Below are 57,671 nucleotides of genomic sequence, written 5' to 3'. Positions count from 1 at the left end.
TACTTTGAAGCAGAAGGAGAAGCTGCATTCTACGGTCCTAAACTAGACGTCCAAGTAAAAACAGCACTAGGTATGGAAGAAACACTATCTACTATCCAATTAGACTTCTTATTACCTGAACGTTTTGATTTAACATATGTGGGTGAAGATGGCGAAAATACCCACCGCCCAGTCGTTATCCACCGTGGAATCGTCTCAACTATGGAACGTTTTGTCGCTTACTTAACAGAAGTGTATAAAGGGGCTTTTCCAACATGGTTAGCACCAATTCAAGCAACCATTATTCCTGTGTCTGTGGATGCGCATAGTGATTACGCTTATGAAATCAAACGTCGTCTACAAGAAAAAGGATTACGTGTCGAAGTGGATGATCGTAACGAAAAAATGGGTTACAAGATCCGTGCTTCTCAAACGCAAAAAATTCCTTACCAAATCGTTGTTGGGGATAAAGAAGTGGAAGAAGGCACCGTCAATATCCGCCGCTACGGTAGCAAAGAAACACATGTAGAATTACTAGACATGTTTATCGATGCGATAGTTGCGGACGTGAAGAACTACAGCCGTAAATAGTGAAACAAAATGATAAAGATGCCAAACGTATTGATATCGGTTTGGCATCTTTTCTTTGTATTTCAAAAATTAAATTTTTGACATCTTTTTAATTTTGTTTGAATACTTTTAAGCTAGCTTAAAATTTATTGATAGGTGATATTATGAAATCGTTGTTAGAATTAGAAGAGTTACCGTATGAAGAACCAACTAGATCAATTTTTGAGCAATTCATTTTTACGTGCACATATACAAGTAGCTAATTTTAGCGTTTTATTAGAAAAACAAATGATGTAGTGCCGTATATTTCTTTGTTTTTTTCTAATTTTAATTTCATTTAGCAATATGGGTCTAATCTATTTAGACCTTTATTTATTTTTGAGGGGGAGTATGATGGATGTCTTAGAAAAGGAATTAACAAAAGGTTCTGTATCGTATAAAGAAAATGAAACTTGGAGATATTATTTTTTTGATAATAACATACCGACTCAAGGTTGGAAAATACATATTAGTTCACAAATGAAAGATTGTATCGAAATATTTAAGATAATTTCGACAGTGATGAAAGATGAAAAATGTACATACCGGTGCAGCTTACGTGATTGCAAGGCGTGGTCAAGGTTTTAAAGAAACGAAAATTAATTAAAATATTACATATAAAAAATTCTTCCATGGCAAATAGATAACAACCTAAGAGAGTTGTGTTTATCCCTGTATGGTCGTAATTTTAGAAGTTTAAGCAAATAAAGATTGTATGGCTAAGCTTTTGTTTAAAAATAAAATAAAAGATGTTGAAATAGTTATTTGTTTAAATGGAATAGGTTAACCGTATGACCTTGATTTGAAAAAATTTTAAAATAAACTCTAGGTTTCAAATGTTTTAATTTAGAGTTACGGTATTAATCATGGACGATTGGACATTGTTTAAAAATAGTATACAAAATATTTCTAAAGATGAAATTAAACTAATTGATACATTAAGTTATTTGCAAGCCGAAAGAATTCGCCGCGGTATTTCTCAAACTGAGCTTGCCGAAAAAATAGGAATGAAACAATCTCAATTGGCTAAAATTGAACAATTGGATTCTACCCCGACATTAGCAACCTTAAATCGTTATGCAAAAGGTTTAGGTTTAGCCATACAAATCAAAGTTGTAGCATACGCCGAAGCATAAATAGCACATTTTAAGAACGATGGTTGGAAAGGTGAAGATGCTGTTAGGGATACAAATTATTAATGCCGCACAGTATTCCAAGTTCATACACTATCAAACGGACTTTTCATGGATTAATTTTGCAATCTATTTGATTTTATGAAAAAAGTATGCTATATTTTCATTAGTAATGATACTTGAAGGTGAGTGAGCGATATTTAATTGCTCACTCTTTTTAATGAAAAAATGCCTTGAAGTTCACTAAAGGAGGTCTGAAGAATTTGAGTAGCGTTGTCCAAACAGTTACCGATTTAGTTACACCAATTGTTGATGAACATGGATTTGAATTAGTAGAAGTAGAATTTGTCAAAGAAGGAAAAAGCTGGTATCTTCGTGTCTTTATCGATAAAGAAGGCGGAATTGATATTGAAGAATGTGCGCTTGTCAGTGAACAATTAAGCGAAAAATTAGATAATGTTGATCCTGATCCAATCCCACAAGCTTACTTTTTAGAGGTTTCTTCACCAGGAGCAGAACGCCCATTGAAGAAAGAAAAAGATTATGAAAAAGCATTAGGAGGATACATTCATATTTCTTTATATCAAGCGGTTCAAGATGAAAAAGTTTATGAAGGATTTTTGGAAAGCTTCGATGAAAATCAATTAACATTAAAAGTCCGCATCAAAACACGTGAAAAACAAATCACTTTTGATCGAAACAATATTGCCAAAGCACGTTTAGCAATTCAGTTTTAATTATGGAGGGAAAATAGTCAAATGAGTAAAGAAATGTTAACGGCCTTAGAAACTTTAGAAGCGGAAAAAGGTATTGCCAAAGAAATCGTGATTGAAGCCTTGGAAGCCGCTTTAATCTCTGCCTATAAACGCCACTATGGACAAGCCCAAAATGTGGAAGTTGAATTTGATCAAAAGAAAGGGGACATCCATGTTTATGCGGTGAAAGAAGTCACTGAAGAAGTCATGGATAGTCAATTAGAAGTTTCAATTAAAGATGCGACTGCGATTAATCCGCATTATGAAATTGGAGATAAGATTCGTTTTGAAGTGACACCAAAAGATTTCGGTCGGATTGCTGCTCAAACTGCTAAACAAGTCATCTTACAACGTGTTCGTGAAGCAGAACGTAGCATTATTTATGAAGAATTCTCACAATATGAAAAAGAAATTCTTCAAGGAATCGTTGAACGTCAAGATAATCGTTATATCTACGTGAATTTAGGGAAGATTGAAGCCGTCTTATCAAAACAAGACCAAATGTTAAATGAATTCTACCAACCACATGACCGCATTAAAGTCTTTGTATCCAAGGTAGAAAATACTTCAAAAGGCCCTCAAGTTTTTGTCAGCCGTAGTCATCCGGATTTACTACGCCGTTTATTTGAACAAGAAGTCCCAGAAGTGTATGATGGTACTGTTGAAATCATGAGTATTGCCCGTGAAGCTGGGGACCGTTCTAAAATTGCGGTTCGTTCATTTGATGCAGATATTGATCCAGTGGGTACTTGTGTCGGTCCAAAAGGTCAACGTGTTCAAAATGTAGTCAATGAATTAAAAGGCGAAAACATGGATATCGTCGAATGGGATGAAGATCCAGCTGTTTACATTGCCAATGCGTTGAATCCAGCAGAAGTCAGCGATGTAATCTTTGACTTAGAAAATCCAAAATCATGTACGGTTGTTGTGCCAGACAATCAATTATCCTTAGCGATTGGTAAACGTGGTCAAAATGCTCGTCTAGCTGCTAAATTAACCAACCATAAAATCGACATCAAGCCTGAATCTCAAATGCAAGAATTCTATGCTCAACTTGAAGCGCAAGAAGCACAAGAAGATTACGAGGAAGAATTAGTAGAAGAAGCGTTCGATGAAGTAGCTCAAGAAGTAAATGATGATGTCGTAGCTGATGAAGTTACACAAGAAGATGTAGAAGAAGTTTTAGAAAGTGAAGATGAAACTTTAACTGAAGAATAGGAGGTACCTATGAAGCAAAGAAAAATTCCTTTAAGAACCTCTGTTGTAACCGGTGAAGTGATTCCCAAAAAACAATTATTAAGAATTACGCGCTCAAAAGAAGGTGTCGTTTCCATCGATCCAACGGGTAAAATGCCTGGTCGCGGTGCCTATATCGCGATGGAGCCAGAAGAAGCTGAACTTGCTTGGAAAAAACGCATCTTTGATAAAAAATTTGGTGTGACGTTAAGTGACGAATTTTATCAAGAATTACTAGATTATGTCAAACATCAAAAAGCACGTCGAGAGTTATTTGGAAATGAATAAACAAAAAGTATTAAATCTCTTAGGTCTAGCCCAACGAGCAGGAAAATTAGTAACAGGTGAAGAACTTGTTACCAAAGAAATCCAAGCACAGAAAGCAAAATATGTTTTTGTAGCAAGCGATGCGGGTAAGAATACCTTAAAGAAATTGCAAGATAAATCAAGATATTATGAAATCCCTCTAAGTGAAGCTTTTACTAGTCTTGAATTGACCCAAGCTTTAGGAAAACCAAGAAAAGCAATTGCGGTGATGGATCACGGCTTTGCTAAGAAAATGGGGGAATTATTGAACGAATAGGAAGGTGATTGAATGAGTAAAGTCAGAATTTATGAATTGGCGAAAGATTTAAATATCTCCAGTAAAGAATTAGTCGAGAAAGCCAAAACAATTGGAATGGAAGTTGAAAATCATCGCAGTGCCATCACGAAAGAAGAAGCGCAACAATTAAAAGCTGAGTTTCAAAATCGTGAAGTGATACAAACGGATGGTCATAAGAAATTCCAAACCCAAAGAAACAATCCAAACTTTCTAAACCGTCATAAACAACAAAGAAATGCGAATTCAAATAATCGAAATCGCAAAAATACAAAAAATGGCGCAAATCAAAAGCCAGCCGATGCTTCGAAAAATGAATCAGCAAGCAAAAATAAAGTAGTGAAACCAGTTACTCAAGCCAAAGCGACTCCTAAAAAAGCTGAACAAGAGAAGCAACCTAAAGCGACTGAAGTGAAAAAAGCAGCAGTCACGAAGCAAGAAGTGAAGCAAGAAGTTGTTTCACAAGAGAAGCAAACTACTGAAGTTAAAGTTGCTAAAGAAAAACCAGCTGAAAAAGTACTTCCAGTTCAGCCTGAGAAAAAGGAAACACCTAAACCAAAAGTAGCTACAGTAGTTGAGAAGAAAGCAGAGGAAAAGGTGGTTGCTAAAGTTAGTGAAAAAGAAGTAAACATTGAGCAACCTCAATTGGATCCTAAAAATGAAAAACCAGAAATGAAAGTTGTTGATAATGTGTCAAATGATAAAAAGGAAAAGAAATCTCAAGTGAGTCAACCTGAAAAGCAAGGGAAATCAATGAAACAAGAAAATCAATCAAAATCAGAAAAAGCGAAAAAAGTTGCCCCAGTTGCCACTGAACAAGAGAATCGTAAACAAGAGCGACCAAAAAACAAAGCGAAAAAACAACATAACAATAATCGCTATGAAGACGCTAATTTTGGTAGAGGACGAAATGCTAAAACGAATAATAAGAAAGATTTCGACAAACCAAATAATAAATTCAAGGGCAAAAAAGGCAAAAATAATAAGCAACAAGAAAAGAAACCAGCTGTGCCACCACGCAAGTTCCGTGAATTACCAGAAGTATTGGAATATACAGATGGTATGAATGTCGCTGAAATTGCGAAAAAAATTCACCGTGAACCAGCTGAAATTATCAAGAAATTATTTATGATGGGCGTAATGGTGAATCAAAACCAACCATTAGATACGGATACCATTGAATTATTAGCAGCAGACTATGGAATCGATGCGCAAGAAAAAGTCCAAGTCGATATTGCAGATATTGATAAATTCTTTGAACCTGAAGAAATCAATGAAGAGAATTTAGTGGCACGTCCACCAGTTGTGACAATCATGGGACACGTTGACCATGGTAAAACGACTTTACTAGATACTTTACGTAATTCACGGGTAACAAGTGGAGAGGCTGGCGGAATTACCCAACATATTGGGGCGTACCAAATTGATATCGATGGTAAACCAATTACCTTCTTGGATACACCTGGACACGCAGCCTTCACAAGTATGCGTGCTCGTGGTGCAAGTATCACGGATATCACTATTTTAGTCGTAGCGGCTGATGATGGAGTTATGCCACAAACTGTTGAAGCGATTAACCACGCCAAAGCTGCCAATGTACCAATTATTGTAGCAGTAAATAAAATTGATAAACCAGCGGCTAATCCACAACACGTGATGCAAGAATTAACCGAATATGAATTAATTCCAGAAAGCTGGGGAGGCGATACCATCTTTGTAGAAATCTCAGCGAAATTCGGTCAAAATATTGATGAATTATTAGAAATGATTCTATTAGTTGCTGAGGTGGAAGACTTAAAAGCTGATCCAACGCAACGTGCAATTGGTACGGTTATTGAAGCTCGTCTAGATAAAGGTAAAGGACCAGTTGCTACATTATTAGTACAACAAGGAACGATGCATGTTGGTGATCCAATTGTTGTCGGTAATACATTTGGTCGTGTCCGCGTGATGACAAATGACTTAGGACGTCGTGAAAAAGCTGCTGGCCCTGCAACTCCAGTGGAAATTACTGGTTTGAATGATGTACCACAAGCCGGTGATCGTTTCGTTGTCTTTGAAGATGAAAAGACGGCGCGTGCTGCTGGTGAAGAACGTGCGAAACGTGCTTTAGTCCAACAACGTGCAGTTACACATCGCGTTACTTTAGATAACTTATTCGATAGCCTAAAAGAGGGTGAATTGAAGGAAGTTAATGTGATTATTAAAGCGGACGTACAAGGATCTGCGGAAGCTCTAGCCGCCTCTTTACAAAAAATTGATGTAGAGGGTGTTCGTGTTAATATCGTTCACTCAGCGGTTGGAGCGGTAAATGAAAGTGACGTCACACTAGCAGCAGCATCTAATGCGATTATCATTGGTTTCAATGTTCGCCCTACACCACAAGCGAAACAACAAGCCGAACTTGAAAGTGTGCAAATTCGTTTACATCGTATTATCTATAAAGCGATTGAAGAAATTGAAACTGCGATGAAAGGGATGCTTGATCCAGAATACGAAGAAAAAATTACAGGTCAAATGGTGGTCCGTGAAACCTATAAAGTATCTAAAGTCGGTACAATTGCTGGATGTTATGTATTAGAAGGTTCAATTAAACGTGATAGCGGCGTACGTGTCATTCGTGATGGTATCGTTATTTACGAAGGACAACTTGCTAGTTTGAAACGCTTCAAAGATGATGTCAAAGAAGTCAAAATGGGATTTGAATGTGGTGCGATGATTGAGAAATTCAACGATATCAAAGTAGACGACATTATTGAAGCCTTCATCATGGAAGAAGTCAAAGTAGACTAATAGACTGCTGCTAAGGAGGAAATTATGGCAAACTATCGTGATAGACGCTTAGCACAAGAAATCCAAAAAGAAGTCAATCAAATCTTGCGTAAAAAAGTTCGTGACCCACGCGTACAAGAAGTAACAATTACTGAAGTTCGTGTGACTGGAGATTTACAACAAGCAACGATTTACTATACCATTTTATCTAATCTTGCTTCAGATCGTACAAAAGCACAACAAGGGTTAGAAAAAGCAACTGGACTAATCAGACGAGAATTGGGTCATGTGTTAACCTTATATAAAACACCTGAACTATTCTTTAGCTATGATGAATCTATTGACTATGGAAATAAAATTGATGAAATGCTAAGAAATTTAAATAAAGAATATTAATTTTTTGCTGAGTCAGAAAGTATCATCTGGCTCAGTTTTTTTATTACAATTTTTGATTTGTGTCTTTACTATTTGTCCAACAAAGAGTAAACTTCGCCTATTATTAAAAAATTCTATAACAATAATTACTCTATCTGTTTGCGTTTTCACGTACAAAGGTGTACAATACGGGGAGGATATAAGGAGAGAAAAATTTATGAAAAGAGTAACTTATACGAAAGAAATGATTGTCGACGCTGGATTAAATGTTATCTTTGAACAAGACTTTAAACATTTGACCGCTCGTGCTATTGCTAATGAATTAGGCTGTTCCCCACAACCCATTTATTTGCAATTTGAAAATATGGACGATTTGAAAGATGCGATTGTCGCGAAGTTATGGCAACGATGTCATAATTATATGGAGCTCAAGCATAAAAAAGATAGCCGTAAAATGATAAATTACCCCTTATCTTTTATCCGCTATGCATTAAAGAAATCAAATTGGTATCAGAGCTGTTTTCAAGATATAAGTGGTAATCCAAAAGGGGTAAATGAAAAGTTAAAAACCTATTTTATGACGGAGATTTTTGAATTTGAACGTAACTTAACAGATAAAGAACAAAAATTCTTCTTTATTGAGGCCTTTGCATATATTCATGGGCTAATTGGTGCGGTAAATAGTGGTCGTATTCGTAAAGATGAGTCACAAATAGCACATAGATGGGAAAACTACTTACAGGATTTAGCACAAAGATATCCATTAAGTTTTGAGGCACAATAGCAATATGTAAACTTTCTTTTTAACATATTAGAAAAGGGCTATTGCAAGATTTTGCTAAGCGCATTAAAATATGGGTGAATAAAGGAAAAGTTCTGTATAGGAGAAGTAATCTAAATGATTGGAAAAAGGATAGCAGTAAATTAAATGGTGCTTTTGTCTGAAAAAAAACAAGAGTGCCATTTAATTTTTTTATGCACACTTTGATTCGCTCAAGGTGATTTTTTGTGCCTGATTTGTTAACTTGTTTTTATTTCATATGTAGGATAAAATGGAGAAGTGTGATTTTATAGAAAAGGAAGGAAATCATGGAAGGCATTTTACCTTTATGGAAAGAACGTGGCTTAACGAGTCATGACTGTGTATTTAAGTTACGCAAAATTTTACATATGAAAAAGATTGGTCATAGCGGGACTTTGGATCCTGATGTTGATGGCATTTTACCAATCTGTATCGGACGAGCGACTAAGGTTGTTGAATTTTTGACGGATTCTGGAAAAGTATATGAAGGCGAAATTACTCTAGGCTATTCGACGACGACAGAGGATGCGAGTGGGGAGATTGTTGATTTAACACCCGTTGAAAAAGTTCTGTCAAATGATTTGATTGATAGCACAATGCAGACTTTTATTGGTGAGATTACGCAAATTCCACCCATGTATTCAGCAGTTAGAGTGAATGGTAAGCGATTATATGAATATGCACGTAATGGTGAAACTGTTGAAAGACCTGTCAGAAAAGCTCAAATTTATCGCTTTCAAAGAATCACGGAACCGGTCTTTGATGCGCAAAAACACACGCTATCTTGGCGCTTTCAGGTAGCTTGTGGCAAAGGTACTTATGTTCGTACGCTAGCTGTTGATTTAGGGAAAAAATTAGGCTTTGCTGCTCATATGTCCGATTTAACACGGATAAAAAGTGGTGGTTTTACCAAAGAGCAAGCCGTAACTTTAGACCAAGTAGCTCAAGCGATGGCAAACAATGAGGTAGAAAAGCTGCTTTTACCCATTGAGTATGGGGTTCGTGATTTTCCACGCATTGATATTTCTGAAGAGTTGACTAAAAAAGTGATGAATGGGATGCGGATTCCGTATTGGCAATTTGGTTTTAATACTTGTCCAGATCGTCCAATCGCTTTATATTACAAAGAGTGCGTATTAAGTATCTATGAAGTCAGTCCAAGTGATAATAATATGCTTAAACCAAAAAAAATGTTAAGAAGGCAATTAGAAATGAAGGAATAATAGTTATGAATATCATTGAATTAAGACATCCATATCACCAAGAACGAGTCATCAAGGAAGAAGTTGTTTTGGTGCTAGGCTTTTTCGACGGAGTACATCGCGGACATCAAGCAGTGATTGAACAGGGGAAAAAACTAGCAAAAGAAAAGAATCTGAAACTAGCACTGATGACTTTTAACCAACACCCATCCATTGTTTTTCAAAAAATGTCTAAAGAAACGATGACCTATTTAACGAGCATGCATCAAAAAGCGCAATTATTTGAAAAAGCTGGGGTGGATTTATTATATGTGGTTGATTTTACTTCAGCCTTTGCAAAATTAACGCCCGAAGAATTTATCGAACAATATATCATTGGGTTACATGCTAAAGTAGTTGTGGCTGGATTTGACTATACATTTGGCTATCAAGGAAAAGCAACAATGACAGATTTAGCGCAATTAGCAAACCAACGCTTTGAAGTTATCGAAGTCCCTGAATTAAGCGAACATGGACAAAAGGTTAGTTCGACTGCCATTCGCCAAGCTTTGGCAAAAGGCGATATGCAAGCAGTCAATGAATTATTAGGCTATCCTTATACGATAGAAGGAACGGTGATGCATGGCGATGCGCGTGGCCGTACACTGGGATTTCCTACAGCGAATATTCGTTTTACCCCAACGACGCGCTTACCAATCGAAGGCGTGTATGTTTGTGAATTTAAAGTGGGGAATACCTGGCATCAAGCAATGGGATCAATTGGCCATAATGATACGTTTGGAGAAGGCCGTAAATTAACAGTAGAGGTCTATATTTTAGATTTTCATCAAGAAATTTATGGAGAATTTGTGGAAGTGCGTTGGTTACATCTACTCCGTGAACAAATTAAATTTGATGGAGCTGAGCGTTTGATTCAACAACTCCATCAAGATGAGGTAGATACAAGAGCATATTTTGCGACCTTAGCGAAGGAATCATGATTTTTGAACATTAATTAGCTGAAATTCTTCGCTATCAGGCACTTTTATGATGAGAAATCCGTCTGGCAAAGTCGCAGGGGAAACGTCTTTGATATTTTTTCCGCTTGCAATCTGTGCCATACGGATTAATTCTTTTTCATCTTTGCTGCTGGCTACGAGATTTCCGAGATTAAAAAGGACATTTTCTTCCATGACAATCACTTCCTTGTGTATATTATATCAAAAATGAGAAAGAAAGGGGGATGGAAATGTTAGAGGCTATTTCAAGTTATATTCATATACCTTTTTGCGAGCATATTTGTTATTATTGCGATTTTAATAAAGTCTTTTATGAAGGACAACCCGTAGATGAGTACCTAGAAAAACTGGATTTGGAAATGAAATTATGGCTAGAAAAATATCCGCAACAACAAACACCAACCATCTACATTGGGGGAGGGACGCCAACTTCTTTAAATGATGCTCAGTTACGTTCTTTATTAACAAGTGTAACCAAATATTTTGATGTGACGACAACCAAAGAATTTACTGTTGAAGCGAATCCAGGAGATTTAACAGAAAATAAACTTCATATTATGCAAGAATTTGGGGTCAATCGGTTATCAATGGGTGTGCAGACTTTTAATGACCGTTTGCTAAAGAAAATTGGTCGGAAGCATACGGTTAAAGATGTGGATGATACACTGAACTTTTTAGCGAAGAATCATTTTGATAATGTGAGTATTGATTTGATTTATGCTTTACCAGGTCAGACGCAGCAAGATTTTGATGAGACCTTAAAGCAAGCACTTAGTTATGACTTGCCACATTACTCGATGTATTCTTTGATTTTGGAAAATAAGACGATGTTTATGAATTGGGTGCGCAAAGGTCGATTAGAATTACCTAGCCAGGAAGAAGAGGCGGGAATGTTTGCCTTGGCGATGGATGTGATGCGTCAAAAAGGTTATGAGCAGTATGAAGTTTCAAACTTTGCTAAACCAGGCTTTCAGTCACAGCACAACCTTGTTTACTGGAATAATGAGTACTACTTTGGCTTCGGCGCTGGGGCTAGTGGATATGTCGACAAAGTAAGATATAAAAATCATGGCCCGATTCAACATTATTTAAATCCTTTACGAAACCAACAATTGCCCATTCTCTCTGAAGAAACCTTAGATCAAAAAGCACGTATGGAAGAGGAGATGTTTTTAGGACTCCGTAAAGCACAAGGCGTCTCCATTGCGCACTTTAATGAGAAATTTGGTGTTGATTTTCATCAAATATACGGTTCTGTTGTTGAAAATTATGTATCTAAAGGATTACTCAATCAAACGGATAACGGCTATATTCAACTAACCAAAAAAGGACTTTTTCTAGGGAATGAAGTATTTGAGGGATTCTTACTTTAGCTTGTGAATTCATTGTATATTAATACTAAATAGCTTTCAAAAGTTATGATTTTCCGTGTATCTTTTTTGATATTAGCATACGCCATACTTATTTGTTAAATTGATATTTTTTCAAAACTTTTGAACGAAATACAGTAGGAAGTATTCAGATGAATAGATTGTACTTATAATGAATACAATATAGACTCACTAGGTGTAAGATCATTTATTTTGTGATATTACACCTTAGTGAGCCTTTTGTGTCAAATATTTATATTGCAAAAAAAAGATAGCTGTACTATTAGTGTGAGTGATATAATTGATATGAGTTATATTTCATGTTTTTCAAGTTTGTACATAATTGTGGCAATCCATACAGAAATAAATGATGGTAAGAATGCGAGCATGAGATAGGCCGGACTACTGACTCCCCCTTCGATTAACTTTTCAATGTCAGTACCTTTAATAAAATTATCAACAGCCACCTGATACAAAGTGATATAAATGAGTCCCCATTGAATATAGTATTCAATTAAGGTGAAGATGGTCATTGATATATGCCATTTATTTGCAAGTTTACTGACTAGAAAATATAAAATGACTCCTGAAACCAAAATTAGCATAAACATTGTCATAAAGGGGGACTTTCCAAGTGGTGTTACGATATATTGGCTGATGAGCAAAAGTCCAAATACTAGGATTAAAAATACAGTTGTTGAAAAGAATAGCATTGCGGCAAAAACAGCTAAAGTTTTAAAGAAAATAAAACGTTCAAGTCGTTTGGAATTAATCACTCTTCCTAAAAATAGTAGTAAAACTAAAAGTATAATCTCGTTCATTTCTAACCCCTCCATTTTTCATCATAACAGAATGATGATATTTTATCAAATTTATTAGCATCACGAATAAATAACCTAATATGATAATTTACAATCGAAAAATAAACTGGAAATCAAAGGTCGTTTTCACTATAATAAAATGCATGAAAAGGGGGAAGACAGATGATTCAACGTGTTTTAAAACAAGCAAAAGAGACGTTAAAAGATTTAAATAAGAACAAATGGCGCTATTTGTATACAGGGATTTTAATCCAGTTAATATTTGGTGTTGCGGGAAGCTTTATGCTTAGAAGAATCTTTGGCTTTGTATTGTTGATGACAGGACAGGATAATTTGAATAACACAAATATTATTCAGATACTCTTGAATCCAATTGGGTTTATTAGTTTAATTGTTTATTTAATATTGCTGGTAGTATTATTATTTCTTGAATACCAAGTTTTTTGCTTAATGATTCTAGGGGCAAGCAACCAGAAAAAAATAGCATGGAAAGAATTATTTCATCCAACGCATTTAAAGTTGAATAAGCAAAATATATTCAACGGATTGTATTTTTTAGTATATGTTATTTTAGGAATTCCGATTGCCAATTTAGGTTTATCTACTACTTTGACAAACGAACTATACATTCCGGATTTTATTACAGGTGAATGGAGTAAGTCACCAACTAGTGCAGTTTTACTATTTGTTTGGGGCTTGACATTGATTTATTTAGCCTTTCGTTTTTTATTTGTAGTTCCATTATTTACACTGACTGATTTGAATTTCCCACAAATTTATAAGCGAAGTTGGCAAATGACAAAAGGTAAATTAATTGAATTTTTCTTAAGTTTTACCATGATTGAATTTGTATTACTGCTCATATTATTGCCTGTGTTTTTATTATCTATAGCTTTAGCCTTAATTTTAGATAATAACGGCAGTAATCTATTCTTAGAAAGTTTATTATTGACTTTGATTAATGGATGTATCTTTGCCACCAATTTATTTGTAAAAATTGGTATTTTTCATTTACTGATTCAAAATATGCAATCGTTTAGTAATAATTTACCTTTACATAATGTCCAAAAGAAACGCAAATTTGCAAGTTTGGCCTTATTATTTATGGTTTTTGCAAGTTTTTATTTAGGTGAAACCAATCAATTGGCAACGCTAGAATATAATCCAAAAATTGAAATTGTCGGTCATCGTGGCTATGTAGCTAAGGCGGTTGAAAATTCAGTAGAAGGATTGAGAGCCGCTAAAAAAATGAAGGCAAATTATGTTGAATTGGATTTACTTTATACAAAAGACCATCAGTTTGTAGTCATACACGATAATGATTTAAAACGTTTGGCTGGTCTAGATAAAAAAGTGTCTGATTTACCTGCTAATAAAGTAATCGGCTTAAAAATCAAACAAGATGGACATACAAGTAAGATTGTAAGCATGAAAGATTATTTGAAAATCGCGAAGCAGTTACAGATGCATTTGATTTTAGAATTAAAACCTACTGGAAACGAGGACAGTAGCTATGTCATTCGATTTGTAAATGAGCTTAAGCAAAGTGGAATGGAAAATCAAGTCAAAATTATGTCACTGGATCTTCCTACGATTATTGCTGTCGAAAAATTAGATCCTGACCTAGATACAGGGTATGTTATTCCAATTCAGTTTGGAAAACTGCCGAATGAACCAGTAGATTTTTATGCTATCGAGGATTTCTCCTATCGTCCCCAGTTAGCAGAAGAGGTTCATCAAATGAATAAAAAATTATTCGTATGGACAATCAATTCGCCTGATAAGATCCGCTATTATTTACAAACCCCAATTGATGGGTTAATCACTGATGAGTTAAAGACAACAAATCAAACCAAAAATGAATTAGGACACGATAAAAGCTATATTGATCGTTTATTGGACTTAGTACAGCCATTACAATGATTATGAAAATATTGATGAATGGATTATTTTGGCTCTTTTCGGAAGGTTTCTAATTGATTAAATGAAACATAGAAATTGAATAGATAAAACCTAAATCATCTAGTCAGTTTGTATAGACTTAGAAAATCAATCTAGCGTATAAACAAAAATGCCATCCAAGGAAAGTTTGTCCTAGGATGGCTCTTTTTAGTATATAGTGATAAGATGTCAAAATAGCAACGCTTCTTGTTTTCGTTTGAATTCTTGGTATACTTCTGTCATTAAGACGGTATCTTCTACTAGTTTTTCGAGTCTAAAATGAATATCGATATTTTCGATTTCATGGCGGTTAAAATCCTGTCCTTCAATAAAGACAATTTCTGGTAAGACTTGTGCTTTCATATACGATAATATTGGCTTTAGTTGCATTTCAGGGACGAGATAATGCTTGCTAGAACCAGCTGTGACTACAATGCTGACTACTTTATCACGTAAAGCTTTTTCCGGTAAAAGGTCAAAAATATTTTTTAATGATCCAGGAATGGACGCTTGGAAGATAGGTGTTCCAATGATAATCGCATCAGCTTGCATTAATTTAGACGTTACTTCGAGTGTATCACCGCTATATTCTAAGTAATTTCGACCGTCACTAAAGACTAAATCTTTTTCACAAAGATCAATCATTTCGACTTCAATTTCTGTAAATTTTAGTTTGAGATAATCTGTTGCTTTTTGGATAGCGATGGCAGTTTTACTACCAATAGTTGCGCTTGATAAGGTTACCACTTTCATCAATTATTGCTCCTTTGTATATTTTTTGACGGCAGGCAGAATGGTCGTGCCAATCATTTCAATATTTTCCATGACTTTCTTAAATGGCAGCCCACCAAAATCAATTTGGGCCATGTAACGTTGATGTCCAAACTCTTCATATTGATATAGAATTTTTTCAATAATTTGTTGCGGACTACCGATAGCCATTACGTCTTTAGGATGCGCACCATTGGCAAATAAGCGTTTGTTAAAGCCAGTACCATTCGCGATTTCAATCCCTTTATTGACATATGGATAAAATTCGCGTAAAGCTGTTTGACTATCTTTGGCTGCATAGAAAAGTCCGGTGGTTGCTACTGGGAAATCATCTGGGTTATAGCCGTTGATGGCCAAGCTTTCACGATAAGCCATGACTGAACGTTTGAAGATACTTACCGGACCGCCCAACATTGCAATGGCCATTGGAACACCTTGATGGCCAGCTTTAATGGCACTTTCTGCAGGACCACCAACTGCACGCCAAATCGGCATCTTATCACTTAATGGTCGTGGTAAGACTTCTGCATTCTTTAAAGGTGCGCGGAAATTGCCTTCCCAGGTGACGAATTTCTCTTGATTGATTTTTAGTAGGAGTTCAAATTTTTCTTCAAATAGTTCTTCATAGTCTTTTAAATCATAGCCTAGTAATTCAAACAATCCTACACGTGATGCGCGTCCACCAATAATCTCTGCGCGTCCATTTGAAAGTAAATCTAATGTCGCAAAGTTTTCATAAATACGGACAGGATCAGAAGTAGAGACGATGGTAGCAGCTGAACCAATTTTAATTTTTTTAGTGGCTTGACTGACTGCACCTAACATGACGGCGTGGGCCTGTCCAACAAAGTATTTTTGATGGCTCTCATCGATACTGAAAAAATCAAGGCCTGCTTGTTCGGCTAAGACCGCTTCTTGGACAATTTGGTCGACACGTTCTTTGGCTGAAATCCTTTCTCCGGTTAGGGCATCTGGCATATGGTCACCTAAGGAATAAAGGCCAAATTCTAAACCATTTTTAGGGTCAATTCGATAATCTTGCATACTCATAAACTTTTCCTCTTTTCTTTTGTGTTTTCGTTTTACGTGTAAAGTGTACGGCGTGTTGTAAAATTTGTGAAGTAGGCACTTTAAAGGCAGTAGGTATCTTTTAGGAAACTTTTTTTGCTACCAAGACATTTTCTTCACAAAATTATTTAAGAATTTATTAAGAGATACCTTAGAACAAGAAACAGCATTTTTGATAATCCTTCTTTCCTTCAGTACGATAAAAATAGTTTTGATAACAAATAGGAATAGGGGAAAACAGATGGAGAAAAAAGTTTTAGTTGTAACTGGTGCTTCTAAAGGTATTGGTTTACAAATCGTTTTAGCTGGATTAAAGGCGGGTTACCAAGTCGTCGCAACAAGTCGTAATAAAGAACATTTAACCCAAGAAGTTCAAACGCAATTACCTGAGTTTCAGTCCAATTTTTATGCGGTGAATATGCCATTTGATGAAGAGGGGATTCGTCAAGGCATTGCAAAAATCATTGAAAAATTTGGAAGAATCGATTATCTCGTGAATAATGCGGGATATGCCTTACTTGGTGCAATAGAAGAATTTTCATTATCTGAAGTACGTACGAATTTTGATGTGAATTTCTTTGGTCTTTTCCAAGTGATTCAGGAAGTCTTACCAATTATGCGTAAACAACAATTTGGCCGAATAATCAATATGGCTTCGATTTCTGGAAGTGTAACCGGTCCTACGCAAGGGGTCTATTCTGCGACCAAAGCGGCTGTGATTATGCTGAGCGAGGCATTAAATGAAGAAGTGCGACCATTTAATATTCAATATTCAAGTCACTGCGATTTGTCCAGGTGGCGTAAGGACCGACTTTTTGGACCAAACCTCGATGAAGCGTCCGGCCAAACAAATTGAAGACTATGATGTGGTTCGCCAAACAATGTCTGGTTTTGACCGCTTAAATCATAATCAAAGTGGCGATCCTGTTAAAGTAGCCCAAGCGATTATAGCAGTGACTCACATGGAACAAGCACTGGGCCGTTTATACTTAGGCGTGGGAGCACTTGCCACATTACAACATCAAATCAATCATGTGGTCGAAGAAGTCAATCAAAATGTTGCTTTGAGCCAAAGTACAGAACATGAATAATCAGATGCACGAGTCAAAATCAGGTTCGTGTTTTTGTTGTATCGCGACTGAAATAATGATATGCTCAAATTATAAATAAAACTGCGAGGAATAAGATGAATAAAGACCAATATCAGAACATTTTTAAGAAAGCTAGAGTATTAATAAATCAAAATAGTCTCATTAATTTACGTGATTATCGTAAAAGTGGTTTTTATTATGGAGAATTTTATCATGATTTTGTTATCCTCAAGACAAAGGTTAGTATGGGGTCTGTTAGAAGTGATAGTTGTCAATGCCAGACATATGGAAAATACGGTGCTTGCGAGCATACTATGGCTTTAAGGGCAGAAGTAGGATTGTCGATTTCGTGGGAGGATGCTTATGTAGAATTGCACGATGAGGAAAATGAAAAGAAAATCGAAACATACAAGGTTGATGCTTTAACACAATTCATGGATAGTCTGCAAAATCATTTTTTAGTTTCCGTAAGTCCAGAACAATTACAGCCACTTAAACTTTATTATCAGCTCGATTATGCTCAAAAATCAGGGCAAACTGCCTTTTATTTAAGACTGTATGTCAATAATGGAAAGCGTAATTATTTGATAAAAAATATTCATGAATTTTTAAATAAGTGCTTTTATACAGATCACTATAAGTTGACGCCTAAAGTATCGATAGCAGTAGCCCCAGAGTGTTTTTCAAAAGAGGACTTTGCGTTGATTCAATGGTTAATGGCTACTCATTTAGGACATTTAAACTATGTAGATTATCGCGAACATAGTCAAGAGAAAGAAGTTGTGTTGGATAGTACGACAATGGACGAGCTGTTAGAAAAATTCCCGAATCATTTATTAAAAATTACTGTAGACAATCAAGAATTTACGCAATTTCACACCATGCCAGCGGATTTGGATTCATTTATTACTTGTCATATTCAAAAGGTCGATGAGAATCTAGTAACACTGTTTTTTGAAGATAATCTTGAAATGACCGACTTTACGTATTTGTGTGCGGTGATTAAGGGACAATTGTATCGTTTGGATTATCAGTCTGTTTTACTATATGACACTTATTCTGACTTTCAACAAAAATTATATCGTTATGTGACGTGGCAGTTTGATAGGTTGATTTACGGTTTTGATTCAATCTTTCGTTTCTCCTTACAAGAGGCAAATGCTTTCTTATCTAAATATTTACCAGTAATTCAAAAATTTGCGGTTGTGGATATTGATCCGACTTTGACAGAAAATATGATTGTTGCGCCATTAGTTCCGAAGTTTTATTTTTCTGAGGTAAGATTTGGGGTCCAGTTAGACTTGACGTTGCAATATGGTGATATCGTGCTTGCGAAAAAATCAGCTTATCGCCAAAATGCTGACCAAGCCAATCAGTTAATTCGTGATATCGATCAGGAAAATCGTATCGAACAGTTTATTTTGGCTAATCAATTTGTCGAAAAAAAGGCTAGTTATCAATTATCGATTTCTCGTGATGAAGACTTCTATCATTTCTTAAAATATACACTGACGCAATTTGCCCAATTCGGTGAAGTGATTTTAGATGAAAAACTTCAAGAAATGTTTGTCAATCAGGAACAGTATAAGCCAAAATTGTCGATTATTAAAAATGGTGGTTTTTTAGATGTATCTTTTGAAGTCGACGGTATTGAATTAGAAGATGTCGAGCGTGCTTTAGTTGCTTTAAGTAAGAATGCGGATTTTGTGCGATTAAATGATGGCCGCTTGCTTGATTTGTCTCAAGAGGAGTTCCAAAAAGCAAGTGAGTCATTGTCCTTGATTCGACAAGTCAGTGAACAAAAAGCCAACCAATTCCAGATGCCCTTATATCGCGGTGGACAGTTAGCCCGATTAGAAAATGAGCAAATCGAGGTCAACCAAGACTTTACGACTTTTGTTCAACATTTAACCCATCCACAAGACTATCCGGTGGATTTACCAAGTGGATTAAATGCTAGTTTACGTCCTTACCAATTAACGGGATTTCGCTGGTTGAAGATGTTAAGTGATTATCAGCTTGGGGGGATTTTGGCGGATGAAATGGGTCTAGGAAAAACGATTCAGACGATTACTTATCTGTTATCTGAAAAGCAAAATGATCCATCAATGAAGGCTTTAATTATCGTACCAGCCAGCCTTGTTTATAATTGGTATCAAGAGTGTAAGCAGTTTGCACCTGAGTTAAAAGTGCAAGTCGTAAATGGTGGGAAAGATAAACGGGCTGAACAACTCGCGACTGAAGCGGATGTATATGTGACAAGCTATCAAAGTTTCCGTCAAGATGAAAAATTACATGCCAAAATAGCCTATCAAGTGTTGATTTTAGATGAAGCGCAGATGGTGAAAAATAGTCAAACGAAAACGGCCCAAGCCTTGCGTAAATTAACGATTCCAAAACGGTTTGCCCTTAGTGGTACGCCAGTGGAAAATAAACTTGAGGAATTATGGTCAATTTTTCAAGTGATTATTCCGGGATTTTTCCCAAGTAAGGCGAAGTTTAAGAAATTCCCAACCGAATTAATTGCTCAGATGATTCAGCCATTTGTGTTAAGACGAACGAAAGAAGAAGTCTTGCTTGATTTGCCAGAACGAATTGAGACAAATTATTTCAATGAATTAAACAAAGAGCAAAAAGAAATCTATCTAGCACAGTTAGAACAAATTCAAAAAACGTTAGCCCAAATGAATAGTGACGAGTTTAAAAAGAATCGCATTAGCATTTTAGCTGGTCTAACTCGCTTAAGACAGATTTGTTGTTCGCCGCAGCTTTATTTAGATGATTTTCATGGGGAGTCTGGAAAATTAGAACAGTTAAAGGAATTACTGACTCAGGCTTTGGAAAACAATCGCCGCATCTTAATTTTCTCGCAGTTTGCTAGTATGTTGAACTTAATCGAAGTAGAGTTAGCGCAGTTAGATATTCCATGCTTCAAATTAGATGGCAGCACACCGAGCAAGCAGCGTATGGAAATGGTAGGAGCCTTTAATCAAGGAGCCAAATCTGTCTTTTTAATTTCGCTTAAAGCTGGTGGTACGGGATTGAACTTAACTGGGGCGAATACGGTGATTCTGTATGATTTATGGTGGAATCCAGCTGTAGAAGACCAAGCAACAAGCCGTGCCCATCGAATGGGACAAAAAGAAGTGGTCGAAGTATGGCGTTTGATTACAGAAGGTACGATTGAAGAAAAAATCTATGAGCTCCAACAAAGCAAGCGTGAACTCTTTGATAAAGTCATGCAAGGGGATGAGTCTTCCCTTTCTCAATTAACCGAAGAAGATATCCGCCAAATTTTCCAAGTAGGGATAGAATAAGAATTTTGAAGAATTTCTGCGTATTTTGTGTACGGATGAAATTCTTCTTTTTTTGACTTTTTCTGCCAATTATCTATTGACTTAAAGTGAAGTTTAAGGTGTAGACTTGGGGTGTAAGTGGAGAAAAAGAAAAATATTTTTTCAAGGCTGTACAATGGTTGAAAATAATAGAAAGAATGGAAAGTGATGAACATGAATCAAAAAATAACTCAAGATGCAGGTAGAAAGCAATTAGGGGATTTTACGCCAGATTTTGCTCATTTTAATAAGGATGAATAACCGATATATAACAAAATGTTATATAATTATCTGTGTTGTCATTTGTTCAAAAAGATGGTATGTTAGTTTCTGAAACCGTTCGTGGTGAAGGTGGTATCTTAGTGAATCAACAAGGAAAACGATTCTTCAACGAATTAGAAACACGTGATAAAGTTTCAGCAGCTATTTCCGCTTTACCAGAACAATATGCCTACATCGTATTTGATGATGCTTTAGCTAGTCGCGCAAAACAAATTGACTTCTATAAATCTAAAGGCGTCGTAGTTGAAGGTAAGACCATTGAAGAATTAGCGAAGAAGATTAAAGTTCCCGCTGATACGTTGAAACAAACGATTGATACATGGAACCAAGATGTTGCTAATAAGAAAGATCCAGAATTTGGTCGTTCTACAGCAATGGATTATGATTTAACCAAAGCGCCTTACTATGCGATTCAAATTGCGCCTGGTATTCACCATACAATGGGTGGTGTGAAGATTAATACGAATACCGAAGTGATTAATACTAAAGGTGAAGTCATTCCTGGTCTTTATGCTGCAGGTGAAGTAACTGGTGGTTTACATGGTAATAACCGTATTGGTGGAAATGCTGTGGCTGATATCGTCATTTTCAGTCGCCAAGCAGGTAACCAATCAGCAGCTTATGCTCAAAGATAATTGATAATTTAAAGTTTTAGATACAGCTCTTTGATGTCAAGGGGCTGTATTTTTTTAGGAAGATAGTTTAGGGGCTCAATATTGACTAATATCAATAGTCGGTTGTGAAACTTGTTTCTCTGTTACACGAAATGTGAAACATTTTAAAGATGAAAAAACGCATTTTTCCAGAAATTGCTAAGTGTATTTATTTCAAAAATCCTGTTAAATTAGGAATGTTAAGGAAAGCCACAAAATTTCACTTCTTAACCTGTGGAAAAATAAATAGCGAATTACTTTGCGCTAGGATTAGGGTGGAGAGTTGTTTTTTTGTGATTTTTTGGTTATCATGGAAAAGTGAAGAGAGGTGCAGTGATGAATTTACTTTTTTCAATCGATGATACTTATGTGGACCAATGGAAGGTAACACTATTTTCGATTGTGCATAATTCCAATTTTCAAGAATTATCAGTATATATTTTACAAAAAGAGGCTTTAACACGGAATGCCGAAATACTTGATTTTTGCAAAAGATTAGGCGTTACTTACTATCCTGTCATTATTGGAAAGGATGAATTCCAAGACGCACTAACTAGTAAACGTTATCCAGAAACGATTTATTATCGGTTGATAGCGCATGAATATTTACCACAAAATTTGGATAAAGTCTTATATATTGACGCCGATATTTTGTGTCTGAATGATATTTCAACGATTTATGAAATGAAACTGGATGATTTTTTATATGCAGCGGCGAGTCATATTGCGGATTCAAATATTCGTGATTTAATTAATAAAGCTAGACTTGGAAATTTTGAGGCAACTTCTTATGTTAATTCTGGTGTTTTATTAATGAATCTTGAGCAAATCCGTAAAACGGTGAAGCGAGAAGATATTATGGATTATATTGCTACAAATGGTCCGTTATTATTTTTGCCAGACCAAGATGTTTTAAATGCGTTATATGGGCATCAAATTTTATTAGTCGCAGATGAGATTTATAACTTTGATGCGCGTTATCATGCTTATTATTATGCGAAAACGGCTGGTCTGATTGATGCAGATTGGATTGTGCAAAATACGGTCTTTTTACATTATTGTGGTAAAGATAAGCCGTGGAAGAAAAATGCCCGTGGTAAATTTTCTTTCATTTATAAGCATTACCAACGATTAACTCATAAAGTATAGGAAGGAAGTTATTATGAATATTCAGTGGTTTCCCGGCCATATGGCAAAAGCAAAACGGGAAGTAAGTGAAAAATTAAAATTTGTCGATATCGTGTTTGAATTAGTGGATGCAAGACTACCTTTATCTTCTAGAAATCCATTGTTAAATCAAATTTTACAACAAAAACCTCGGATTATGTTGTTAAATAAAGCGGATTTAGCTGATCCAAAGCAAACTAAGCAGTGGATTGACTATTTTAAAGCTCAAGGGATTTTAGCTTTAGCCATTAATGCCCAAGAAAATCAAGGAGTAAAGCAAATTTTACCTTTAGCTAAAGAAGCACTAGCCGAAAAGATTGCCCGTGATAAGGCACGAGGACTTAAACCCAGAGCAATCCGTGCGATGATTATCGGTATTCCAAATGTGGGAAAATCGACCTTGTTGAATCGCTTGGTAGGTAAAAAAATTGCACAAACCGGAAATAAGCCTGGGGTGACAAAAGGCCAACAATGGTTAAAACTAGGAAATGAGTTGGAGTTACTTGATACACCAGGAATATTATGGCCAAAATTTGATGATCAAGAAATTGGGATGAAGTTAGCTTTGACCGGCGCGATTAAAGACCAATTATTACATTTAGATGATTTGACCATTTATGGGTTGGACTTCTTTGCCCGTTATTATCCTGGGCAAATAAAAGCTCGCTATTCATTTGCTGATGAAAGTCTACTTGGTGGCGAATTAATTATGGACTTGACCAAGGGACTCGGGTTTAGAGAAGATTATGAACGGGCTTGTGAGCGGATTATTCACGATATTCGTCAAGGGAAATTAGGACGCTATACTTTGGACCGCGCTGAAGAGGTGAGTGGCTATGAGTGAGACGATTGCCCAAATTAAAGAAAAATTGGCACAAATCCATAATGCACAAGATGCGTATGTTTTACAATTACGAAAAGATGAACGAGCTGGCGTGCAAAAATTAATCCAGCAATTTGAAAATCGTTTAGCTAAAGAACAGGCAATGATTAACAAGGCTAAAACAATGCGGCAATTTGAAAATGAATTATTGGCAAAAGGTTATCAGGCGATTTGCGGAATTGATGAAGTAGGCCGGGGACCATTAGCTGGACCTGTAGTGGCTGCAGCGGTGATTTTACCTAATGATGAATTGATTTTAGGATTGAATGATTCTAAGCAATTATCCGAAAAAAAACGCGAAAGTCTGTATCAGATTATCCAGGAAAAAGCCGTGGCCATTGGAATTGGGGTGGTAGATGAAACAACGATTGATGCCATCAATATCTATCAAGCAGCACGACTAGCAATGACCAAAGCTGTTGAACAATTAGCGGTGCAACCAGATTACTTGCTGATTGATGCAATGGAATTAGATTTAGATATTCAACAAACTTCATTAATTAAAGGTGATGCACGGAGTCAAAGTATTGCCGCAGCTAGTATTATTGCTAAAGTTTATCGTGATCATTTAATGGTTGAACTGGATAAACAGTATCCTGGCTATGGTTTTGGCAAAAATGCAGGCTATGGCACGAAGGAACATTTAGAAGGATTAGCGAAATATGGCGTGACACCTATTCATCGCAAAACATTTGCTCCAATAAAAGATATGATTTAAAAAAGTGTACCGACCCCCAAAAGTTAGACCATAAAATCTAACAATTGGAGGTCGGTATTTTTATGTCCAAATATTCTTATGAGTTTAAAAAGCAAGTTGTAAATGCTTATCTTAATGGCGAAGGTGGTTATACTTATCTTGCAAATAAGTTCGGCATTCCATCTGTTAATAAAGTTAAACTATGGGTGGATAATTACAATGCATTTGGTGATGAAGGATTAAAACGTTCTAGAAAAAAAGATTTTTATTCTTTTGAAAAGAAGCTTTCTATAGTAGAGTTATATTTATCAAGTGAAATCTCATATCAAGATTTAGCTCTGCAAGAAGGAATTACTAATCCAAGTATGATCACAAATTGGGTGAGTCGCTTTCGTGCAGCTGGTCCTGATGCCCTAAGACCACGCAAGAAGGGACGAAAGAAAACATTGAATACAACTAATGGCAATACACAAAACAAACCAGTTGAAGAATCTTCTGTTGATACAAGTGCAGAACATGTAAAAGAGCTAGAAGATGAACTTCTTAAATTGAGAATTGAGAATGCCTTTTTAAAAGAACTGAGGAGGCTGCGTTTAGAGGACGAGGAAAAAATGAGAGAACGGCACTCGTCATCAACAGTCTCCGACGAGAATTCAAACTAAAAGACCTTCTCTCTTATACAGGCATGCCTAAAGCAACATATATGTATTGGCAAAAACGATTTGATAGAGAAAATCCTGACAAAGAACTTGAAGAAAAAATCCAAGAAATCCGTAAGAATAATAAGGATTACGGATATCGTAGAATACATGGAGAGCTTCATAATCAGGGATATCTCATCAACAAAAAGAAGGTTCAGCGAATAGTTCAAAAACTTGGCTTGCAGGTGACATCCTACACACGCAAAAGTAGGAAATATAGTTCCTATAAGGGCAGGATTGGTACCATTGCACCCAACAGAATTCGCAGACGCTTTAATACGCACATACCCCATCAAAAAATCACAACGGATACGACTGAATTTAAGTATTATGAAGTTGATGTCAAAGGACATATGACAATGCATAAGCTGTATTTAGATCCATTTATGGATATGTGTAATGGAGAAATACTAAGTTACAGCATCGATAAGAAACCTTCAGCAAAGAATGTAATGAATGCCTTGGATAAAGCCATTGAAATCACTTCAGACTGCCCTTATAGACGAACATTCCATTCTGACCAGGGTTGGGCATACCAGATGAAGGCATACTCTCACAGGCTAAAAGAAGAACGAATATTTCAAAGCATGTCTCGAAAGGGCAACTGTCTAGATAATTCCGTAATGGAGAATTTCTTCGGTCTGCTTAAGCAAGAGATATACTATGGCGTTATTTACTATAGCTATGAGGAATTAAAAATGGAAATAGAACGATTTATAAAGTATTATAATGAACAACGAATAAAAGAAAAGTTAGGATGGATGAGTCCTGTTCAATATAGGCTCCATCTTTTAGCTGCATAATGAAAACGAGACGACCGGAGTCGTCTCGTAAAAAAGTCTAACTTTTGGGGGTCACCTCAAAGTTTTCCCTCCTTTTTTGCGTATTTAGTAAATGAGGAGGGATTTTTGTGTTTGAACGATTATCAAAATTAGAACAATTATGTGTGAAATTAAGTTATTTACCATTGAGCATTCAGAAAAAATGGCGGGCTTTTGGCTATTTTGTGGCGCATCCGTTGACTGAACTAGCACAACAAGGGCCAATTATTATGCGCGAATTACAAATCAGTCAGCACCAGGATTTATTTTTGCAGTATTGGCAGGAATTAGATGAGCAAAAACTAGCAGATTTGACAGCTGAGCAGAAATTTATCACTATATTATCAGATGATTACCCTGATGTTTTAAAAGAAACTTATCAACCACCGCTTGTTCTTTTTTATGAAGGCGATAAATCTTTATTGCAGCAACGACAAATCGCCATTGTGGGTTCGCGATTAGCCAGTCCGTACGCCTATCAAGTAATGGAGCAGCTTTTACCACCATTGATTGATGAAGGCTTGGTCATTACGAGTGGTTTGGCTAAAGGGGTAGATAGTTATGCCCATCAATTGGCGATGATTTATCACGGAAAGACGATTGGGGTAGTAGGATGTGGAATTGATATTTGTTATCCTAAAGAAGTACGGTCGATATATGAGCGGATGAAAACTCAGCAGCTAATAGTGAGTGAGTATCCGGCAACTACCCCTGTGCGACGTTTTCATTTTCCGCTTCGTAATCGTATTATCGCTGGACTGGCTGAAGGTGTCTGTGTGATTGAGGCTAAAGATAAGAGCGGTTCTTTAATTACGGCACAGCTTGCTATTGATGAAGGTCGCAGTGTCTTTAGTGTGCCAGGAGAAGTTATAAGTCGTCGTAATACCGGAACTTTAAAGCTTATTCAAGATGGAGCAAAATGCGTGATTTCAGCATCGGATATTCTTGATGAATTGCCAAATTTTCGCGTAAAATAATCGTTTGTATATTTTTGCTTTGCTATTTTTCTTGACAAACCTAATTCTTATCGCTATGATTGTAGTCGATTTACGAAAAAAAATAATTTTGTTCATGTCTTTAAGCATTTTGGACAAAATTTGAAAATGATATAATTTGAATTCATTTATTATAATAGAAGAAAAATTTTATAAAGGAGCTCTGATTTGATGGCATATAAGTATTTAGTCATAGTGGAGTCACCAGCAAAAGCAAAAACAATTGAGAAGTATTTAGGAAAGAACTACAAAGTCGTTGCCAGTGTGGGGCATGTACGTGATTTACCTAAAAGTAAGATGGGGATTGATGTAGAAAACAACTATGAACCACACTATATTTCAATCCGCGGTAAAGGCGATGTCATTAAGAGTTTACGTCAAGCTGCAAAAAAAGCGGAAAAAGTTTATCTTGCAAGTGACCCGGATAGAGAAGGGGAAGCAATCGCCTGGCATTTAGCACATATTCTAGGCTTGTCACTGGAAGATAAAAACCGTGTTGTCTTTAATGAGATTACCAAAGATGCGGTCAAAGCGGCTTTTAAAGAACCACGTACCATTAATTTAGATTTAGTGGATGCGCAACAAGCTCGTCGTGTGTTAGACCGACTTGTAGGGTATTCTATTAGTCCGATTCTATGGAAAAAAGTGAAAAAAGGTTTGAGTGCAGGTCGGGTACAGTCAATTGCCTTGAAGATGATAATTGATCGCGAAAAAGAAATTCGTGAGTTCAAGCCAGAAGAATATTGGACGATTGATGGGAACTTTAAAAAAGGACGTCAAAAGTTTAAAGCCAATTTCTGGGGTTTAGATGGTAAAAAACATCAGCTAAAGACGCAAGAAGATGTTCAAGCGGTTTTACAACGTGTCGATTCTAAAGATTATCAAGTAACCAAAGTTGAAAAGAAAGAACGTAAACGCAATCCAGCAGCGCCATTTACAACGAGTAGTTTACAACAAGAAGCTGCGCGGAAATTAAACTTTAGAACACGTAAAACAATGATGGTTGCGCAACAATTATATGAAGGAATTGCCCTAGGTCGTCAAGGTACGGTCGGTCTAATTACCTATATGCGTACAGACTCTAAACGAATTGCCGATACAGCCAAACAAGAGGCTTCACAATTTATTGAAGAAACTTATGGTAGTGAATTTGCGGCTCACAGTAGCAAAAAAGTTGTCAATGCGCAAGGTGCCCAAGATGCCCATGAAGCGATTCGTCCAACGAGTGTGTTGCGTACACCAGAAAGTTTAGCAAAATACTTAGATAAAGATCAAATGAAGCTATATTCTTTGATTTGGTCCAGATTTGTGGCTAGTCAGATGACACCTGCTGTCCTTGATACAATGAAAGTGACTTTAGTTCAAAACGGGATTACTTTTATTGCCAACGGATCGAAAGTGAAATTCAAAGGTTTCATGCAAGTCTATGTTGAAGGTCGCGATGATGGCAAGGAAGAAAAAGAAAATGTGTTGCCAGAATTAGTCGAAGGGGAAACTGTACAGTCTGTAGATGTTGAGCCTAAACAACACTTTACTCAACCGCCTGCACGATATAGTGAAGCTACTTTGATTCGCACGCTTGAAGAAAATGGTGTTGGTCGTCCTTCAACTTATGCACCAACGCTTGATACGATTCAACGTCGCTACTATGTCAAATTGGCACAAAAACGATTTGAACCAACAGAATTAGGAGAAATTGTTAATACATTAACGGTTGACTTCTTCCCTAAAATTGTTGATATTCACTTTACTGCTGAAATGGAAAACAGTTTGGACCGTGTCGAAGAAGGTAAAGAGAACTGGGTAAAAGTCATCGATGGTTTCTATCAACCATTTGCGAAAGAATTGGCTGTGGCAGAAGAGCAAATTGAAAAAGTCCAAATTAAAGATGAACCAGCTGGCTTTGACTGTGATGTTTGTGGTCATCCGATGGTCGTAAAACTAGGAAAATATGGCAAATTCTATGCATGTAGTAATTTCCCAGAATGCCGCAATACGAAGCCTATTGTAAAAGAAATCGGGGTTGAATGTCCACACTGTCATAAAGGGCAAATCATTGAAAGAAAATCTAAGAAAAATCGGGTTTTTTACGGCTGCAGTAATTATCCTGAATGTGAGTTTGTTTCTTGGGATAAACCAATTGGCAGAAATTGTCCAAAATGTGATCACTTCTTAGTTGAGAAAAAAGTCAAAGGTGGCAAGCAAGTCGTTTGTCCAAATGGTGATTACGAAGAAAATGTCATTAAATAGATAGGAGAGAATTGATGGTTTATGTGAATGTTATTGGTGCTGGGCTAGCAGGAAGTGAAGCAGCTTGGCAAATTGCAAATGCAGGCGTGGAAGTTCATCTATATGAAATGCGTCCAACAAAGAAAACACCTGCCCATCATACAAATCAATTTGCTGAATTGGTTTGTTCAAATTCATTACGAGGCAATAGCTTACAAAATGCTGTTGGCGTCTTAAAAGAAGAAATGCGTCGAATGAATTCAGTAATTATTCATAGCGCAGATGAAACTAGTGTCCCTGCTGGTGGTGCATTAGCGGTGGATCGTGATACTTTTTCAGCAACGGTAACTGAAAAATTACGTAATCATCCACTTATCACTGTATATGAAGAAGAATTAACAGCATTTCCAGAAGGGATTACCGTAGTTGCGACTGGGCCTTTAACTTCTGAAGGGTTAGCAAAAACAATTAAAGAATTCAATGGTTCGGATGGTTTTTATTTCTATGATGCCGCTGCGCCAATTATTGAAAAATCTTCAATCAATTTTGATAAAGTATATCTAAAATCACGTTATGATAAAGGTGAGGCAGCTTATTTGAACTGTCCGATGACCAAAGAAGAGTTCGAGGCTTTTCATAAAGAATTGGTTAATGCGGAAGTGGCACCATTAAAAGAGTTTGAAAAAGAAAAATACTTTGAAGGCTGTATGCCAATTGAAGTGATGGCAGCTCGTGGTGAGAAAACGATGTTGTTTGGGCCAATGAAACCAGTTGGCCTTGAAGATCCTAAAACTGGTAAACGTCCCTATGCGGTTATCCAATTGCGTCAGGATAATGCGGCAGCTTCACTTTATAATATCGTTGGGTTCCAAACTCATTTGAAATGGGGCGAACAAAAACGTGTCTTCCAAATGATTCCTGGCTTGGAAAATGCTGAATTTGTCCGTTATGGTGTCATGCATCGTAATAGCTTTATGAATTCTCCAGAGTTATTAGAACCAACTTATCAATCACGCAAAGATAGTCGTATTTTCTTTGCGGGTCAGATGACGGGGGTTGAAGGTTATGTGGAAAGTGCAGCCAGTGGATTAATTGCTGGTATCAATGCAGCGCGTTTAGCCAAAGGTGAAGAACTTGTTGTCTTCCCTCGTGAAACTGCGATGGGTTCGATGGCTTACTATATCACGCATGCTGAAGGTAAGCATTTCCAACCAATGAATGCCAACTTCGGCCTATTCCCAGAGCTTCCTGAACGAATTCGCGATAAGAAATTACGTTATGAAACGCTAGCAAATCGCGCGTTAGAAAGTTTAGAACAAGTCAAAAATGAATTAGCTTAAAAGAATTAGGATTACTATCTTCCAGGTGGTAATCCTTTTTTAATGAAAAATTGCAGTGTAAAATAGTCGGGAGCAAGCAACTTTTTTTACCTATTTTTGACACTTTAGAAGAATTGATGAAAAAATTTTGAATATATTAAAAGTTTGCTAAATTTGCAACTATTTAGACTATTAAACGCTTGCGAAATATGCTAATATCATGTTATTGTATAGGAGACAAAGAAAATTCTGACAATTTGTTGTAATTCAGTAAAAGATATGTTAAAGTTTATTCTATAAAAGTATTAGAATTTTCTGAGAATTACTACAATTTGTCTCATAATCATGATTGGAGGAGGCGCTTAATATATGGTAGAATCACAATTTCATTCCACCACAATATGTGCGGTAGAAAAAGACGGAAAATTTGCAATGGCTGGGGATGGTCAAGTAACCCTAGGCGAACAAATTGTTATGAAAGCGACTGCACGTAAAGTTCGTCGTATTTATAATAATCAAGTTGTTGTAGGTTTCGCAGGAAGTGTTGCGGATGCCTTTACTTTAGAGGAAAAGTTTGAAGGTAAACTAAACGAATATAATGGGAATTTACAACGTGCTGCTGTGGAATTAGCGCAAGAGTGGCGTACCCAGCAGTCAATGCAAAAGTTAGAAGCTATGTTAATCGTTATGAATGACAAAGAAATGTTACTTGTATCGGGAACTGGGGAAGTGATTGCTCCTGATGATGGTATTTTAGCGATTGGCTCAGGTGGAAATTATGCTTTAGCTGCAGCCCGTGCGATGAAAAATTATAGTGGACAAGATTTATCCGCTGCTGAAATTGCTAAAAACGCTTTAACAATTGCAGCAGATATCTGTGTCTTTACAAACCATAATATTATTGTAGAAGAATTTTAAGGAAGGTATCTCGATGAATCAAACACCAAGACAAATTGTAAATGAATTAGATAAATACATCGTTGGTCAAAATCAAGCAAAAAAATCTGTTGCGGTAGCCCTTCGTAATCGTTATCGTAGAATGCAATTAGACGAAAAAATGCAACAGGATGTTACACCTAAAAATATCTTGATGATTGGGCCAACAGGGGTAGGTAAGACTGAAATTGCTCGACGCCTAGCAAGAATTGTGGATGCCCCATTCGTAAAAGTCGAAGCCACTAAATTTACCGAAGTTGGTTATGTGGGTCGCGATGTTGAATCCATGGTTCGTGATTTAGTTGAAAATGCGATTACAATTGTGAAAAAACAACAATATAATCGTGTCAAAGTGCAAGCCACTAAAAAGGCGAATCGTCGTTTAGTGAAGGCCTTAGTTCCGGGTATTAAGAAAGAACAGCGTAAGTCAAATAATCCTTATGAACAAATGATGACGATGTTCCAAGGCATGCAAGCAGGGGAAACAGAGCCTAAAGAAGAGTTGACTGATGAAATTCGCAGCACTCGTCAAGCGGTCTATGAACAATTAGAAAAAGGTTTACTAGATAATCGTGAAGTGACCATTGAAATTGATGAACCAAAAGTAGCAATGCCAAGTTTGAATAATGGTTTAGAACAAATGGGGATTGATATCCAAGAAACCCTAGGCTCATTAAGACCGAAAAAGAAAATTACCCGTACTTTAACAGTCAAAGAGGCTCGCGAATTATTAATTAATGAAGAGTCTGCTAAATTAGTGAATGATGCCGATATTCATTCGGAAAGTTTGAAATTAGCACAATCTCAAGGCATTATCTTCATTGATGAAATTGATAAAATCACTTCAAAATCACAACAGTCAGGTCAAGTCTCACGTGAAGGCGTGCAACGAGATATTTTGCCAATTGTTGAAGGTTCGCAAGTCAATACAAAATATGGCCCAATCCAAACTGACCACATTTTATTTATCGCTTCTGGAGCCTTTCATTTATCTAAGCCTAGTGATTTAATTCCTGAATTACAAGGTCGTTTTCCAATCCGTGTGGAATTAGATGATTTGACTGCTGAAGATTTCGTGAAGATATTGACCGAACCTAATAATGCGCTAGTCAAACAATATATTGCTTTATTAGCTACAGAAAATATTCAAGTAACCTTTACGATTGAAGCGATTGAAAAAATTGCCCAAATTGCTTTTCAAGTGAATCGTGATACGGATAATATTGGGGCACGTCGCTTGCATACGATTCTTGAACGTTTGCTTGAAGATTTATTATTCGAAGCACCTGATATGCAAATGGGTGAGATTACGATTACAGAAGGATATGTGGCTGAAAAATTAGACAGTATTGCTAAAGATGAAGATATGAGCCGTTATATTTTATAAAAAAGGGGTAGATGAAATGACGACTTTACTACAGAAAACCAGACGAATTAATGAGTTGTTGCAACAAAAAAATACACTCATGAACACTAGTAGTATGCCGTATAACCGCATGGCGATGATATTAGGGGATATTTTGGATACTATCACTTATATTATTAGTAGTGATGGGAAGCTATTGGGAATTAATGAAAAATATGATATTAATAATGATCGTGTGAAGAATATCTTAGTGGAACGTCAATTTCCAGTGTCTTATACTGATTTAGTCGACCGCTTGGAAAAAACCAAAGAAAATATTCCGATTACCGATGATTTGACTGCTTTTCCGATTGAATTTCGTGAAATGTATCCAGATGGGTTAACAACGATTGTACCTATTTATGGTGCTGGTGAACGTCTAGGTACGATTATCCTTTCCAAATTGTCTGATGCATTCAATGAAGATGATTTAGTTTTAGCTGAGTATAGTGCGACAGTTGTAGGGATGCAAATTTTGTACCAACAATCAAGAAATATTGAAGAAGATATTCGCAATGCTACAGCTGTACAAATGGCTATCAATACCTTGTCTTACTCTGAGCTAAAAGCTGTTCAAGCGATTTTTGCGGCTTTGGATGGCGATGAAGGTCGTTTAACGGCTTCAAGTATTGCTGATGAAATCGGCATTACACGTTCTGTCATTGTTAATGCCTTGAGAAAGCTAGAATCAGCTGGAATTATTGAGTCTCGCTCACTTGGTATGAAGGGGACTTACTTAAGAATTTTAAATCATCGTTTCAAACAAGAATTAGATAAACAATAAAGGATATGAGCATATGTATACGATTCAAAATGAATTTTTAAAAGTTAATTTTCAAGCTAAGGGAGCTGAATTAACGAGTATTGTCAATTTAAAAGACCAAACAGAATATTTATGGCAAGCAGACCCTAATCATTGGGGTAAGCATGCACCAATTTTATTTCCAATCGTTGGTGGGTTGAAAAATGGGCAATATCAATTAAAGGGACAAACTTATGAACTATCACGACATGGTTTTGCCCGTGATTTACCCTTTGATTTGTTTGAGCAAACAGCTACTTCAATTACTTTTGTCTTGAAATCAGATGAAAATACTTTTGAACGTTATCCCTTTGAATTTGCCCTTTATGTGAAATATACTTTACATGAAAATCAATTAGTGGTAAATTATCGGGTGTATAACCTATCAGATGATACGATATACTATGGCATTGGTGGACATCCTGCCTTTAATGTACCTTTAGTGCCAGACTTAGAATTTACGGATTATCAGCTTTCATTCACTCAAGGAAAAGTAGAGCGCTTGATTCCACTAGAAGATAATTTATTAAATCTAGAAAAAGCGGTGGAAAATCCTGAAGTGAGTCAAATACCATTGACACATGAATTGTTTAAAGGTGATGCTTTAGTCTATACCACCACAACTGATCCGATTGAAATTGTGTTAAGTTCAACAAAAGATTCGCATAAGATTACCGTAAATTATCAAGATTTACCATTTGTAGGCATCTGGTCAACCTATCCTGTGGCCTCTCCATTTGTATGTATTGAACCATGGGCAAGTGTGGCAGATATCACAACAACAAGTGGTGATTTAACTGAAAAATATGGGATTGAATCCTTAAGTATCGGTGATCAAAAAGAATATCAATATATGATTCGTTTTGAGTAATAAAAAATAGTCCTTCGATTATGAAGGACTATTTTTGTGGATTATTTTTGCTGCTATTTAAACCAAACGGCACACGACTTTCTGTACCGTTTTTGATTCGTTTAATATTATCTTTGTGACGATAAAAAATAAATGTTGATACGCAAATTGCAATAATTGTTAATAATAAATTATGTTTTGGTAAAAGTACCGGACAAATATAGGGTAAAAAGATAGTTGATAAAGTAATCAATATAGCTGCAATCATACTTGAAAGACTAACCATACTTGTGATGAATAAACAAATGATAAAAATCGCACAAGAATAGATAAAAAAGATTGGTTGATAACCTAGTAACATTCCTGCAGAAGTCGCTACTGCTTTACCACCTTTAAAATGAGCAAAAATAGGGAAAGTATGTCCGATAATTGCTGCTACACCGAAAATAAGCGGGTTGACCTGAGTGATACCAAATAACGTCGGTAACATGGTTGCAAGTGTTCCTTTTAGAATATCGATGATTAAGACCGCAATTCCAGCTTTTTTGCCTAAAACTCTGAAAGTATTCGTCGTTCCGGTATTCCCGCTCCCAAATTGACGAATATCTTTGTGGTAAAATATTTTGCCAATCCAGACACCTGATGGAATCGAGCCTAACAGATAAGCGACTAAGAATAAATAATATTTTGTCATAATTGCCACCTTTTTTAATAAACTAGCTCGATTGTACCATGAAATTAATATAACAACAATGGAAGTTTGATTAAAATATCAATTAAGTAAACTATAAATGGATGAAATAAATATGATATAATCAGGATATATATAAATGAAGGAGCGATTGATATGCAACTAAATGATACACAACTAAAGAACGTTTTAGAAAATAGCAAGAATATTGCCGTGATTGGTTTAAGTGCCAATCCAGAAAAGACGAGCCACCGCATTGCCGCTTTTTTACAAGAGAAAGGCTACCGTGTCTTTCCGGTCAATCCGGTATTAGCAGGTCAAGAAGTCCTTGGTGAAAAAGTTTATGCTTCTTTAGCGGAAGTGCCTGAGCAAATTGATATTGTTGATATTTTTAGACGTAGCGAGTTTTTACCTGATATTGCAAAAGAATTTGTCAAAACTGATGCAAAAGTTTATTGGGCGCAACTAGGAATTGAAAATGATGAAGCTGCCGAAATTTTAGAAAAGCATCATAAAGCATATATTATGAATCGTTGTATTAAGATTGAATATCAACGTTTGTTAGAAGATTAGAAGTTTGCTATTTTTTGCTAGTTTTCTTCGGCTGGTGTGATATAATAGTAAGCGTGTCTTTAAAGATGTAAAAAATAAGCAAGACAAGGAGCGACCATTTTGACAAAAAAAATAGATGAATATAATGATCAATCCATTCAAGTATTAGAAGGACTTGAGGCAGTTCGCAAGCGTCCAGGGATGTATATTGGTTCTACGGATGGCCGCGGTCTACATCATTTAGTTTATGAAATTGTAGATAATGCTGTCGATGAAGTATTAGCTGGTTTTGGTAATCAAATCAATGTCACAATTGAAAAAGACAATAGTATTACCGTGCAAGATTTCGGTCGTGGGATGCCAGTCGGAATGCATGCTTCAGGAATTCCAACCATTGAAGTCATTTTTACTGTATTGCATGCTGGTGGTAAATTTGGTCAAGGTGGCTATAAGACATCTGGTGGTTTGCACGGTGTAGGTGCCAGTGTCGTCAATGCTTTATCTAGTGAATTAGATGTAACGATTGTTAGAGATGGTTACAAATATACGCAAAGCTTTGCCGATGGAGGAAAACCTACAACAACCTTGAAAAAAGTCGGCAAAACCAAAGAAAAAAATGGTACAACCGTTCATTTCAAGCCCGATGCTAGTATTTTCTCGACCACTGTATTCTCTTATGAAACTTTAGCAGAGCGTTTGCGTGAGTCGGCTTTCTTGTTACGTGATGTAAAAATTACTTTAACAGATTTACGTAAAGACGAGCCTGTTGAGGAAGTTTTCCATTATGAAGAAGGCATCAAGGAATTTGTTGCTTATTTGAACGAAGAAAAAGATGATTTGACCCCGATTCTTTATTTCTCTGGTGAAAAAGATGGGATGCAAGTGGAAGTCGCTTTCCAATATAATGATGGCTATTCTGAAAATATTTTATCATTTGTGAATAATGTCCGTACCAAAGATGGTGGTACACATGAAGTTGGTTTTAAAACGGCGCTTACGAAATCATTCAATGAGTATGCACGAAAAGTTAACTTACTGAAAGATAAGGATAAGAATCTTGAAGGTAGTGATTTCCGCGAAGGTTTAGCAGCGGTGCTTTCTATTAAGGTTCCCGAAAACTTATTACAATTTGAAGGACAAACAAAGGGTAAACTCGGGACACCAGCAGCCAGAAATGCCGTAGATGCGACGATTTCAGAACAGTTTAGTTTCTTTTTACTAGAAAATAGTGAACTGAGTCAAATGCTCGTTCGAAAAGCCATCAAAGCCCGAGAAGCTCGAGAAGCAGCCCGTAAAGCTCGAGAAGAAAGCCGTACTGGTAAGAAAAAGAAAAAAGGTGAATCGCTCTTATCTGGTAAACTTACTCCAGCTCAATCTAAAAATGCCCAAAAGAATGAATTATATTTGGTCGAGGGGGATTCTGCTGGTGGTTCGGCAAAACAAGGTCGTGACCGTAAATTCCAAGCGATTTTACCATTGCGTGGGAAAGTCATAAATACTGAAAAAGCCAATATGCAAGAAATCTTAAAAAATGAAGAAATTAATACGATGATTTATACCATTGGTGCTGGGGTTGGTCCAGAATTTGACGTAGCGGATTGCAATTATGATAAAATCATTATTATGACCGATGCGGATACAGATGGTGCGCATATTCAAGTATTACTCTTAACATTCTTCTATCGTTATATGAAGCCTTTAATCGAAGCAGGGAAAGTTTATATTGCTTTACCACCACTTTATAAGGTATCTAAAGGGACTGGTAAAAAACAAGTCATTGAATACGCGTGGACTGATGAAGAATTAGCTGGAAAGATTAAAAAAGTTGGTAAAGGTTATATGCTTCAACGTTACAAAGGACTTGGTGAAATGAATGCCGAACAACTTTGGGAAACGACTATGAATCCAGAAACACGTACTTTAATTAGAGTCAGAATTGATGATGCGGCTCAAGCAGAACGACGTGTAACGACATTGATGGGGAATAAAGTTGAACCAAGACGTAAATGGATTGAAAGTCATGTGCAGTTCACGTTAGAAGAAGATGGTAGTATTTTAGATCGGAAGGCGATTGATGATTTACATGAGACGCACGAAACGCAGCATGATAATCATTCCCAAGATAATCCAAAATATGAAGAAATTAGTATATTTGATATTTAGTTAAGGAGGCTTTTTTTTTGGAGCAAGAGCATAATATTGAAGAGTTGACGCTTGAAGAGGTCATGGGAGATCGCTTTGGACGTTATTCAAAATATATTATTCAAGAGCGTGCATTGCCTGATATTCGTGATGGTTTGAAACCAGTGCAGCGTCGTATTTTATTTGCGATGAATAAAGACGGCAATACTTTTGAAAAAGCCTTTCGTAAATCGGCTAAGTCTGTCGGAAATATTATGGGCTTTTTCCATCCGCATGGGGACAGTAGTATTTATGAAGCCATGGTGCGGATGAGTCAAGACTGGAAGTTACGTGAAATTCTTATTGAGATGCACGGAAATAATGGGAGTATGGATGGCGATCCACCAGCTGCCATGCGTTATACAGAAGCCCGTCTGTCTGAATTAAGTGGTGAGATGTTGGCGGATATTGAAAAAGAGACAGTTGATATGGTTTGGAACTTTGACGATTCCGAAAAAGAACCAACTGTCTTACCAGCTCGTTTTCCTAATTTATTGGTCAATGGTTCGACAGGGATTTCAGCTGGTTATGCCACCGAGATTCCACCACATAATTTAGGTGAAGTCATTGATGGTACGATTTATCTGATTGATCATCCAGATGCTACTTTGGATCAATTGATGAAATATATACCAGGGCCTGATTTTCCAACTGGCGGCATTTTGCAAGGGACCAAAGAACTCAAACAAGCTTATCAAACCGGCCGTGGTAAAGTCATTCTTCGCTCGCAAACACGAATTGAAGATATTAAAGGAAATAAACAACAAATAGTCATCAATGAAATTCCTTATGAAGTGAATAAAGCAAATTTAGTTCGCAAAATCGACGAAATTCGCATCAATAAAAAGATTGATGGAATTGCTGAAGTGCGCGATGAAAGTGACCGCACTGGCTTACAGATTGTTGTTGAGCTAAAAAAAGAAGCCAATGCAGAAGGAATTTTAAATTATTTATATAAAAATACTGAATTACAAATCAACTATAACTTTAATATGGTGGCTATTGATGAAATGCGCCCTCAACAAGTTGGTTTGAAGCATATTTTGCATAGTTATATCGAACATCGCAAAGAAGTTGTCTTGCGTCGGAGTCAATATGATTTAAAAAAAGCGCAAAATCGTCAACATATTGTCGATGGATTGATGAAAGCTTTGTCGATTTTAGATGAAGTGATTCAAACCATTCGTCAAAGCAAGGATAAAAAAGATGCCAAAAATAATTTGATTATGATGCATCAATTTACGGAACCTCAAGCTGAAGCCATTGTGAACTTGCAATTATATCGTTTAACGAATACAGATATTACGCAGTTGCAAAAAGAAGCTGAGGAACTGGCTATAAAAATTGCCCAGTTACAAAAGATTATACATGAACAAGCAGAGTTGATGCGCGTGATTAAGCAAGAATTAAAAGCTGTGAAGAAAAAATATAGTAATCCACGTTTGACAAAAATTGAAGCAGAAATTGAAGAAATTAAGATTGAAACCGAAGTCTTAATTGCTTCTGAGGATGTAATGGTAACTGTGACAAAAGAAGGTTATGTGAAGCGCAGTAGTTTACGTTCTTATGCAGCCTCTGATTTTAATGAGCTTGCGATGAAAGAAAGTGATTGTTTACTTTACTGTGAACAATTAAACACACTGGATCATCTATTACTATTTACGAATAAAGGAAATGTCATTTATCGACCAATTCATGAGCTTCCTGATTTGAAATGGAAAGAAATTGGTGAGCATATTTCGCAAACAATTACGAAATTAGCAATGGATGAAACGATTATTGCAGCATTTAGCTATAAAGAGTTAACCCCAGAGCCAACGTTAGTCTTGATATCAAAATATGGCATGATAAAACAAGTGCAATTTGCAGAGTTAACACCATGGCGTACGTATAAATCAAAGGCAAGTACTGTCATGAATCTAAAAGGCGAAGATGAATTAGTCAATATCTACCTTACTTCAGAGCAAGATTTACAAGATGTCTTTTTAGTGACTCATCAAGCATATGGTTTACGTTTTAGTTTAGATCAAGTGCCTGTTAGTGGTCCGAAAGCTGCAGGTGTCAAATCAATGAATTTAAAAGACGAGGATTATATTGTCAATGGTTTGTTAGTGTACTCAAATGGAGATACGCCAGTTGTTTTAGTCTCACAAAGAAGTGCAGTGAAGAGAATGCTTGCACAAGAATTGCCTTCAGCTAATCGCGCTGGTCGTGGATTAATGGTCTTTCGCGAATTGAAAAACCATCCACATCGCGTCGTTTTTATGGGAGAAGGGCAAGAGCAAACCTATCAGATGCAAAATCAAAAAGGGGAAGTATATGAGCTTCATCCTACTGAGTTTCCAATTGGTGGGCGGACGTCCAACGGTTCAATGATGATGAATGAAACGGACGGTGGCGATGTGACCAGTGTTGAAGTCATTTTTCCGGAGCCTGCGAATGAATAACTTAATTTAGAAAACTGTTACAAAAATGATAGCACAGAATACCCCTGTATCAAAACAGAGATTATTCTGTGCTAAATTTTTCAAAAAATCTTTTAAACAAAAATATCTATTTCACAATTATAAAAAGCCTGATTTATCAGTATCTAGGTATTTTTATACTATTATTTTTTGAAATTTGTTAAAAAAATATATATGAAAACACTTGCATTAATCTGCCTATGTGTTATACTGAACATGTAAAAACTGTTACATACCTTTGATAAGTATTAAGGAGGACCTGATAATGACATCAGTTACAGACAAATTAGAAACATTTAACGAAACTGCTTGGAAGGGCTTTAAGGGAAGCGATTGGAAAAAAGAAATCAACACTCGTTCTTTCATCCAACAAAACTACACTGAATATCGTGGAGATGACAGCTTCTTACAACCAGCTGCTCCAAGTACTGACAAACTTTGGACAAAACTACAAGAATTATTTGAAGTGCAACACCAACAAAACGGTGTGTACGACATGGATAACAACATTCCTGCTACATTAACTTCTCATGGTCCTGGATATTTAATTAAAGAAGAAGAAAAAATCGTTGGTTTACAAACAGATGTGCCATTGAAACAAGCATTCATGCCATTTGGTGGTATCCGTATGGCAAACTCAGCTTTAACTTCAAATGGTTACGAAGCTGATCCTGAAATGACTAAGATTTTCACAGAATGGCGTAAAACACACAACCAAGGTGTATTCGATGCTTATACTGATGAAATGCGTTTAGCTCGTAAAAACAAAATCATCACTGGTCTACCAGATGCTTATGGTCGTGGACGTATCATCGGTGACTACCGCCGTGTTGCCTTATATGGTATCGACTACTTAATGGAACAAAAGAAAAAAGACCATGATTTAACTGGTAACAAAGTCATGACTGATGATGTGATTCGTTTACGTGAAGAAATCGCTGAACAATATCGTGCATTAAATGACTTGAAGAAAATGGCTGCTTCATATGGATTTGATATTTCTCGTCCAGCCGAAAACGCACAAGAAGCTATCCAATGGTTATACTTCGGTTACCTAGGTGCAATTAAATCACAAAATGGTGCGGCTATGTCAATCGGACGTATCTCAGCATTCTTAGATATCTACATCCAACGTGACTTAGAAAACGGTGTGATTACTGAATTTGAAGCTCAAGAATTAATTGACCACTTAATTATGAAATTACGTATGGTTAAATTCGCACGTACACCTGAATACAACCAATTATTCTCAGGTTACCCAATTTGGGCTACATTATCTATCGCTGGTATGGGTATTGATGGACGTTCATTAGTTACTAAGAACGACTTCCGTATCTTACACACATTAATCAACATGGGACCATCACCAGAACCAAACTTAACTGTTCTTTATTCATCTCGTTTACCAGAAGGATTCAGAACATTCGCAGCTCGTATTGCTAAAGAAACTTCATCAATCCAATTTGAAAATGATGATTTATTACGTGCTAACTGGGGTTCAGATGACTGTGCAATTGCATGTTGTGTATCTGCAACTGTAATGGGTAAAGATATGCAATTCTTCGGTGCGCGTGCTAACCTTGCTAAAGCTGTTCTTTATGCTATTAATGGTGGTGTGGATGAAAAGACTAAGATGCAAGTTGCTCCTAAATTCCGCCCAATGACTGGTGATACTCTAGATTTCCATGAATTTATGGAAAAATACAAAGATATCCTAGACTGGTTAGCTGAATTATATGTAAATACATTAAATGTTATCCACTATATGCATGATAAATATGCTTATGAAGCTATTCAATTAGCATTCATGGATTCTCATTTACGTCGTACATTCGCAACTGGTATTGCTGGTATCTCACATGCTACAGACTCTATCATGGCAATCAAACATGGTAATGTTAAAGTCATTCGTGATGAAGATGGTTTAGCAGTTGACTATGTACCACAAAATGAATTCCCGACTTATGGTAATGATAATGAAGAAGCAGATGCAATGGCAAACTGGATCTTAGAATACTTCATGACACAAATCAAACGTCAACATACTTACCGTAACTCTACACCAACCACATCTCTATTAACAATTACTTCAAATGTAGTTTATGGTAAAGCTACTGGTAATACTCCTGATGGACGTCGTGCTGGTAAACCTTTAGCTCCAGGTGCTAACCCAAGTTATCGTGATGGTAAATTCTTAGGTGAAAAGAATGGATTATTAGCATCACTTAACTCAACTGCTCGTTTGAACTACCGCAATGCATTAGATGGTATTTCAAATACTCAAACAATTAACCCTAATGGATTAGGTAAAGATGATGCAACTCGTATTGCAAACTTACGTAATGTCTTAGATGGTTATTTCGATAAAGGTGGTTACCACTTAAACGTTAACGTATTTACAAATGAATTATTACTAGATGCACAAGCTCATCCAGAAAAATATCCAAACTTGACAATTCGTGTATCTGGTTACGCTGTTAAGTTCCGTGATTTAACTCCTGAACAACAAGCAGACGTTATCTCAAGAACTGCTCACGATAGATTATAATTATTTGTTGATTTTTGAAAGGATGGCAAGTTCTTTGTCATCCTTTTTTTCTAGATTTCATTCTATGGTTTCGACTATTTTGATGAAAAATTCGTTGTTTTTCTTGATTTTTCGTTTTAGTTAAGTCAAGAAAGATTGGAAGGAAGTAAGATTATGTCAGATTCAGCATTAGGGATGATACATTCCACAGAAAATTTTGGTACCGTAGATGGCCCTGGAGTACGCTTTGTTGTATTTACTCAAGGGTGTAAAATGCGGTGTCAATTTTGTCATAATCCAGATACCTGGAAGATGAAAACTGATACTTCAAAGGAACGTTCGGCTGATGATGTATTACAAGAAGCTTTGCGATTTCGTGCTTATTGGGGTAAAGATGGCGGAATTACCGTTAGTGGTGGCGAACCATTACTTCAATTGGACTTTTTATTAGATTTATTTAAAAAGGCTAAAGCACTAGGTATTCATACCACAATTGATACTTGTGGGAAACCATTTACTAAAGAAGAACCATTTTTTAGCAAATTTAATGAATTACTTCAATATACTGATTTGATTTTGTTTGATATTAAACACATTGATAATCGAGGCCATAAAGAATTAACTGGTCAAAGTAATGACAATATTTTAGAAATGGCTCAATATTTGTCTGAGGTCGGTCAACCCGTTTGGATTCGTCATGTCTTAGTTCCTCAAAGAACCGATTATGATGAATTCTTGATTCGTTTGGATGCGTTTATTCAAACTTTAAATAATGTCGAAAAAGTGGAAGTATTGCCTTATCATACAATGGGTAAATTTAAATGGGATAAACTAGGTTTGGAATATCCATTGGAAGGGATTAAGCCACCAGAACAAGATCGAATTAAAAATGCGCGTGAGTTGTTACATGTAGATCAATACAAAGGCTATTTAGCGCACTAATTTTTTGAGAAAGAATTGATTTTTATATTGATTCTTTCTCTATTTTTGTTATCATGATGATTAGATAAAATAGATTGGAGTGGAGAAAATGTCAAAAATTTTAGTTTTCGGACATCAAAATCCAGATACTGATGCAATTGGTGCAGCGATTGCATTTGCGAACTTACAAAAAGAATTAGGTAAAGATGCTGAGGCAGTGGCTTTAGGTGAACCAAATGAAGAAACAGCTTTTGCCTTAAATCACTTTGGGTTAACTGCCCCACGTGTGGTTGAAACTGTGGCTAATGAAGTGGAACAAGTGATGTTGGTAGACCACAATGAATTCCAACAAAGTGCTGCTGATATTGAAAAAGTGGAAATCTTAGCAGTTGTTGATCATCATCGTATTGCAAACTTCCAAACAGCAAATCCATTATATTATCGTGCAGAACCAGTTGGCTGTACTTCAACAATCATTTTGAAACTATATAAGGAAAATAATGTTGAAGTGCCAAAAAATATTGCGGGAATGATGCTTTCTGCGATTGTATCTGATACTTTATTATTTAAATCACCTACTTGTACGCAAGAAGATGTTAAAGCTGCAAAAGAACTTGCTGAGATTGCTGGTGTTGACTTAGAAGGCTATGGTTTGGAAATGTTAAAAGCAGGTACAAACTTAGGAACAAAATCAGCATCTGACTTAATTGATTTAGATGCTAAAAGCTTCCCAATGGGTGGTAGCAACTTAAGAATCGCTCAAGTAAATACTGTTGATTTAGCTGAAGTCTTTGCACGTCAAGCTGAGTTAGAATCAGCGATGCAAGAGGCAAATACTGCGAATGGCTATGATTTATTTGTGTTGGTCGTTACAAATATTTTAGATAGTGATTCTGAAATTTTAATTGTGGGTGAACCAAAAGAAAATGTTGAGAAAGCCTTTAATGTGACTCTTGACAACAACCGTGCACTATTAAAAGGTGTTGTGTCACGTAAAAAACAAGTGGTTCCTCAATTAACTGCTGCATTTGAAGGTTAAGTTAAGACTTAAAATCAGTAGAAGGCATTATGCTTTTTGCTGATTTTTTATTTTTTTAGGATGTTTGGAGGTTTTTATGGAATTCTTTTATGGACAAAAATTCCAGAAAATAGCACCATTAATTCATAGCTCTTTTTTTATGGAAGTGGTACAGTATTTAAATACACACCAAGATGTTACGCTACGTCAATTAAAAGCTGATTTAACTACTGATGCACATTTTGATAAACGCTTAGATACTTTAATTGCTTATGGTCTGATTAGGCGTCAAGCAAGAAGATATACTTTGCATTTCCCAATTTATAGTGAAATCATCAAAGATAATGCATTTAACGAGGTTGTTGATCCAACGACTATGATTGAATTATCTAGAAATTTAAAACCGTTAGAAAATGATAGCTTTTATGCGATGGATATGGCTATGTTTGCTCATTTTGATGTACTATCGAATGGATATATGCATATCGAGATGCTTTATAATGAGGTAACTGGGCAACATCTTGCAGGATATTTACAAGCCTGTCAGCAGCAAATGCATTTAGACAAATATATGGACATGTATAACTTGTTGGGTGATGTCGATGCGCAATATTTATTAGACCAATATGAAGCATTATTCGATAAAATTCTACATAAACGCCGTCGTATCAGGGATTCTATCTTTGTTCAGTCAGCAATCCATTTTGGCTTTGTACAAAGAGAAGAACAATTAGTATTCGCGCCAAATTTGTTATTGGATTCACATGTAAATATTGCACCTGTGTTACTAGAAAGGTTTGCTCAAAAATCGGCTTGCGAACAAAGAATGCTACTGACGCAAATTCTAAATAATAACAATGTAAATTTAATTCAAAATATATCATTAGAAAACGTGGGTAATTAAAAATAAATATTGTTTGAGATAGTCTGAATTTATTTCTAGATAAGGAATAATCCAGACTATTTTTTTGCAATTTTCGAAAATATGAAAAATAAAACAACGCTATTCACAATCTTTCAAACGTTTTTTAAAGTTATCTTATGCGTTTACAATAACTTTTTGTAACTTTCAGAAAAAGTAGCATATTTTGTTATATCCGGTAAGCTTGTGAAAAATATTTTGCTAAATAAAATTAATGATTTGTCAATATCGAATTGGTAGGAGCTAAATAATGCTAATTTTATTAGGAATATTAGTTAATAATATTTAAGTAAACTGTTTTATATTCGGAATAATATTTTTTTTTGAAGAAATTTGCACAATTTTATTAGTTATTATCTTTAGGAAGTGTTATACTGATATTGTAAATTGTTAGTTGTTATTTATCTATTAAATGTTCTAATAGGTAAGAAATGGTTAATAAGGGTAGGCGATTTTATGACAAGTACCAAAGAATTTTTAGAAGCTGAGCAACATTTTTTGACAGGTGAAAATTTTTATCTGCATCATCTGTTAGGTTGTCAGTTTGCAGATGGGTCCTACACTTTCCGAGTTTGGGCACCAAATGCGCAACAAGTTTGGTTACAAGGAGACTTTAATCAGTGGGACGATTCCATGCCGATGAACAAGAGAGATTCTGGCATCTGGGAGATTTCTGTCGACCAGGATATTAAAGGTCAGCTTTATAAGTATAAGATTCGTCAAGCTGATGGCACGGAATGCATGAAGTTTGATCCGATGGCAATCCGCTATGAAGCAAGACCAAACAATGCTGCTGAAGTTTACCATTTACCGGCTAAAAAGTGGAAAGATGGTTTATGGAAAGGTCGTCAAAAACGTTCCAATTTCTTTAAACGTCCAATGAATATCTATGAAGTACATGCGGGTTCATGGAAACGTCATGCAGATGGTACTGCCTATACTTTTAGTGAATTGGCGGAAGAATTAATTCCTTATTTGGTAGAAATGCATTATACACATGTGGAGTTCATGCCGTTGACCGAGCATCCTTTAGCTGCTTCATGGGGCTATCAAACCACAGGCTATTTTGCTTTAGCGCATGAATATGGTACACCTGAGGAGTTTCAAGATTTTGTCGAACAATGTCATTTAAACAATATTGGTGTATTTATGGACTGGGTTCCTGGACATTTTTGTGTGAATTATGATGCCTTAGCGTATTATGATGGTACGCCAACTTATGAATATCAAGAAGAATGGCGCGCAAAGAATATCCGTTGGGGTGCACTTAATTTTGATTTAGGGAAACCACAAGTTCAAAGTTTTATTCTGTCTAGTGCGATGTTTTGGTTAGAGACTTTCCATTTAGATGGTATTCGGGTAGATGCGGTTTCTAATATGATTTATCGCGATTACGACGAAGGTGAATGGCACCCAAATCATGAAGGAGGTAATCGCAATTTAGAAGGCTATTACTTCTTACAAAAGATGAATGCAGTGATCAAATTGGCTCATCCAGAAGTTGTTATGATTGCTGAAGAAAGTTCTGCTGATACCAAGGTTACTGGCATGATTGAAACAGGAGCGCTAGGCTTTGATTACAAGTGGAATATGGGGTGGATGAATGATATCTTGAAATTTTATGAGATGGATCCAGTCTATCGTAAATATCATTTCAACTTAGCCACATTCTCTTTTATGTACATGTTTAACGAAAACTTTATTCTATCACTTTCTCATGACGAAGTGGTTCATGGTAAGAAGAGTTTAATGCATAAGATGTGGGGCGATCGTTACAAGCAATTCGCTCATCTTCGTAATATGTATACTTTCCAAATAGCTCATCCAGGTAAAAAATTACTCTTTATGGGGAGTGAATGGGGACAGTTTTTGGAATGGAAATATGCTGAAGGTCTTGAATGGCGTGATTTACAAGATGATATGAATGCCAAAATGCAACACTTCACCAAAGTTTTAAATCAACTGTATCATGATGAACGTTCACTCTGGGAATTAGATGATGAAAATACAACGATTGAATTTATTGACGCAGATAATAGTGAAGATTCTGTTTTGAGTTTTATTCGTCGCGGCAAGACTAAAAAAGATTTCTTGATTTTTGTTATCAATTTTGCACCTGTTGAACGTAAAGACTTTGTGATTGGTGTTCCTTATGCTGGTGAATACGAGGAATTACTAAATACCGAAATGGCAGAATTTGGCGGAACTTGGGTGAAACCAAATGCACCGATGACTGCAGAGAAAAAAGCATATAAGGATTTTCACTATCAGATTCAGACGATTGTTCCTTCGTTAGGTGCCTTAATTATAAAACCTAAGAAAGTGAATGTTCGTTCTAAATAAATTTTGCTGTGCTGTCGAAAGGAGGGAAAGGTGAATTATTTCACCGAATGAATGAAAACTGAAATGCTTGCAATGATTTTAGCTGGTGGTCAAGGTACCCGTTTAGGAAAATTGACAAAAAATATTGCCAAACCAGCTGTTCCCTTTGGAGGTCGTTACCGTATCATCGATTTTACATTGAGTAATTGTGCGAACTCCGGTATTAAAAATGTAGGTGTTGTGACACAGTATCAACCACTTGCCTTAAACAGCCATATCGGAAATGGCTCTAGCTGGGGATTGAGTGGGATTAATACAGGGGTGACTGTTTTACAACCTTATTCAAGTTCAGAAGGTAGTAAATGGTTTGAAGGTACTGCTCATGCTATCTTCCAAAATATTGATTATATTGATCAAATGGACCCTCAATATGTGCTTATCTTGTCTGGTGACCATATTTACAAAATGGACTATGAAGATATGTTGTTAAACCACAAGAAAAATAATGCTTCGTTATCGGTGGCAGTTATTGAAGTACCAATGCATGAAGCTTCACGTTTTGGTATTATGAATACTGATGAAAATGATCGTATCATTGAATTTGAAGAAAAACCAAAAGAACCAAAAAATAATTTGGCTTCAATGGGGATTTATATCTTTAACTGGGGCCGTTTACGCAATGTTTTGATGAACAGCCATACAAAAGAAAATGATATGAATGACTTTGGTAAAAACGTCATTCCATTTTACCTTGATAGTGGTGAAAATGTGGTTGCTTATCGCTTCAGTGGTTATTGGAAAGATGTGGGTACCATCGATTCATTGTGGGAAGCAAATATGGAATTCATTGATCCTAGCCTAGATTTAGCAATGCGTGATAAATCATGGCGAATCTATTCTAAAAACCGTATTGCGCCACCTCATTCAATTACTGAAACTGGTTCAGCTAAAAACTCCTTGATTTCTGATGGTTGTTATATTGCTGGTACCGTTGATCACTCTATTCTTTCTGATGAAGTGCAAGTAAAAGAAGGTGCGAGTGTAAAAGACAGTGTGATTATGTCTGGCGCAACAATTGGTAAAAATGTAACGATTAACCGTGCCATTATTGGTGAAAATGCAATTATTGGTGATAACGCAGTAATCGATGGTACAGATGAAATTGCTGTCGTTGGATATTCTGAAGTGATTGGAGTGGCTGCTGATGAAGACTAATAGAATGTGTGCTTTTTTAGGAAATCTGCATAATTATGAGGGGTTAGCTCCATTAACGGATCATCGCCCCGTAGCAACCTTGCCTTTTGATAGTAAATATCGTTTAATTGACTTTAATTTATCATCTATCGCTAATGCTAATATCCATTCAGTATTTATGGTATTTAACTATGATGAAAGTCGTTCTGTCTTTGACCATTTAGGTGGTGGGACCGAATGGAATCTTGACGGTATCAATAACCGTTTCTTCATTTATTTGTTTGAACGAGAAGCAGAAAAAATGAAAGATCATAATGGTTATCACGATGCTGTTATTGATTATTTAGAAAAAGCAAAATCAAAATATATGGTTTATTTCAGTAGCAAAGTTCTATGTAATATTGATTTAAAAGCTTTATTAAACATTCATTTATTACATGAAGACCATAGTGATTTAACCGTTGTTTACAAAAAAATGCCAAAAGAAGATATTTACGATACCGATTTGGTGTTGAATTTTAATGAAGATAGCAAAGTAGCAAGTAAAACTAGTGGAAAAGATGTTGCTGATGGTGAAATTGCCAATCTTTGTACCGATATTTACATTGTAAAAGTTGAACGTCTTTTAGCAGCATTACGTCAAAGTCAAAAAGATGGTGTAGGGACTCACGTGGAAAGTTGTTTGCGTTCAATGATTGATGAAAATGCTACTGCGTATGAATATACTGGTTATTTAAGTAACATTTTTGATGTGAAATCTTACTATAAAGCAAATATGGATATGTTGATACCAGCTAAGTTCAATTCATTAATGTATGCAAATCAAAAAATCTATACAAAAGTTCATAATGAATTTCCAACTTACTATTCTGATTCTGCGGTTGTTAATAACGCGCAGTTTGGTACTGGCTGTGAAGTTGAAGGTGAAGTTGTTCACTCGCTACTTGGTCGTACAGTAGTGGTTAAACAAGGTGCTAAAATTGAAGATTCCTTAGTTCATTCTTCTTGTGTAATAGGAGAAGGGGCCAAAATTCAATATGCAATTTTAGATAAAGATTGTAAAGTATCAGACCATGTTTCAATTATTGGTACACCTGAAAATCCAGTAGTGGTATCTAAAGCAAGCAATGTAACAGAAGATATTATTGGAGGCTAATGAATTAATGAAAATTTTATTTGCAGCAAGTGAATGTGCGCCATTTTTTAAAACAGGTGGCTTAGGTGATGTCGCTGGTGCACTTCCTAAAGCTTTAGCCAAAGAAGGCGTGGAAGTTGCTGTAGTCATGCCATACTTCAAAAAGATGAATGAATCTTATAAAGAAAAAGTAGAGAATGTCTTAAATTTTGAAGTAAAAGTGGGTTGGCGCAGTCAATATTGTGGCATTAAAACTTTGAAATTAGGGGATGTCAGATATTATTTCATTGACAACTTATACTATTTTAATCGTGATCAATTATATGGATATTATGATGATGGTGAAAGATTTGCCTTTTTTCAACAAGCCATTATTGAAATGATGGAAAGAGTTGATTTTATTCCAGATATCTTGCATGTAAATGATTATCATACAGCAATGATTCCATTTCTATTACGTGAAAAATATCATTGGATTGAAGCGTATCGTCCAATTAAAACAGTCTTGACCATTCATAATTTGGAATTCCAAGGCAAGTATAATCGTATCGTCTTATCCGATTTATTTGGTATGTCAGCTGAGCGTTACGATGATGGTACCATTGAATTTGAAAACTGTGTAAACTTTATGAAAGCTGGAATTCTTTATGCCAATAAGATTACTACAGTTTCACCTTCTTATGCACAAGAAATCCAAACTCGTGAATTTGGTTGTGGACTTGATGTCATTTTAAGAATGGAGAATAGTAAATTATCGGGGATTGTCAATGGTATTGATATGGAAGTCAATAATCCAGAAACGGATAGGCATTTATCCTATCATTATTCAAAAGAGGATTTAAGTGGTAAAGCTGAAAACAAGCGACTATTGCAAGAAAAGATGCATTTACCACAACGTGAAGATGTTCCAGTCATTGGGGTGGTTAGTCGTCTAACTTACCAAAAAGGGTTCCATTTGGTTGTGGAAGAGTTAGAAAATCTATTGCAATTTGATGTTCAATTTGTCTTGTTAGGTACAGGTGATCCGCGATTTGAAGCTGCCTTTAGTCAAATTGGGGCACGTTATCCAGAAAAATGTGCAATCAATATTGATTTCAATTTAGGTTTGGCTCAATTGATTTATGCGGGCTCAGATATATTCTTAATGCCTTCTGCTTTTGAACCATGTGGCTTATCACAAATGGTGGCGATGAGATATGGTACTTTACCTGTTGTTCATGAAATCGGTGGTTTGAAAGATACAGTTGTTCCTTATAACCCAATTACCAATGAAGGTACGGGATTTGGATTTAATGACTTTAGACCATTTATTATGATGCAAACACTCTTACAAGCTGTTGATTTATATGCAAATCATCGGCAATATTGGAATCAATTGGTTCAAAATGCGATGAGTCGTGATTTCAGTTGGCATCAAAGTTGTATGATTTATTTACAATTATATAATTCAATCCTTTAATGTTTAAAGATGAATAAGGCAAAATTTCCAAGAGGTTTCATCTTTTTGGAGTTTTGCCTTTCAATGTCATTTGATTTATTTAGACATACATAACGAGGGGGAAAAGAAGATGTCGGAACGTCAAGTAATGACACGTGATGAATTTATTGAAGATTTAAGAAAAAGATTAAGAGAAAATTTTGCGATGGAAATTGAAACAGCAACACCAAATGAGTTGTTTGTTGCTATTGGTCAAATTGTACGAGCAAGCTATGCGGATTCATGGCACCGTACACGTCAACGTTATTTAGAACATAAACAAAAACAATCTTATTATTTTTCTATTGAGTTTTTGCCAGGACGAATGTTGAAGAGTAATTTATTAAGCTTAGGTATGTTGGATATGGTGCGTGATACTGTAGAAGAATTTGGCTTTGATTTTGACGATGTCCTTCGTGTCGAAAATGATATGGCTTTAGGAAATGGTGGCTTAGGTCGTTTAGCATCTTGTTTCTTAGATTGTTTGGCTTCCCGTGAATTACCAGGTAACGGAAATGGTATTCGTTATGACTATGGTTTATTCAAACAACAATTTGTCGATGGCTACCAAGTTGAATTACCAGATGCTTGGTTAAAGAGTGGCAATGTATGGGAAGTTCGTCGTGAAAGTGAATCGGTCAATGTTCATTTCGGTGGTAACGTTTATATGAAACAGATGCCTGATGGTAGTTTAAAACCAGTTGCCGAAAACGAACGAATCTTAAAAGCTGTGCCATATGATACAGGTGTTGTTGGTTATGAAAATGATACAGTAAATACTTTACGTCTATGGAGTGTAGAAATTCCAGCCTCTGAAGAAGGAAAATATCGTAGTATTGAAGAACGACGCATGGTTGAAGATTTAACTGCTGTATTATATCCAGATGATTCCAATGAACAAGGACGTTTAACTCGTTTAACTCAAGAATATTTCTTTGTTTCAGCAGGGATTCAAAGTATTATTCGTTACTACAAGAAAACGAAAATGCCAATTAGTCGTATTAATGAATATATTGCTATTCATATTAATGATACGCACCCAGCCTTATGTGTACCTGAAATGATGCGTATTTTACTTGATGAATTCGATTTATCATGGGAAAAAGCGTGGGGATTAACAGTAAGTATGATGAGCTATACAAATCATACTATCATGCAAGAAGCACTTGAAAAATGGCCAGTTTCGATGGTGAAATATCACTTGCCTCGAATGTATCAAATAATTGAAGAAATTGATCGTCGTTTTGTGACAAATTTACAAGGTTTATACCCAGATGATTTAATTCAACGTACACGTATTATTCAAGGAGACCAAATTCATATGGCGAACTTGAGTATTATTGGTAGTCATAGTACAAATGGTGTAGCTAAACTTCACTCTGACTTATTAAAATCAGTTGTATTGCATGATTTTTATGTACTATATCCCGAACGTTTTAATAATAAAACAAATGGGATTACACAAAGACGATGGTTACAATTATCTAATGAACCTTTAGCTGGTCTATTAGATGAAACAATTGGCACTTCATGGCGCAAAGAACCAACGGATTTACAAATGTTGATGAATTATTACGATGATGACCGTTTATTAGAATTATTAGCCGATACCAAACATAAAAATAAAGTTCGTCTTGCTAAATACATCAAAGAAACTTGCAATATTGAAGTTAATCCAAATGCTATTTTTGATGTACAAATTAAACGTCTACATGCTTATAAACGTCAATTATTGAATTTATTGCATATTGTGAAATGTTACTTAGATTTAAAAGATGATCCAAATCGTAATTTTGTACCACGGGTCTGGATTTTTGGTGCAAAAGCTGCTCCAAGCTACACCTATGCGAAATCAATTATTAAAGCAATTAATGAAACAGCCACTTTAATCAATAACGACCCAGATATTGGCGATAAGATGAAGATTGTTTTCTTACCAAACTACAATGTTTCACTTGCCGAAATCATTATTCCAGCAGCAGATGTCAGTGAACAAATTTCGCTAGCAACTAAAGAAGCCTCTGGTACAAGTAATATGAAATTAATGGCGAATGGTGCTGTGACGATGGCAACTATGGACGGCGCAAACGTTGAGATTCGCGATTATGTGGGGGCAGATAATATATATGTCTTTGGGTTGACTGAAGAAGAAGTTTATCGCTATTATGAAAAAGGGGATTACTCTGCTCAAGCCATTTACGATCAAGATCCAGTCGTTCGTCGGGTGCTAAATGCCTTTGTAGATGGTACGATTCCAAATATTCAACGTGAAGGTCAAGAAATTTTTGATTCTCTATTGAAATATAATGATGAATTCTTCTTATTAAAAGATTTTGAACCTTATTGTAAAGTTCAAGAACAAGTCAGTCAAGATTATTTAGATCAAACAAAATGGCGTAAGATGAGCTTGACGAATACTGCGAAATCTGGTATCTTCTCTGCTGACTACACAGTAATGAAATATGCTGAAGATATCTGGCAAATTGCACCAGTGAACCTTCATAAGGAAAAGAGGAATTAAGATTTTGGAGATTTATTACAATCCTTGGTCCAGTAAATATAAACGACCATTTGGAGCAGTTGAAAAAGGAAAAGTTGTTAGCTTCACGATACGGGTGAGTGGGCTTGATGTGCACCGTGTTAGTTTAGCCATTCATAAAGATGGACATGAAAATCAGCAAATTGATATGCACTTGGTTGGTAAAGATCTTTATCAATGCCAATATCAATTAGGAAAAAATGCCGGCCTCTACTACTATTCATTTGAGATTATTTATCAAGAAAATGGACAAGCTCGTAGCGTCTATTATGGTTCGAATGAGCTTGGAGGTGTCGGCCAAATTTATGATTGTGCTGAGGCTGTATGGGATTATCAACTAACTTGCTTCAATCAAAAAGATGCAGCACCTAAATGGTATCGTGAAAGTGTCTTTTATCAAATCTTCCCTGATCGTTTTTATAATGGTAACGAGAATGGCGTAATTAATCAACCAAAACCAAATAGTTTCATTTATGGGCAAACGCAAGATGAACCTATGTATATCAAAAATTCTGATGGTGAAGTTGTGCGTTGGGATTTTTATGGTGGTAATTTAAAAGGGATTATGAAGAAAATTCCTTATCTAAAAAAATTAGGTGTGAATGCTCTTTATCTGAATCCGATTTTTGAAGCTCGTAGTAATCATCGCTATGATACTGCCGATTATTTTAAGATTGATTCTGTCTTAGGAACGGATGAAGATTTTTCAGCGCTAGTGAATGAGTTGCACAAAAATAATATGCACTTGATTTTAGATGGTGTCTTTAGTCATGTGGGCCGTCATAGTCAATATTTTAACTATGACGGTGCATACGGTAAACATAATGGTGCTGCACGTAATCCGCATAGTTTGTATTTTAGTTGGTTTGAATTTGATCATTATCCAGATAGATATCGCTCATGGTGGGGGATAAAGGATTTACCTCAAATCAATAAAGAAGATGAAAGTTTTCAAGATTTTATCTTTAAAGCAGATGAAAGTGTCGTTGCTCACTGGTTGGATAAAGGAATTGATGGTTGGCGTTTAGATGTTGCGGATGAACTTCCGGATGAATTTATTCAAGGGATTCGTCATCAATTAAATCATTTTAAAGATAAAGTACTAATTGGTGAAGTCTGGGAAGATGCCTCCAACAAGGTTTCCTATAACACGCGCCGAAAATATATTCTTGGTGATCATTTGCATAGTGTGATGAACTATCCTTTTAGAGATGCAGTATTAGCACTTTTGAACCATCAGAAAACGCCAAAACAAATTGCACATCGCTTTATGCAATTATATGAAAATTATCCTCGTGATATCTTCTATAATTTGTTTAATAATTTAGGGACACATGATACCGAACGAATTGCGACCATGCTTCATGAAGATGTGAAAAAATTAGAACAAGCTGTGGCGATGATGATGTATGTACCTGGTGTGCCTTGTGTATATTATGGCGATGAGGCTGGGTTAACTGGTGGTAAAGATCCGCAAAATCGGAAATTTTATCCGTGGGAAAGTGTGAATGAAGCAAGTTATCAAATTTATCATCGTTGGATTAGTCATCGCAATGCGCAAAAAGTATTAATTGATGGAGAGTTTGCGCTCTTTTACGATGAAAATATTTTTGGTATTGTGCGATTTAACCAGAATGAGATGAGTCTTCTTCTTCTTAATCTTTCTTCTGTCAATCAAACCGTTAAGTTAGAACAACTGACTACCCTAAATCTTCCTGATGAACAGCTTCAAATCTTCACAAAATTAGTCAGAGATGTGGTGTTATTGCCACATACTACCGAGTTTATTACGAAATAATCTTTTCAACCTTTGGAAACGCAATGTTAGTGCTTGTTTTCAAAGGTTGTTTTTGTAATCATTGACGTTACAACGATATTTGCTTATACTAAATTGCGAGGTGAAATGTATGCAAATTTCTAGTCGGTTTACGATTGCCATTCACACTTTGACTTGCATTAGTATTTTTCAGGGCGAGCATAAAGTAACCAGTGAATTTCTTGCTAGAAGTGTAAATGTCAATCCAGTCATTATTCGAAAAGTTTTAGGACAATTGAAAAATGCTGATTTAGTACAAGTTCAGCGTGGTTCAGGCGGTGCAACATTAGCTAGGCCACTTGCAGAAATGACGCTATTAGATGTTTTTAATGCAGTCGAAAGTATTGAGAATCAACAATTATTTAGTTTTCATGATCAACCTAACCCAGATTGTCCAGTAGGAAGAAATATACATCAGGTATTGGACAATAGATTAGAAGAGATTCAAAAAGCGATGGAGGTAAAAATGAAGTCTATGACACTAGAAGATATTTTGGATGATACAAAGGCGTTGATAGAAAAAAGTCAGTAATCTTTTTATTCTTTTTAAAGGTTTAACTAGTGTAATGAGGTGTCATTGTAATGAAATTATGGCAATATGTAGGAAAAAAGTAAAGGTTGTATTAAAAGATAATACTGTAGTTATTGGTGTAGTAGAAGACTAAAATGACGGTTATACACTTGATGGATATGATGAAATTATTATTGAATTTTATGCATATGCTGAAAATGAAATTGTATCAATAGAAGTGATTGACTAACTATGAAAAAGGGAGATGTAAATGGCGGGTCTTAAATTATGGAATTATTTACGTGAGAATGTAGAAGTTATTGATACAAAAGGAAGAATCTATAGAGGTTATGTCTATGATTTTGTAGATGAAGTCGACAATGAGGAAGAAGATGAGATAAATATTGATCTTATCAATCGAAAATTCGGTGCCCCACTAGAAATTACTTTATATGAAAGCCAAATCAAATCAATACGAATATTAAAGTAGCGCTTAGTATTTACTAGGTGCTTTTTTTATGATTTAAGTCGTTTGCACCTTTCATTTGGTTCGTTTTGAAAGCTTTAAACAGAAGAGAGGAGTAGTTTACGGATAATTACAAAATTTCTTAGTTGTAACTATTGACATTACAACATGAATAAGTTATATTCTTGTTGTAACGAAAATCATTACAACTATTTGGAGGATATTTTTATGAAATTAATGGTTATCGGATCAAATGGAAAAGCTGCGAAAGAAATTATTATAGAAGCAAAAAGTCGTGGTTTAGAAGTAGTTGGCGTCGCACGTTCAGCTAATCA

Annotated in this window: 49 protein-coding genes and 1 pseudogene (2 of these 50 only partly in view); 45 read left to right on the top strand and 5 right to left on the bottom strand. The window is 35.9% G+C overall.

Annotated features, from left to right (window positions below; translation table 11 throughout):
• The 12 genes from thrS to ribF form a co-directional block, all read left to right on the top strand.
• Positions 1 to 570, top strand: the 3' portion of a protein-coding gene (thrS, locus tag I567_RS11270; protein WP_016252353.1) for a threonine--tRNA ligase. The gene continues 1,368 nt to the left of window position 1, outside the view; only the last 570 of its 1,938 coding nucleotides appear in the window; its start codon lies beyond the left edge, outside the window; it ends in the stop codon at positions 568 to 570.
• A 372-nt stretch (positions 571 to 942) separates the two neighbouring features.
• Entirely contained in the window at positions 943 to 1,176 is a 234-nt protein-coding gene (locus I567_RS11265) for a class III lanthionine synthetase LanKC N-terminal domain-containing protein (RefSeq protein ID WP_018345444.1), read from the top strand.
• 278 nt (positions 1,177 to 1,454) lie between these two features.
• On the top strand, positions 1,455 to 1,724 hold the full coding sequence (locus I567_RS11260; protein WP_016252351.1) for a helix-turn-helix domain-containing protein: 270 nt from the start codon (positions 1,455 to 1,457) through the stop codon (positions 1,722 to 1,724).
• A 260-nt stretch (positions 1,725 to 1,984) separates the two neighbouring features.
• The gene (gene rimP / locus I567_RS11255) at positions 1,985 to 2,458 is read left to right on the top strand and encodes a ribosome maturation factor RimP (protein WP_016252350.1); all 474 of its coding nucleotides are present in this window, start codon (positions 1,985 to 1,987) and stop codon (positions 2,456 to 2,458) included.
• A 21-nt stretch (positions 2,459 to 2,479) separates the two neighbouring features.
• A complete protein-coding gene (nusA, locus tag I567_RS11250) occupies positions 2,480 to 3,694 on the top strand; it encodes a transcription termination factor NusA (RefSeq protein WP_016252349.1) in 1,215 nt (404 codons plus the stop codon).
• A gap of 9 nt (positions 3,695 to 3,703) precedes the next feature.
• Positions 3,704 to 4,000, top strand: coding sequence for an RNase P modulator RnpM (gene rnpM, locus I567_RS11245; protein WP_016252348.1), 297 nt, complete (start codon positions 3,704 to 3,706; stop codon positions 3,998 to 4,000).
• Positions 3,993 to 4,295: a YlxQ-related RNA-binding protein gene (locus I567_RS11240; protein WP_016252347.1), complete on the top strand. Its 303-nt coding sequence runs from the start codon at positions 3,993 to 3,995 to the stop codon at positions 4,293 to 4,295. Before rnpM ends, I567_RS11240 begins: the two co-directional genes overlap by 8 nt.
• A 12-nt stretch (positions 4,296 to 4,307) precedes the next feature.
• Positions 4,308 to 7,106, top strand: coding sequence for a translation initiation factor IF-2 (infB, locus tag I567_RS11235; protein WP_016252346.1), 2,799 nt, complete (start codon positions 4,308 to 4,310; stop codon positions 7,104 to 7,106).
• A gap of 24 nt (positions 7,107 to 7,130) precedes the next feature.
• On the top strand, positions 7,131 to 7,481 hold the full coding sequence (rbfA, locus tag I567_RS11230) for a 30S ribosome-binding factor RbfA (RefSeq protein ID WP_016252345.1): 351 nt from the start codon (positions 7,131 to 7,133) through the stop codon (positions 7,479 to 7,481).
• A 196-nt stretch (positions 7,482 to 7,677) separates the two neighbouring features.
• Positions 7,678 to 8,244 (top strand): TetR/AcrR family transcriptional regulator, encoded by a 567-nt coding sequence (locus tag I567_RS11225; protein WP_016252344.1) that lies wholly within the window; start codon positions 7,678 to 7,680, stop codon positions 8,242 to 8,244.
• A 305-nt stretch (positions 8,245 to 8,549) separates the two neighbouring features.
• The gene (truB, locus tag I567_RS11220) at positions 8,550 to 9,485 is read left to right on the top strand and encodes a tRNA pseudouridine(55) synthase TruB (RefSeq protein WP_016252343.1); all 936 of its coding nucleotides are present in this window, start codon (positions 8,550 to 8,552) and stop codon (positions 9,483 to 9,485) included.
• A gap of 5 nt (positions 9,486 to 9,490) precedes the next feature.
• Positions 9,491 to 10,444, top strand: a complete 954-nt coding sequence (ribF, locus tag I567_RS11215; RefSeq protein WP_016252342.1) for a riboflavin biosynthesis protein RibF — start codon at positions 9,491 to 9,493, stop codon at positions 10,442 to 10,444.
• Here ribF and I567_RS11210 read toward each other — a convergent pair.
• Positions 10,439 to 10,636: a hypothetical protein gene (locus I567_RS11210; RefSeq protein ID WP_016252341.1), complete on the bottom strand. Its 198-nt coding sequence runs from the start codon at positions 10,634 to 10,636 to the stop codon at positions 10,439 to 10,441. The genes ribF and I567_RS11210 overlap by 6 nt on opposite strands.
• A gap of 56 nt (positions 10,637 to 10,692) precedes the next feature.
• Here I567_RS11210 and hemW point away from each other — a divergent pair, with 56 nt between their 5' ends.
• Entirely contained in the window at positions 10,693 to 11,835 is a 1,143-nt protein-coding gene (gene hemW, locus I567_RS11205; RefSeq protein WP_016252340.1) for a radical SAM family heme chaperone HemW, read from the top strand.
• A gap of 308 nt (positions 11,836 to 12,143) precedes the next feature.
• On the opposite strand, the gene I567_RS11200 is transcribed toward hemW, so the two are convergent.
• Positions 12,144 to 12,653: an SA1002 family membrane protein gene (locus I567_RS11200; protein ID WP_016252339.1), complete on the bottom strand. Its 510-nt coding sequence runs from the start codon at positions 12,651 to 12,653 to the stop codon at positions 12,144 to 12,146.
• Positions 12,654 to 12,815: 162 nt separating this feature from the next.
• On the opposite strand from I567_RS11200, the gene I567_RS11195 reads away from it, so the two are divergent.
• A complete protein-coding gene (locus I567_RS11195; protein ID WP_016252338.1) occupies positions 12,816 to 14,576 on the top strand; it encodes a glycerophosphodiester phosphodiesterase in 1,761 nt (586 codons plus the stop codon).
• 207 nt (positions 14,577 to 14,783) lie between these two features.
• On the opposite strand, the gene I567_RS11190 is transcribed toward I567_RS11195, so the two are convergent.
• Both I567_RS11190 and I567_RS11185 read right to left on the bottom strand, forming a co-directional pair.
• Entirely contained in the window at positions 14,784 to 15,347 is a 564-nt protein-coding gene (locus tag I567_RS11190; protein WP_016252337.1) for an NADPH-dependent FMN reductase, read from the bottom strand.
• Positions 15,348 to 15,350: 3 nt separating this feature from the next.
• Positions 15,351 to 16,415 carry an LLM class flavin-dependent oxidoreductase gene (locus tag I567_RS11185; RefSeq protein ID WP_016252336.1) on the bottom strand — a complete coding sequence of 355 codons (1,065 nt, stop codon included), beginning with the start codon at positions 16,413 to 16,415 and terminating at the stop codon, positions 15,351 to 15,353.
• Positions 16,416 to 16,674: 259 nt separating this feature from the next.
• On the opposite strand from I567_RS11185, the gene I567_RS11180 reads away from it, so the two are divergent.
• The 15 genes and pseudogenes from I567_RS11180 to I567_RS11105 all read left to right on the top strand — a co-directional run bounded on the left by I567_RS11180 (position 16,675) and on the right by I567_RS11105 (position 34,620).
• Positions 16,675 to 17,289, top strand: coding sequence for an SDR family NAD(P)-dependent oxidoreductase (locus tag I567_RS11180; protein ID WP_016252335.1), 615 nt, complete (start codon positions 16,675 to 16,677; stop codon positions 17,287 to 17,289).
• Positions 17,264 to 17,524, top strand: coding sequence for a Rossmann-fold NAD(P)-binding domain-containing protein (locus I567_RS12985; RefSeq protein ID WP_016252334.1), 261 nt, complete (start codon positions 17,264 to 17,266; stop codon positions 17,522 to 17,524). Before I567_RS11180 ends, I567_RS12985 begins: the two co-directional genes overlap by 26 nt.
• Positions 17,525 to 17,619: 95 nt before the next feature.
• A complete protein-coding gene (locus I567_RS11170) occupies positions 17,620 to 20,841 on the top strand; it encodes a DEAD/DEAH box helicase (RefSeq protein WP_016252333.1) in 3,222 nt (1,073 codons plus the stop codon).
• A gap of 323 nt (positions 20,842 to 21,164) precedes the next feature.
• Positions 21,165 to 21,776: pseudogene (locus I567_RS11165) on the top strand (FAD-binding protein); the annotation flags it as partial.
• 354 nt (positions 21,777 to 22,130) lie between these two features.
• Positions 22,131 to 22,943 carry a glycosyltransferase family 8 protein gene (locus I567_RS11160; RefSeq protein WP_016252330.1) on the top strand — a complete coding sequence of 271 codons (813 nt, stop codon included), beginning with the start codon at positions 22,131 to 22,133 and terminating at the stop codon, positions 22,941 to 22,943.
• 13 nt (positions 22,944 to 22,956) lie between these two features.
• On the top strand, positions 22,957 to 23,805 hold the full coding sequence (gene ylqF / locus I567_RS11155) for a ribosome biogenesis GTPase YlqF (protein ID WP_016252329.1): 849 nt from the start codon (positions 22,957 to 22,959) through the stop codon (positions 23,803 to 23,805).
• Positions 23,798 to 24,562, top strand: a complete 765-nt coding sequence (locus tag I567_RS11150; protein ID WP_016252328.1) for a ribonuclease HII — start codon at positions 23,798 to 23,800, stop codon at positions 24,560 to 24,562. The genes ylqF and I567_RS11150 overlap by 8 nt, the downstream gene beginning before the upstream one ends.
• A gap of 62 nt (positions 24,563 to 24,624) precedes the next feature.
• Positions 24,625 to 26,045, top strand: a protein-coding gene (locus I567_RS12550; RefSeq protein WP_111736143.1) for an IS3 family transposase whose coding sequence is annotated in 2 segments (ribosomal slippage) — positions 24,625 to 25,192 and positions 25,192 to 26,045 — 1,422 coding nt in all. Because the reading frame shifts where the segments join, the coding sequence is not laid out codon by codon here.
• A 107-nt stretch (positions 26,046 to 26,152) separates the two neighbouring features.
• A complete protein-coding gene (dprA, locus tag I567_RS11135; protein ID WP_016252327.1) occupies positions 26,153 to 27,040 on the top strand; it encodes a DNA-processing protein DprA in 888 nt (295 codons plus the stop codon).
• Between the two features lie 189 nt (positions 27,041 to 27,229).
• The gene (topA, locus tag I567_RS11130; RefSeq protein WP_016252326.1) at positions 27,230 to 29,308 is read left to right on the top strand and encodes a type I DNA topoisomerase; all 2,079 of its coding nucleotides are present in this window, start codon (positions 27,230 to 27,232) and stop codon (positions 29,306 to 29,308) included.
• A gap of 14 nt (positions 29,309 to 29,322) precedes the next feature.
• Positions 29,323 to 30,627, top strand: a complete 1,305-nt coding sequence (gene trmFO, locus I567_RS11125) for an FADH(2)-oxidizing methylenetetrahydrofolate--tRNA-(uracil(54)-C(5))-methyltransferase TrmFO (protein ID WP_016252325.1) — start codon at positions 29,323 to 29,325, stop codon at positions 30,625 to 30,627.
• 348 nt (positions 30,628 to 30,975) lie between these two features.
• On the top strand, positions 30,976 to 31,524 hold the full coding sequence (gene hslV / locus I567_RS11120; protein ID WP_016252324.1) for an ATP-dependent protease subunit HslV: 549 nt from the start codon (positions 30,976 to 30,978) through the stop codon (positions 31,522 to 31,524).
• 13 nt (positions 31,525 to 31,537) lie between these two features.
• Entirely contained in the window at positions 31,538 to 32,929 is a 1,392-nt protein-coding gene (hslU, locus tag I567_RS11115; protein WP_016252323.1) for an ATP-dependent protease ATPase subunit HslU, read from the top strand.
• A 16-nt stretch (positions 32,930 to 32,945) separates the two neighbouring features.
• A complete protein-coding gene (codY, locus tag I567_RS11110) occupies positions 32,946 to 33,731 on the top strand; it encodes a GTP-sensing pleiotropic transcriptional regulator CodY (protein WP_016252322.1) in 786 nt (261 codons plus the stop codon).
• A 13-nt stretch (positions 33,732 to 33,744) separates the two neighbouring features.
• Positions 33,745 to 34,620: an aldose 1-epimerase family protein gene (locus I567_RS11105; protein WP_016252321.1), complete on the top strand. Its 876-nt coding sequence runs from the start codon at positions 33,745 to 33,747 to the stop codon at positions 34,618 to 34,620.
• 28 nt (positions 34,621 to 34,648) lie between these two features.
• Here the strand turns inward: I567_RS11105 and plsY are convergent, their stop codons facing one another.
• Entirely contained in the window at positions 34,649 to 35,293 is a 645-nt protein-coding gene (gene plsY, locus I567_RS11100; protein WP_016252320.1) for a glycerol-3-phosphate 1-O-acyltransferase PlsY, read from the bottom strand.
• A 153-nt stretch (positions 35,294 to 35,446) separates the two neighbouring features.
• On the opposite strand from plsY, the gene I567_RS11095 reads away from it, so the two are divergent.
• From I567_RS11095 to I567_RS11020, 16 genes are all read left to right on the top strand, one after another.
• The gene (locus tag I567_RS11095) at positions 35,447 to 35,863 is read left to right on the top strand and encodes a CoA-binding protein (RefSeq protein ID WP_016252319.1); all 417 of its coding nucleotides are present in this window, start codon (positions 35,447 to 35,449) and stop codon (positions 35,861 to 35,863) included.
• A gap of 99 nt (positions 35,864 to 35,962) precedes the next feature.
• Complete coding sequence (gene parE / locus I567_RS11090; RefSeq protein ID WP_016252318.1) at positions 35,963 to 38,005, top strand: DNA topoisomerase IV subunit B; 2,043 nt, start codon at positions 35,963 to 35,965, stop codon at positions 38,003 to 38,005.
• Positions 38,006 to 38,022: 17 nt separating this feature from the next.
• Complete coding sequence (parC, locus tag I567_RS11085) at positions 38,023 to 40,470, top strand: DNA topoisomerase IV subunit A (protein ID WP_016252317.1); 2,448 nt, start codon at positions 38,023 to 38,025, stop codon at positions 40,468 to 40,470.
• 283 nt (positions 40,471 to 40,753) lie between these two features.
• The gene (gene pflB / locus I567_RS11080; protein ID WP_016252316.1) at positions 40,754 to 43,036 is read left to right on the top strand and encodes a formate C-acetyltransferase; all 2,283 of its coding nucleotides are present in this window, start codon (positions 40,754 to 40,756) and stop codon (positions 43,034 to 43,036) included.
• Between the two features lie 153 nt (positions 43,037 to 43,189).
• Positions 43,190 to 43,957 (top strand): pyruvate formate-lyase-activating protein, encoded by a 768-nt coding sequence (pflA, locus tag I567_RS11075; protein WP_016252315.1) that lies wholly within the window; start codon positions 43,190 to 43,192, stop codon positions 43,955 to 43,957.
• 88 nt (positions 43,958 to 44,045) lie between these two features.
• Positions 44,046 to 44,975, top strand: coding sequence for a manganese-dependent inorganic pyrophosphatase (locus I567_RS11070; protein ID WP_016252314.1), 930 nt, complete (start codon positions 44,046 to 44,048; stop codon positions 44,973 to 44,975).
• 76 nt (positions 44,976 to 45,051) lie between these two features.
• Positions 45,052 to 45,858 (top strand): DUF1803 domain-containing protein, encoded by an 807-nt coding sequence (locus tag I567_RS11065; protein WP_016252313.1) that lies wholly within the window; start codon positions 45,052 to 45,054, stop codon positions 45,856 to 45,858.
• A 474-nt stretch (positions 45,859 to 46,332) separates the two neighbouring features.
• Entirely contained in the window at positions 46,333 to 48,219 is a 1,887-nt protein-coding gene (glgB, locus tag I567_RS11060; RefSeq protein ID WP_016252312.1) for a 1,4-alpha-glucan branching protein GlgB, read from the top strand.
• Between the two features lie 51 nt (positions 48,220 to 48,270).
• Positions 48,271 to 49,413 (top strand): glucose-1-phosphate adenylyltransferase, encoded by a 1,143-nt coding sequence (locus I567_RS11055; RefSeq protein ID WP_016252311.1) that lies wholly within the window; start codon positions 48,271 to 48,273, stop codon positions 49,411 to 49,413.
• Positions 49,403 to 50,548: a glucose-1-phosphate adenylyltransferase subunit GlgD gene (gene glgD / locus I567_RS11050; RefSeq protein WP_016252310.1), complete on the top strand. Its 1,146-nt coding sequence runs from the start codon at positions 49,403 to 49,405 to the stop codon at positions 50,546 to 50,548. Before I567_RS11055 ends, glgD begins: the two co-directional genes overlap by 11 nt.
• 7 nt (positions 50,549 to 50,555) lie before the next feature.
• Positions 50,556 to 51,986, top strand: a complete 1,431-nt coding sequence (gene glgA, locus I567_RS11045; protein ID WP_016252309.1) for a glycogen synthase GlgA — start codon at positions 50,556 to 50,558, stop codon at positions 51,984 to 51,986.
• A 127-nt stretch (positions 51,987 to 52,113) separates the two neighbouring features.
• Entirely contained in the window at positions 52,114 to 54,525 is a 2,412-nt protein-coding gene (locus I567_RS11040) for a glycogen/starch/alpha-glucan phosphorylase (protein WP_026209931.1), read from the top strand.
• Between the two features lie 4 nt (positions 54,526 to 54,529).
• Positions 54,530 to 56,341, top strand: a complete 1,812-nt coding sequence (locus I567_RS11035; RefSeq protein ID WP_016252307.1) for a glycoside hydrolase family 13 protein — start codon at positions 54,530 to 54,532, stop codon at positions 56,339 to 56,341.
• Between the two features lie 109 nt (positions 56,342 to 56,450).
• A complete protein-coding gene (locus tag I567_RS11030) occupies positions 56,451 to 56,891 on the top strand; it encodes an Rrf2 family transcriptional regulator (RefSeq protein ID WP_016252306.1) in 441 nt (146 codons plus the stop codon).
• A gap of 250 nt (positions 56,892 to 57,141) precedes the next feature.
• Positions 57,142 to 57,360, top strand: a complete 219-nt coding sequence (locus I567_RS11025; RefSeq protein WP_016252305.1) for a hypothetical protein — start codon at positions 57,142 to 57,144, stop codon at positions 57,358 to 57,360.
• 204 nt (positions 57,361 to 57,564) lie between these two features.
• A protein-coding gene (locus I567_RS11020) for an NAD(P)-dependent oxidoreductase (protein ID WP_016252304.1) crosses the window boundary here: on the top strand, positions 57,565 to 57,671 show its beginning. 523 nt of this gene lie beyond the right edge of the window; 107 of the gene's 630 nt are visible here — the first part of the coding sequence; its start codon is at positions 57,565 to 57,567; the stop codon falls past the right edge of the window.

The sequence above is a fragment of the Enterococcus cecorum DSM 20682 = ATCC 43198 genome, from assembly GCF_000407565.1.
Taxonomy (GTDB): domain Bacteria; phylum Bacillota; class Bacilli; order Lactobacillales; family Enterococcaceae; genus Enterococcus_E; species Enterococcus_E cecorum.
The sequence above is the reverse complement of the archived record's forward strand: the minus strand, read 5'-3'. Positions and strand labels throughout refer to the sequence as shown.

Coding starts and splice junctions, on each gene's coding strand:
- I567_RS11210 (WP_016252341.1), bottom strand. CDS start 10,636: ATGGAAGAAAATGTCCTTTTTAATCTCGGAAATCTCGTAGCCAGCAGC.
- truB (WP_016252343.1), top strand. CDS start 8,550: ATGGAAGGCATTTTACCTTTATGGAAAGAACGTGGCTTAACGAGTCAT.
- I567_RS11265 (WP_018345444.1), top strand. CDS start 943: ATGGATGTCTTAGAAAAGGAATTAACAAAAGGTTCTGTATCGTATAAA.
- I567_RS11170 (WP_016252333.1), top strand. CDS start 17,620: ATGAATAAAGACCAATATCAGAACATTTTTAAGAAAGCTAGAGTATTA.
- plsY (WP_016252320.1), bottom strand. CDS start 35,293: ATGACAAAATATTATTTATTCTTAGTCGCTTATCTGTTAGGCTCGATT.
- I567_RS11185 (WP_016252336.1), bottom strand. CDS start 16,415: ATGAGTATGCAAGATTATCGAATTGACCCTAAAAATGGTTTAGAATTT.
- I567_RS11030 (WP_016252306.1), top strand. CDS start 56,451: ATGCAAATTTCTAGTCGGTTTACGATTGCCATTCACACTTTGACTTGC.
- hslU (WP_016252323.1), top strand. CDS start 31,538: ATGAATCAAACACCAAGACAAATTGTAAATGAATTAGATAAATACATC.
- I567_RS11150 (WP_016252328.1), top strand. CDS start 23,798: ATGAGTGAGACGATTGCCCAAATTAAAGAAAAATTGGCACAAATCCAT.
- I567_RS11040 (WP_026209931.1), top strand. CDS start 52,114: ATGACACGTGATGAATTTATTGAAGATTTAAGAAAAAGATTAAGAGAA.
- hemW (WP_016252340.1), top strand. CDS start 10,693: ATGTTAGAGGCTATTTCAAGTTATATTCATATACCTTTTTGCGAGCAT.
- I567_RS11180 (WP_016252335.1), top strand. CDS start 16,675: ATGGAGAAAAAAGTTTTAGTTGTAACTGGTGCTTCTAAAGGTATTGGT.
- ylqF (WP_016252329.1), top strand. CDS start 22,957: ATGAATATTCAGTGGTTTCCCGGCCATATGGCAAAAGCAAAACGGGAA.
- codY (WP_016252322.1), top strand. CDS start 32,946: ATGACGACTTTACTACAGAAAACCAGACGAATTAATGAGTTGTTGCAA.
- topA (WP_016252326.1), top strand. CDS start 27,230: ATGGCATATAAGTATTTAGTCATAGTGGAGTCACCAGCAAAAGCAAAA.
- hslV (WP_016252324.1), top strand. CDS start 30,976: ATGGTAGAATCACAATTTCATTCCACCACAATATGTGCGGTAGAAAAA.
- I567_RS11065 (WP_016252313.1), top strand. CDS start 45,052: ATGGAATTCTTTTATGGACAAAAATTCCAGAAAATAGCACCATTAATT.
- glgD (WP_016252310.1), top strand. CDS start 49,403: ATGAAGACTAATAGAATGTGTGCTTTTTTAGGAAATCTGCATAATTAT.
- glgB (WP_016252312.1), top strand. CDS start 46,333: ATGACAAGTACCAAAGAATTTTTAGAAGCTGAGCAACATTTTTTGACA.
- I567_RS11025 (WP_016252305.1), top strand. CDS start 57,142: ATGGCGGGTCTTAAATTATGGAATTATTTACGTGAGAATGTAGAAGTT.
- rnpM (WP_016252348.1), top strand. CDS start 3,704: ATGAAGCAAAGAAAAATTCCTTTAAGAACCTCTGTTGTAACCGGTGAA.
- I567_RS11070 (WP_016252314.1), top strand. CDS start 44,046: ATGTCAAAAATTTTAGTTTTCGGACATCAAAATCCAGATACTGATGCA.
- I567_RS11195 (WP_016252338.1), top strand. CDS start 12,816: ATGATTCAACGTGTTTTAAAACAAGCAAAAGAGACGTTAAAAGATTTA.
- trmFO (WP_016252325.1), top strand. CDS start 29,323: ATGGTTTATGTGAATGTTATTGGTGCTGGGCTAGCAGGAAGTGAAGCA.
- rbfA (WP_016252345.1), top strand. CDS start 7,131: ATGGCAAACTATCGTGATAGACGCTTAGCACAAGAAATCCAAAAAGAA.
- I567_RS12985 (WP_016252334.1), top strand. CDS start 17,264: ATGAAGCGTCCGGCCAAACAAATTGAAGACTATGATGTGGTTCGCCAA.
- ribF (WP_016252342.1), top strand. CDS start 9,491: ATGAATATCATTGAATTAAGACATCCATATCACCAAGAACGAGTCATC.
- nusA (WP_016252349.1), top strand. CDS start 2,480: ATGAGTAAAGAAATGTTAACGGCCTTAGAAACTTTAGAAGCGGAAAAA.
- I567_RS11260 (WP_016252351.1), top strand. CDS start 1,455: ATGGACGATTGGACATTGTTTAAAAATAGTATACAAAATATTTCTAAA.
- I567_RS11160 (WP_016252330.1), top strand. CDS start 22,131: ATGAATTTACTTTTTTCAATCGATGATACTTATGTGGACCAATGGAAG.
- glgA (WP_016252309.1), top strand. CDS start 50,556: ATGAAAATTTTATTTGCAGCAAGTGAATGTGCGCCATTTTTTAAAACA.
- I567_RS11190 (WP_016252337.1), bottom strand. CDS start 15,347: ATGAAAGTGGTAACCTTATCAAGCGCAACTATTGGTAGTAAAACTGCC.
- I567_RS11225 (WP_016252344.1), top strand. CDS start 7,678: ATGAAAAGAGTAACTTATACGAAAGAAATGATTGTCGACGCTGGATTA.
- I567_RS11200 (WP_016252339.1), bottom strand. CDS start 12,653: ATGAACGAGATTATACTTTTAGTTTTACTACTATTTTTAGGAAGAGTG.
- I567_RS11055 (WP_016252311.1), top strand. CDS start 48,271: ATGAAAACTGAAATGCTTGCAATGATTTTAGCTGGTGGTCAAGGTACC.
- pflB (WP_016252316.1), top strand. CDS start 40,754: ATGACATCAGTTACAGACAAATTAGAAACATTTAACGAAACTGCTTGG.
- I567_RS11240 (WP_016252347.1), top strand. CDS start 3,993: ATGAATAAACAAAAAGTATTAAATCTCTTAGGTCTAGCCCAACGAGCA.
- infB (WP_016252346.1), top strand. CDS start 4,308: ATGAGTAAAGTCAGAATTTATGAATTGGCGAAAGATTTAAATATCTCC.
- pflA (WP_016252315.1), top strand. CDS start 43,190: ATGTCAGATTCAGCATTAGGGATGATACATTCCACAGAAAATTTTGGT.
- I567_RS11095 (WP_016252319.1), top strand. CDS start 35,447: ATGCAACTAAATGATACACAACTAAAGAACGTTTTAGAAAATAGCAAG.
- I567_RS11105 (WP_016252321.1), top strand. CDS start 33,745: ATGTATACGATTCAAAATGAATTTTTAAAAGTTAATTTTCAAGCTAAG.